A 56,482-nucleotide genomic window follows, 5' to 3' on the forward strand; every position below is an offset into this window, starting at 1 on the left:
GGCGGCCGGCCGGGCGCACCCAGCCCGCCTCCATCAGCACGTCGATCGTACCCTTGGAGATCTGTACGCCGCGGATCGCCTCGATCTCGGCGCGAGTCACCGGTTCGTGATAGGCAATGATCGCCAACGTCTCGATGCCGGCACGGCTGAGCTTGCGGCTCTCCTCCCGGTTGCGGCGCAGCAGATGGGCAAGATCGGCCGCGGTCTGAAAGTGCCAGCGGTCGCCGCGGCGGACCAGCTCGATCCCGCGCCCGGCATACAGGGCCTCCAGCGCGGCGAGCGCGCCGCGCAGGTCGATCTCCGCGCCGACATGGGCGCGGATCTCGTCCACGGTCATCGGGTGCTCGGAAGCGAACAGCACGGCCTCCACCGCGCGCGAAGCTGCGTCCTCGGGAGTCATCCGGCGGCCTTGAGATAGAGGGGCGCAAAGGCCGATTTCTGCCGCAGCTCCACCCTGCCCTGCTTGGCCAGCTCGAGCGCGGCCACGAAGGACGAAGCGAGCGCCGACTTGGCATAGGGCCCGGTCGCGCCTTCGGGAAGGAAGGACTGGAGCGTGCTCCATTCGATCCGCGTGCCGATCAGTGCCGAGACCCGCTCGATCGCCGCCTCCAGCGTCATCACGTCGCGGTGCGCGACCACATGCATCACCGGCCGGGTGCGCGCGCTGATCCGGCCATAGGCGGCGATCAGGTCGTAGATCTCGGCTTCCCAGCGCGCCTTGCGCAGCACCCGTAGTCCCTCCGGCGCACCACGGAAGAAGTTATCGCGCCCGGTGCGGTCGCGCGCCATCAGCCGGGCACCGGCATCGCGCATGGCGTTCAGCCGCTCGAGGCGCAGCTGCAGGCGCAACGCCAGCTCCTCGGGGCTCGGCGTCTCCTCGGGGTTGCGCGGGAGCAGCAGCGCCGATTTCAGATAGGCCAGCCAGGCGGCCATCACGAGATAGTCGGCAGCCAGCTCGAGCCTGAGTTCGCGCGCCTGGTTCACGAAATCGAGATATTGCTCGACGAGCTGGAGGATCGAGATCTGCCGCAGGTCCACCTTCTGATTGCGTGCGAGCGCGAGCAACAGGTCGAGCGGCCCTTCCCAGCCGTCGATGTCGATCTTCAGGGTGTCGGGTGTCTCGACGTCCATGCCGGGAATTAAGCAGGTCGGAGCGGCGGTGTCATCTCCCTCCGAAGGGAGGGAGAAGTCACGCCAGCGCCAGCAGCGCGTCGCGCCTGGCGATCAGTTCCGCGAAGTCCGCCTCGGGTTCGTCCGCGCCGGTGGTCGCCATCGCCCGGTCGAGCCGCTCGATGCACATCGGCGTGGCGTCGGGCAGCAGGCCGGAGATCTCGACCATCTCCTCCATTCGCGCCCAGCAATCGAGCACCACGTCGCAGCCTGCCGCCAGCGCCTGCGCTGCCTTCTCGCCCGGCGTTCCGGAGAGGGCCTTCATATCGATGTCGTCGGTCATCAGCAGGCCGTCAAAGCCGATGCGGCCGCGAATGATCTCGCCGATGACCCTGGGCGAGAGCGTGGCGGGGCGCTCGGCATCCCATGCCTCGAACACCACATGGCAGGTCATGCCCATCGGCGCATGCCTGAGCGCGTGGAACGGCGCGATGTCGGCCTCCAGCGCCGCCGCATCGGCGCGCACGCGCGGCAGCTCGAGATGGCTGTCGACCAGCGCGCGGCCATGGCCCGGCATGTGCTTGACCACGCCGACCACGCCGCCCCGGCGCAACCCCTCGACACAGGCCTGTCCCAGCGCCGAGACCCGCATCGGCTCGCCGCCAAAGGCGCGGTCGCCGATCGCCTGGGTCACTTCGGGCGTGACGACGTCGAGCAGCGGCGCGCAATCGACGGTCACGCCCACTTCGGCGAGCATCATGCCCAGCGCATGATAGTTCGCCCGCGCCGCCTCGATCGCCGAGACGGGTGCGACGTCATAGAGCCTGCCGAACCTCTCGCCCGCCGGGAAGGCCGGCCATTCGGGCGGCACCATCCGGCTGACCCGGCCGCCTTCCTGGTCGATCAGGATCGGCAAATCGGCCCGGCCGCTCAGCTCGCGCAGGCTCTCGGTAAGCGCGCGCATCTGGTCGCGGCTCTCGCAATTGCGCTTGAACAGGATGTAGCCGAGCGGATCGGCGTCACGGAAGAAATCGCGCTCTTCGGCCGTGAGCGACAGGCCGGATACGCCGAAGATTACGGGCTTCATGGAAGCGTCTTAGCGGAGCCGGAGGCGCCGGATAAGCCCCTCCCCCGACATCGGTCATGCCTGCACGGCATGACGTGCCGTCAGCAGGACCGCAGGGCGCGGCGCCCGGCCGTCAATTCGCCACGTAGCAGCTCTCGCCCGCCACCTTGAGCTTGCCGCAGAGCTCCTTCGCCTGACCGTTCGAGCCGGCATTCACGCGCAGGCGGAACACCGACTTGCCGTCCTTCTCGCCGCGCTCGACCGATTTGCCCAGCGGCGCGAGATAGGAGAAGCGCTTCGACAGGCGCGCCCAGGCGGCATTGGCGCCGCCTTCATCCGGAAAGGCGCCGAGCTGGATCAGCGCGCCCGCGCCACCGGCCTGCGGAGCAATCGCCGGCACGCGCCTGGGCTGGGCCTCGGTCTTGGCAACGGCCGCGCTCGAGGGGATCGCGACCTTGGCATGCTTCTCCCCGGTCAGCGTCGGCGCCTTCTCCGTCACCTTCTTGCCGTCCACCGGCGCCTCGGGAAGCGCGCTGGTGTCGATGCTCGAATTGCCGCTGTCGCCCTGGCTGGTGGCGAAGACGGTGTCCCCCTCCCCATCCACCTTCATTCCGCCGGGTTCGTCGGGCTTGACCTTGTAGTCGCCTTCGGGCGCAGCGATCAGCTCGCCATTGCCGACCAGGCTCTTCTGCTTCTGGTACCAATAATAGCCGAACGCCCCCGCGCCGAGCACGGCGAGGAGCAGGACGACGAGCAGCAGGAGGCGACCGAAGGATGGCCCCTCGCGATAATCCTCCTCCACCGTCTCCAGCCAGGGAAGGCGATCGTCATCGCCGAATCCGGCCTCCCCCCCACGCATGCTCATTCCTTACATCTCCTGGACAGCCTCGACGCCCATGATGCGGAGGCCGTTACGCACAATCTGCCCAATCGAGCGCGCCAGATAAAGCCGCGCACATGTCAATGCCGGTTGATCCGGAATCAGGAAGCGGCGGCTCGCATCGTCCTTGCCGAGATTCCACAGGCTATGGAGCTCAGCCGCCAAATCATAGAGATAAAAGGCAATTCTATGCGGCTCGCGCGCCGATGCCGCTGCCTCGACGATCCGTGGGAACTGCGCGGCGGCCTTAACCAGCCGAAGCTCCTGTGTATCAAGCAGAGACAGATTCACATCGGCACAGGCGATCCCCGCCTCCGCGGTGCGCCGCTGGAGCGAAGCGACGCGGGCATGCGCATACTGGACGTAGAAGACCGGATTGTCCTTCGACGCCTCCACCACCTTGGCGAAGTCGAAGTCCATCTGGGCATCGGCCTTGCGAGTCAGCATGGTGAAGCGGACCACATCCTTGCCGACTTCCTGGACGACATCGGCAAGCGTCACGAAATTGCCCGCGCGCTTCGACATCTTCACCGGCTCGCCATCGCGCAGCAGGCGGACCATCTGGACCAGCTTCACGTCGAACTTGGTCTCGCCGCCGGTGAGCGCCTGCACCGCGGCGACGATGCGCTTGACGGTGCCCGCATGGTCGGCGCCCCAGATGTCGATCAGCGCGTCGGCGGACTGGGCCTTCTGGAAGTGATAGGCGAGATCGGCACCGAAATAGGTCCAGGCGCCGTTCGACTTCTTGATCGGCCGATCCTGGTCGTCGCCGAACTGCGTCGAGCGGAACAGCGGCAGCTCGACCGGTTCCCAGTCCTCGGGCGTCTCGCCCTTGGGCGCTTCGAGCACGCCGTCATAGACATAGCCGCGCGCGCGCAGCCACGCCTCGGCCTGTTCCGGCTTGCCCGCGGCCTGGAGCTCGGCCTCGGACGAGAACAGGTCGTGATGGATGCCGAGCAGCGCCAGATCGGCCCGGATCATGTCCATCATCGCGGCGACCGCGACCTTGCGGAAGAGCACGAGCCACGCGCTCTCCGGCGCACCGACATAGTTGTCGCCGAACTCCGCCGCCAGCTTCGCGCCGACCGGCTTCAGATAGTCGCCCGGATAGAGGCCTTCGGGAATCTCGCCCACATCCTCGCCCAGGGCTTCCCGATACCGAAGATGCGCAGAGCGGGCGAGCACGTCGACCTGGCCGCCCGCGTCGTTGACATAATATTCCCGGATCACCTTGTGCCCGGCGAATTCGAGCAGGGAAGCGAGCGCATCGCCCACCACCGCGCCGCGGCAATGGCCCATATGCATCGGGCCCGTCGGATTGGCCGAGACATATTCGACGTTCACGGTCGTGCCCGCGCCCATGGTGGAGCGGCCATATTCGTCGCCGGCATCGAGGATCGCCATCAGCTCGCCGCGCCAGGTCGCGTCGGTGAGCGTCAGGTTGATGAAGCCGGGGCCCGCGATCGAGACCGAGGCGACTTCGTCCAGCTTCTCCAGCTCCGCGCCGATCTTCTCGGCCAGCGCACGCGGATTGGCGCCCGCCGGCTTGGCGAGGACCATCGCGGCATTGGTGGCCAGATCTCCATGCGAGGCGTCGCGCGGCGGCTCGACGGTGACCGCACGTCGCTCCAGCCCCGCAGGCAGGTCACCGGCGAGGACGAGCGCATCCAGAGCGAGGTTCAGATGCGCGGCGAAGCGTGCGTAGAGCGTCATTCAGGGTTCCAGTGGTTGCGGAAGCGCGCGCCTTAGCGGATGCGGCCGAAACTGCACAGCCCCCGGCCGAACTTCACTGTTCTCGCGCCCTGCGGGGCGGCGCGTGTTGACGGACCTTGCCGCGAGCCGCCAAATGGGCTGCTTTTGCCGGAACCGGCGATCGGGAAGGACGTAGGACAAGGTGGCGGCAGCAGCTTCGGGCAGCAAGCGTCGGACACAGGCGGAACGCACTGCGGAAACGCGGGAAGCGCTGCTCGATGCCGCGATAGGATTGCTCTACCGCAAGGGCTATAGCGGCACCTCGACCGAAGCGATCGCGGAGGAAGCCGGCGTGACCCGCGGTGCGCTCCACCATCATTTCGGCACGCGCGTCCAGTTGATGGCCGATGTGATCGGGACCGTCTACGAGCGCGAGAAGCGCGCCTATGAACGGATCGCGGCAGACACCGGCCGCGGCGCGCGCCTCTCCGACTGGCCCGAAATGCTCTGGGAAGTGCTGAGCAGGCCCTCCGGCCTGGCCGTGCTCGAGATACTCCAGGCATCGCGCAGCGATCCCGAGCTGGCCGAGTTGGTCACGCCGATGCAGGCGAAGGTGGAGCAGATGTCGCTCGAAACCATCAAGCAGCAGTTCGGCAGCGGAGAGGATGGCGACGTGCTCGCCGGAATCCGCCTGTTCGTCTGGGCCGTGCGCGGGCTGTCGATCGCGCAGGTCCTTGCGCCGAACCCCGCGGAGATGCGGCGCTCGATCGATTTCCTGCGGCTGCTGATCGACGGCGCGACGAGCGCGGGCGTCATCGACTCGCGGGGGCGCCCGGTCGCGTTGCCGAACGGCTGACGGATCAGGGAACCGGCTGCCCCTCCCGGCAGACCGCGGCGATGTTGGCGAAGTCCTTCGTCCCGTCGTCGGTCGCGAGCATCTTCAGATGCCCCAGCCATACGAAGCGCCTGAACACGGGGTCCCGCGCAGTCCGCTTCTCGCCACAGGCGATCTGCGGGGCGTCCCGCCGAACGACGACATCGCGCAGCTCGGCCCGCGGGTCTTCCATCGATGCGAGGATCGCGGTTTCCACCGCCGATCGCGGCTGCGGCGCCGGCGCGGCGGGTTCCACCATGGGCACCGGCGCCGGAGTGGGCGCAGCGTCGGCCGGCCGCACCACGACCGCGCCGGCGTCGGCCGCAACGGGCGCGCTTCGCGGCCATGCGAAAAATCCGGCAATTGCCGCCGCTACGACCAGAATCGCGACGATGCAGTAGGTACGAACCATGTTCCTGCCTTCCATGGATGGGGGTTGGCCGCGCGCCGCCCGGACCGCGGCGCGCGACCAGAAGTTCAGGGCCGGAGGCTCAGGGAATGTTCGAGACGCGCCCCGTCCAGGCATTCGCAGTGAAGAACTCCCCGGTGCCGTTCTTGAACGCGGCGCCCGCGACCGCATCGCCCTTCAGCTGCCAGGCGAGCCAGGCGGTGGGGAAGCCCATATAGCCATAGACGCCGTTGGCGCAGGCCTTGAGGAAACCCAGCACGCCGCATCCCGGGGTACCGGTGATGTCGTTGTGATTCGCGCCCTTCAGCAGGCCCTTGGCCTTGAGCATCGTGCCCGGCGTGGCGTTGTAATAGGCCGTTTGCGAATTGAGCTGGGTGCCGCCGCTCTGCGTATCGGGGGCGATAAGGCTGTCCGCCGTGCCACTCACATAGAAGATCGACCCCGAACCGTCGGTCAGCGTCGGCGTGAGCAGGCAATTGTCCGCCGGATTGCACCAGTTCTGGTTCGGCAGCTCGAACGTCACCGTCGTGGTGATCGCTCCGTTCGAGTGGAACATCGCATTGGCGGCGCCCGATGCCCCCTGCGAATGGCCCGCCGCGCCGACATGCGCGAAATCGATGCGGTGATAGAAGGGGCTGGACGGGCTCGCTTCCTCGGCCCGCATATAGGCCAGCGAATCCAGCACGGTATTGCCATAGCCCGTCTGCTGGTCCCGCGTCGCCACGACGACGAAACCCCAGCTGGCCAGGTGCTTCAGCCAGTTGGTGTAATTGTCCGGCGTGGAGCCGGTGCCATTGGCCCAAACCACCAGCGGCAGGCGGGCGTTCAGCGATGCGATGTTGGACGGATAGAAGACATCGCACTGATTGCCCTTGGAATCGCAGGGTGCGGCGGAGCGCGTCGTGGTCGTCGCATAGCTGCCATTGGCGTAATATTGCGTCTCCACCGGGCCGGTCGGCGCGTTGGGGACCGATTGCGCGGACGCCGGCAGGACGGCGGCGAGCGCCGTGGCGGAAACCAGCATGGTACAGATCGCTCGGGATAGTCTCGTCATCTGCCTCTCCTTGCGCTTGTTGTTCTTCTCCTTCGAACCGCGTCGATCGCGCGGCTCGTCCGCACGGAGAGGCGGGCGGGAAACTGGCTTGTGCATGGCGCACCGGCCCATGGCCCGGATGCGCAACTGGTCCTCCCCGATCGCCGGTCTCCGCCGGTAGCGGCAGCCTAGGCGTACATTTACATGCAATCAAGAACGTATGTAAGTTGCACAGGATGCCGTTCCCGAGGTTCGCGGCAGCGGCCTATTCGGTAGCGGCCGCGCGCAGCCTTGCCGGATTGACGCCGTTGAGAAGCATCGCGGCGAGCGGGAAGCGCCGGACGATCAGGCGATGCACCAGATAGGAGAGCCAGCCCGACGATCCCACGAGCAGCAGATAGGAGACATAGGGATCGAGCCGCAGCGGATCGAGCAGCAGGTCGAGCGCCAGGATGATCGGGAAATGCACCATGTAGATGGTAAAGGCCGCGTCCGATACCCGCCGGAACAGCGGCGGCGTCGCGCGCATCGCGACCGTCGAACGCAGGATCAATACGGTGACCGCCGGGGGACAAAGGCAGGAAGTCACCACGTTGAGCGGGCTGGCCGGGCCATCGAAGAGTCCCTTCCCGCCCCCGGGCAGCAGCCGCGAGGCCAGGCAAAGCGCGAACACCGCCGCCAGCACGGTAAAGGCCGGCCCGGTACGCGCGGTCACATGGCGGAACAGCGCGGGCGAGCCGGCCATGATCACGCCGAATGCATAGAGCGGTGCATAGCCCAGCACCTGGTGGACCGCCCAGACCGGCTCGGCCAGCGCCCCCGCGACGCTTGCCAGCCGCGCGACGAGAAGGACGCCGACGGTCGCGACCACGCCCACCGCCAGGACGATCAACGTCACCGAGGGGCGATCGCGCTCCACCCATCGATCGATCCGGGCGAAGACCGCGTGCCTCTGGTCGGCGCGAAAGAGCCAGAAGGTGATCGGAGCAAAGGCGAGCAGATCGACAAGGAACCAGAAATGCCACCAGCCAAGCTCCGGCAGCGCCGGCATCATCGTGCCGAACGCATGCCAGCTGATGCAGGCGCTCATCAGCGGAGCGAGCAGGAGCAATCCGAAGCACATGGGAATGCCGATCTGGAAGCTCCGGCGCGCCAGCCAGGGATCGGCGCCATGCTTGCGGATAGCGAGCAGGCTAAGCAGCCCGGCGATTGCGAAGAAGGCGCCCATCCGGAAATTGGAGGATGTCTTGGCGATCAGCACGAACACGGGCCGATCGATCTCCTGCACGGTGGTGGCATGCAGGAATATCCCCGCCAGCATCAGCAGCGCGCGCCAATTGTCCAGGCCGGCAATCCGCTCGCTTCGCAAACTCGCCCCCCGGTGCAACTGCGGATGCAGTCGACTGGAAGTTGGCTAGATCAAATTGCTTAATCAGCCGTTCCTTGCGGCAACGAAACGGTATGAATACTGTCGTAACCTTCGTCGCAGGGCATCGACAGGCATCCGGGTCTACGAAACTTCCTTATGGCATCGTTGCAGGACGGCGTGGGGCAGTTTCTCGTCCAGTGCGTGGCGCAGCGCGATCGTCCAGCGCCGATAGCCTTGGTCGTTCAGGTGCAGGCCGTCCTCGCTGTAGAAGGGCCCCGGCCGCCCCTGCTCGAGCAGCAAGGGCACGATGTCGACATAGGTGACGTCCGGCCGCTGCCCGGCAATCGTCCGCGCGGCCATGTTGTACCGATCCTGCTGGGCGCGCTGATCCCAGCGCAGGGGGCTGGGCTTCAGTGAGATGACGAACACCGGCGTCTGGCCGAACAGGCGGGACTTGATGGCGAGGAACTCGCGCAGATCCCCCACCGTCTCGTCCACCGAGCGGCCGAAGGCGAGATCGTTGTCGCCGGCATAATAGACGATCGCCTGGGGCGCGCGTTTCGCCTGATCGTTCGCGATGTGGAGGTTGATCTCCGCCATCGTGGCGCCGCCCATGCCGCGATTCTGCGCGATCCAGGGCTTGAGATCGTCCTGAAGCGAGGACCAGCGGCTCATCGTCGAGCTGCCGACGAACCACAGCACGCATGCGCCCTGGCGGTTCGACGCCCCGGGCAGGGGCTGGCGCGCCAGGACCCATTGCCATCCGCCGAAGATGACCGTGAACACGGTGAGCGCGAGCGCGCACTTGCCAAGCGTAGCGAGCGCGATGCGCAAGGGTCCGGGCGATCGGGGCGACAGCGGCACTCTCAGTCCTCAACGCTTGATCGGCGCATATTGTGGCATGAAGGTTAAAGCCGGGTTTTCCGGTAGGCCCGCGATATCAACGCTTTATCCAGGCCCGCCTTTCATGGGAAGACAGCCCCCAAGGCCGGATCGGCGTTTCACGCCGCGCGGCCGCGATGCGCCAGGAACTCGCGCTGCACGGCACGCCCGCCGAACTGGAGCGCGTGCTGGAGGAACATCAGATGGAGTTGGGTGCGCTCCTCGCCGGGATCGGGATGCTGCTCGCCGCTGGATCCCGGGCGACGATGCTCGCGATAGCGGTCGAGCAGCATTTCGAACTCGCGATCGGAGAGCAGCCACACCGACAGCTGGCCACGCGTCGAGACGACGTCCTGGAACATGAGCTTGTCGCTCGCCTCGAGCAGTTCGATCGCGTTGCGGCGTTGCGTGCGGTTGCTCCAGAAGCTCCAGTTGCGGACCACGGCCCGCTTCTCGCGGACTTCCATGATCAGCTGCTCGGTGAGGCGATCATAGGCAAGGCGATTTTCCACCGTCCGCGCGTCGAGGATGCGGGCGCTGCGCTCGGCGCTGTCGGCGACATGCTCGCACAGGAGGACCCCGCCTACTTGCGGGCCGAAATCATGCTCGTCGACGAGCACCGGCATCGCGCGGGGCAGGCCATGATGCGCGAGTGCGTCGGCCACGCCCTGATGGACGCGCAGATAGAGCCACCACAAGGCGATGACGAAACCGGCATAGTCGCGCGGCAATGCGTCACTCGGAACAGCATGCCGACCCGGATAGGCGCGGATCGCGCCGTCGAGCAGCGCGAGGCCACGGCATTCGAGCGAAGTCTCGATCTCGACAAAACATCCCTGCCAGGGCGTGGCATGGCCTTCGGAGGCTTCCAGCAGCGCCGCGCGGCTGGCAGTGGAGAAGGCGAAGCTGCCATCGTCATAGAGCGAGACTTCGAAGCCGGGGCCCTCGCCTTCCCAATGGCCGGTCAGGTCGATGCCCAGCGCGGTACAGCGGCTGCCCTTGCGGTCCATCGCAAGGATATCGGCATGGACGCGTTCCCAGCCGACGATCTCGACGCTTTCGCGCATGCTGGCGCGGCACAGCGGCGCGAAGGCGGAGGGATGCTCCTCGAGAAGCATGGCGAGCTCAGTCTCGAGCGCGGCGAAATCGAGCGCGCGGATCAGCCCCGCAAAATAGCGATCGAGCGCGCGTCTCCCCTCGCCGGTCGAGAGTATCTGCTCCAGTTCGGTCATGCCACCCACGCCTTGCTGCCGGAAATCCGGGCGAGCGATAGCGTGGATGGCCTAATGGCTGGTTGTCAGGCCCGCACCAGGTCCTGGATCGGCCGCGCCATCTGCACCTCGGGGAAGAGCGTGCGTGCCGCGATCTGCGGAGTCAGGTCGAAATGCGCGGCGAGCGTGGAGCCGATCACCGTATCGAGCCCCAGCGTCGGCTTCAGGTCGCGATCCTCGTAGAGCGCCGCGTCGGCGAGGCCCGGCCAGTCGGCGACCACCCGCCCCCCGTTTACGGCGCCCCCCATCAGCATCGCGACCGATCCGGTGCCGTGATCGGTCCCCTGCGTGCCGTTGACCTTGACCGTGCGGCCGAACTCCGTGGCGACGAGCACCACCGTGCTGCTCCACAACGGGCCCAGCCCCTTCTGCAGCGCGCCGACCATCTGGTCGAGACCGTTGAGCTGGCCCGCCAGCCGGCCGCGCTGGCCGGCATGCGTGTCCCAGCCGCCGGTCTCGATCATCGCGATCCGCGAGCCGTTCTCGGCCGACAGCATCTTGGCGGCGAGGTCGCCCGTGGCGGCGGCGTTGCGGCCATTGTCCGACGCGAGATCGCTGGTGAGCATCCTGGTGGCCGTCGCCTGTTCCCAGATGCCGTGGAGCTGGGCGTCGCCCTGATACATCTGGGTGACGCGCATCAGCAGGTCGTCCGAGGCGTCGGGCAGCGCCGAAGGGGCATAGCTTGCCACTTCCACCGGCCCGCGCAGCGCCAGCGGCACCGTGGCGGCGAGTGCGATCGCCTTGTCGTCGGCGGGCAACAGCGTGAGCAGCCGGTTCAGCCAGCCGTCCTTGACCTGATAGGCGGAGGTCCCGCCGGTCTCGAGCACATTCTGCCCGTCGAAATGCGAACGGTCGCGATAGGGCGAGGCGACGGCGTGCAGGAACAGCGCCTGTTTCGCGCCATAGAGGCCGTGGATGTTCTTCATCGACGGATGGAGCGCGAACATCGAGTCCAGCTTCGGCGCCGAGGCGAAATCCTGGGCGAGCTGGCCACGCTGGCTCGCATAGGCGGGGTCGCCCACCGGCGCTACCGTGTGCAACCCATCGGCGGCACCGCGCTGGATGATGAAGACGAAGCGCCGGTCGGTCGCCGCACGGGCGAAGGCCATGCGGGCGCCGAAGGTGGAGGCGAAGACGGCCGAGGCGCCAAGGGCGACGAAGCTGCGACGGGAAAGTGCGGTCATCGGGCTTACCTCCGCATGAATTCGGGCGAGACGAGCATCAGGGCGAGGCCCTGGCCCGGGCTTTCGGCACGCGCGATCGACTGGGCGGTGCCGGTGCTCAGCGTGCCGGGGAAGAGTTGCGCGGCGCGCTGCCGCGCATCGATCGTATCGCGCGCGCGCTGCGCCATGCGCTCGGCAGCCTCGACTCGCCGCATCACTGCATCGGGCCCGGCCCAGGCGCCGGCGACATCGTCCCAGCCCGCCGGCGACCCCGGCTTCCAGGTCGGCTGGCCAAGCTGGCCCAGCAGCCCGTTGACCGCATTGGCCTGGACCTGCTGCGTGCCGAGCGCCCGCAGCGCCGAGATCGACCATTCCCAGGGCGATTTGAACTTGGCCGGCTGGGGGGACCAGCATTCGGGCGAGGCGATCAGCGTGCGATAGACGGTCGGCAGATCGCCGCCCGAGCTCAGGAACGCCTTTTCCAGCCGCGCGACCAGCGGCGCGGGAGGATCGTCGCTGGCGAAATGCCGGGCGAGCTTGGTCGCGATGTGCTTCGCGGTCGCCGGATGGGTGGCGAGATGGTCGAGCACCGCAGCCGCCTGCGCCTCGCCTTCCTGCGTCCATTGCCTGCCCAGGATGGTGCGGGTGCCCGGCTCGTGCAGCCGCGGGGCAAAGACGAAGCTTCCAGGCTCGCCATCGGCGGTGCCGGCATAGCGCGCGCCGGCGCCGCGGCCGAGGCCCGCCACGGTGAAGCCGGTCATCGCCCGCGCGAACTCGGTCACGTCCGCCTGGGTATAGACGGTGCGCACGCCGAGCGTGTGGAGTTCCATGATCTCGCGTGCCAGGTTCTCGTTGAGCCCCGCGCGCTGCCGCGCCTGCCGGCGGGCGGCGAGCTGGCCGGCGGGGCTGTCGGGGCCGATCGACACCGCCTGATCGAGATAGAGCAGCATCGCCGGATGGCGCTCGACCGCATTGAGCATGTCGCCGAACCGGCCCATCACATGCGGGCGGATCGCCTCGAACTCCATCGTGCCCGCCAGCCCGACCAGTTCGAGCTTGTCGGCCGAGACGGCGAAATGGTTCGCCCAGAAATGGACGAGCCGCTCGGCGAAGGGGGTGGGCGTGGCGATCGCGCTCAGCGCACGGGCGGAGACCATGCTCACATAGACTTGCTGCTGCTGGCGCCGTGCCTCGCGCCGCGCCAGCATCGCGGCGTCCTCGCCCTGATAAGGCGCGGGCTGCATGCCGGCCTGCATCGCCGGCGCGGCGGATTGCATGTCCTGCATCGCCCCGCCCCCTGCCATGGGCGGCTGTGCGCTCGCGGGCTTCGCCGGCCCGGCCGGCGATTGCGGCGGCAGCTGCCGGTTGCGCGGGCCCTCGGCCTGGCGAATCTGCCGCTGGCGTTCGTAGAAATCGGCGAGATCGCGCGCCACCTGGGTGCTCGGCACCTGTGCCGCGATCGTCTGCGGGCGCGGATCGAAGCCCGCGATCTGCCCGGCGAGCCATTTGCGGGGATCGGCCCCGGCGTCCTCGCCCGGCCTGGCACCGAGACCGAAGCGATTGAGCGCGATACTGGCGTCCGACATGCGACTCCCCTGTCCGTTATGTGTCCGGGTTACGCGCAAAGTGTCGCAGAAGTTTGCCACAGTTGCGGTTCGACATCGCCTTTCGTCCCTTGTTCGCGTGCATACTCTGCAACTGGTGCCAGTCTCCTTTGCGATTGCCGGATTTGCCGCATCGCAACATGCTTCGACGCAAGAACAGAACAAACCGGATGCCGGTCTGGCTCCTGATCAATCAAGGAGAAAGATCGTGTCGAAGTTCCTCTTTGCGGCTGCCGCCGCCGTCCTGACCTTCACTGCCCCGGCCGCGATCGCCGGCGAGCGCAGCTTCACCCATGAAGGCGTGACCTATACCTATTCGATCACCACGAAGGACAAGGCCCAGGTCCTTGCCGGCCGCACCAGCAAGGGCGGCGAATTCCGCCTGAACGTGAAGAACGGCTGGGTCGAGGGCTATGTGAACGGCACGCGCGTCTCGTTCCGCGCACCCAGGGAAAGGACGCCGGCGCAGATCGCCGCGCGCTGAACCGGAGCGCCGCAAGGGCCGGAACGGCGACGCTCCGGCCTTTCGCGCGTCAGAACCCCTCGGGCAGATCGATCGGGCCGACCCGTTCCCTGTAGCGCGCAATGGCGTAGCGATCGGTCATCCCGGCAATGAAGTCGGCGATGTGGCGGCCGCGGGCAGGCTCCTCGACGGGCAGTGCCTCGGTCCATTGCACGGGCATCAGCGACGGATCGGCGCGATAGACATCGAACAGCCCGGCCACCACCGTGCCGGCCGCCTCCGCCGCGGCGAGTTGGCTCGGATGGTGGTAGAGATTGCCATACATGAAGCGCTTGAGGCCGCGTTCGGCTTCGCGCATTCCGTCGGAGAAGTGCGCGAGCACCCGGCCCGCCGCACGGACGTCCGCCACGGTCTCCACGCCGCTCTCGGCGATACGGGCGCGCGTGGCGCCGATAAGGTCGTTGACCATCGCGCCGATCTGGGCGCGGATCAGCTCGCTTATCAGGCGACGGCGCTCGCAGCCGGGGAATTTCGCCTCCACCTCGCGCCAGCCCGCGGCGATCATCGGCACCTCGAAGAGCTGGTCGAGCTGGAGCAGCCCGGCACGCAGCCCGTCATCGATATCGTGATTGTCATAGGCGATATCGTCCGCGATCGCCGCGACCTGGGCTTCGAGCGAGGGCCAGCTCGTCAGCTCCAGCGGGAACGCAGCGTCCGCCTCGGCCAGCGCCCATTCGGGGTGATCGATCGGGCCATTGTGCTTGGCGAGCCCCTCCAGCGTGTCCCAGGTGAGGTTCAACCCGTCCCAGGCCGGATAGGGTCGCTCGATCGCGGTAAGCGTGCGCAGCGTGTTGCCATTATGGTCGAAGCCGCCCTGCCCGGCCAGCGCCGTGCCCAGTGCCTTTTCACCGGCATGGCCGAAGGGCGGATGGCCGATGTCATGCGCCAGGCAGAGCGCCTCGGTCAGGTCCTCGTTGAGCCCCAGGGTCCGCGCGATCGCCCGGCCGATCTGCGCGACTTCCAGGCTATGGGTGAGCCGCACGCGGAAATGATCGCCATCGGGCGCCATGAATACCTGGGTCTTGTGCCGCAGGCGCCGGAAGCTGATCGAATGGATGATCCGGTCGCGATCGCGCTGAAAGGCATCGCGCGGCCCCCGCGCGGTGCCGCCGGGCTCAGGATGGAGGCGGCCGCGGCTGGCTTCGGGCATGGAGGCCCAGGGGGAGATCGCTTTCACGCCTGGGCTCCTATCAAACCCGGCCACACCCGTCATCCCGCGCTTTGCCCGGATCCTACAAGGGCCCGCCCCCCTCCGACGCGCGCGGATCGACCAGCTTGCCGCCTGTCATCAGCAGGACCCGTTCCGCCGCTTCGATGGTTTCCCTGCGATGGGCGATGACGATGCGCGTGATGCCCATGGCCCCGATTGCCGCATTGACGGCATGCTCGTGCGCCATGTCCAGATGGGCGGTGCCTTCGTCCAGGATCAATATCCTGGGTTGGCGATACAGCGCCCGGGCAAGAAGGATGCGCTGCTTCTGCCCGCCCGAAAGCGTGGATCCCATATCGCCGACCAGGGTTTCATACTGCATCGGCATTCGCATGACGTCTTCGTGAATCGCCGCCATCATGGCCGAGGCGATTACGCGCTCCATGTCGATCCCGTCGTCGAACAGCGCGATATTGTCCGAAAGCGTGCCCGCAAAGAGGCTGTCCTCCTGCAAGACGGCAGCGACCTGGTTGTGGAAACTCTTGTAGCCGAAACGCGAGAGCGGCATCCCATCGACCAATAGCTCGCCGCTGTCCGGCTCCACCAGGCCGAGCAGCAGCTTCGCCAGCGTCGATTTCCCGCCACCCGAAGGACCGGTGATCGCGATGTGTTCGCCCTGACCTATCTTCAGGTCGACGCCGTCGAGAACGGCCGGATCGGAAGGCGAGTAGCGATAGAACACCTCCCGCAGCTCGATATTGCCCTTGAGCGGCGTCTCGATATCGGCGCCGACGCCGAAGCTGCGGTCTTCGTTCGAAAGCGCGATGTCCGACAGCCGTTCGAGATGAAGGCCGAGCATCTTGAACGCGATGCCTTGATCGATCAGCCCGGCGGCCTTTTGAATGAACTGCGTCTTGTAGGCCATATAGGCGAACACCATGCCAAGGCTGAACCCGGCGCCGTCGACGACGAAGCCGATGGCAAGCCAGATCGTGACGATGTTCTCGATGCCGAAGATCAGCAGGTTCGCCGTCGATTGCCAGATGGCGATCCGGGCAACCCGGACATTGGCGTTGACCGCATCCGTAAGGCGTGTCTGCCACAAGGCATGGCGAAAGGCTTCCCGCCCGAACAGCCGCAGCGTCGTGATGCCGCGAATGGTTTCGATAAGGGTCGTCTGCTCCTTGCCGTTGCTGATGATCGCGGCTTCCTGAGCCTCGCGCTCGAAGGAGAAGGACACTAGCCGAACCACGCCATAGAGGCCGAACGCCACGGCCGAGACGAAAGCGAGCAGCGGGCTGTACCAGACCATCAGCGCCAGGGTCAGGGTCGCCATCAACCCGTCGACGATAGCGGCGACGGCACCCTGGGTGAGCATATTCTGGATCGGGGTGATGGACTGGAAGCGCGAGAGGATATCGCCGGTATGCCGCTTCTCGAACCAGTCGATCGGCAAGCGGAGCAATCGACGCGCGACGTTCGACGCAAGTCCGTAGCCAAGTGTCGTGCCCGCGATCATGAGCACGAACGAACGCAGCAGGGATGCACCGGCATTGATGAGCGTGAACAGCCCGAAACCGAGCGCCAGCACCGCCAACAGGTCCCGATCGAGCGCGGGCAGGACATTGTCGACCGCCAGCTGCATGTAATAGGGCGAGGCCAGCACGAAGATCTGCAGCACGAGGCTTAGCACGAGCACCTGGGCGAGGGCGCGCTTCATCCCGGTCATGCGCCGCCAGAGTTGCGGAAGTCGCAGTCGCTCGCGCTGGCTGCCGGCCTGGAAGTTCGCGCCGGGCCGCAGTTCCAGCGCGACGCCCGTGAAATGCCCGGAAACCTCCGCCATCGACAGCCAGGACGACCGGCCATCCGGGTTATGGACGAGGGCCTTGCCCGCGGTCACCCGTTCCAGCACCACATAATGGTTCATGTCCCAGTGCAGGATGCAGGGGACATGGAGGTTGGCGAGTTGCTCCAGCGGCAGCTTCACTGCGCGCGGCGTAAGGCCGATCTTGTCAGCAAGACCGATCAGCGAACGAAGCGAGGCACCGCGCAAACTGGGCGCGAAGCGGCGACGCAACGTGCCCAGATCGACGTCCAGGCCGTGATAATTGGCTACCATCGCCAGCGAGGCGAGGCCGCATTCCGCGATCTCGGTCTGGCGCACCAGGCGCACGCGCGAACGGCTTAGAAAGCCAAGATCAAGCATCGACGGCGTCACCGGCGCTGCACGGCGAAGAGCGGTTCGAAGAGCCATTGCAAAAAGGACTGCTTCTCGGTGACGATCCGCGCGGTCAGCGTCATGCCCGGGACGAGCGCTTCGCGCTTGCCATAAGCGAGGACACCGGCCCGCTCCAGGGCCACCGTGACCGGATAGACCGAGATCGTCGCACCGCCGGGGGTCTGCGTGCCGACCGCGCTCGACGCGACGCGCTGCACCTTGCCCTTCAGCGTCCCGAACCGCTGATACGGGAATGCATCGATGGCAAGGCGCACCTCCTGCCCCGGCTTGATGAAACCGATCGCGGCGCTTGGCACTGCCAGCTGCGCATCGAGCACCGAGTCTGACGGCACGATCGTCATCAACGGAGCGGAGGCGCTGGCGAGTTGCCCCACCCGCGCCGTCAGCGCGGTCACGCGGCCGGCAACCGGCGCGCGCAGCGTGTAGGCGCGCGATCCGGCAATGCTGGCGGCCTGCCGCGCGACTTCGGCGCGGCTTGCGGCAAGGCTGGCGTGCTGCGACTGCGCCTGGGCTTCGACCTGGGCAGCGCTGCGCTCGACTTCGGACAGCGAAGCGCGCTTGCTCGCCAGGGATTGCACCAGTTGCGACAGGCCCTGCTGCCGAACCAGAAGCGTCTCTTCCCGCACCTGCAGATCCCGTTGGCTGATGAAACCATGCTCGGCGATCATCCGCGTGCGCTCATGATCCCTTTGCGCCGAGACGATCAGGTTGCGCTGCAGGGAAATCTGCGACTGGAGCTGCGCGACCTCCTGCGACAGGCCGAAGCGCTGCGCCGCGAGTTGGCGCAGCTGCGCATCCGCGGCTTGTCGCGCCGCCGCCATTTGCGCCGCGAGGCTGCTGTCCTGGTGCCCGACCGCCGCTTCCATCCGACCGGCGACCGAGACCGCGTCCGCACCATCCTCTTCCGCGCGAATGGCCGCCAGCTCGGTGCCGGCGCGGATGTCGTGCCCGTCCCTTACCGCGATCGACATGACGATCCCGTTGCGAGGCGCGACAATAGTCACGATTCCCCTATCCGGCACTATCAGGCCGGTAACCGTTTCCACGCGCGAATAACTGGCAAGCGCCAGAAAGATAATCGCGCAAAGGACGCTTATGAATAGGAAATACCCGATGACCTGCCAGGCGACGGGCACCGAGATCGCCACGTCGCCAGACAGTCGATCTCGGTGCTGCGTTATTGCTTCTACGCGGAACACAGGAAATCATGTCTTTCGGCAAATGGTCTAGACGGGATTTCCCGATATATCGCCACCCCGAATTCCGAGAGGGCGCTCGAAAATCTATCGCCGTTCGTTCTGGGCGATATCCTTGCCGATCGTATAGCCATTATTGAAGGCGGCGATCGACGCACCGATCACGCCCAGGCCGCCCGCAACGAGGAACGCCACCAACGGAAGCGGACCACCGCTGACCGAGGAAATCTCGCCATCATTGAGAGTAATGATCTGGTTTTCCATGATTACATCCTATCCGATTCGGCTTTGGCCAAATCTTGTCCAACAATGTATCCGGAGGAAAAGGCGTATACCGCCAATGCAGCGACAATTATGACATACAAGGCTACAATCACCGCGATGATGCTCCTCATAGGCATGATAATCATGTCACTGCTTCTTGTTGACATTATATCCGGTATGCACGCCAGCCACCCACGCACTACCGATGACCAGCACCGCAGCGTCGATGGCAATACCCGCATAGGCAATAGCCAGGAGAGGAAGAGGACCTCCAGAAACCTGATCGACTTCGTCCAGGTTGAGATCCTGAATAGACCCGGCAGAACTGACGATATTACCCATATATGACATAATGATATCCACATCTATAAATGGAGAGACCACGTTATTATGGACTCGCATCATTCTCTATACGCTGGAAACATCAGTCAATATGATGATATCTGAATTACAGTCAAAATGGACTGATTATTGATATCATCGAATTACTCCGGACAGTCTAGGTCGCATATACTTCCAACGGATAGCCAATATTTGTTACAAAGTATTGCCGGCCGCCCGTGGAATACAATCGCCACGTACCTCGCAGTCATCAATCACAAGGCTTGATTTTCGGCGATTCGAATCGCCAACGGCTGGCTCGCCGCCAAAGCCGCGCGCCTTTGTTTCCGATGGATAGCGAAGGCGCCTCCCAGGGAGGCGCTAGCGGCACCGAACACCGCTACGTTACGGCGCCAGCTTGGTCACCTTCTGCCCGGCTTCGCTGGTGAAGACGAAGCCGGAGACACCCGCCTTGCCCAGCGTGTTGACGAAGGCCTGCGCCTCCGCGCTGGTCTTGAACGGGCCGGCGAGCACGCGGTTGGTGGCGCGCAGCGGCGTCGTCCACGCACCCTTGCCCTTCATCGCCGCCGGCGCTTTCGCGACCACGCCCTTCCAGGCCTTGGCGAGCGACTCCTCATTGGCGCCCCCTGCCACCTGCACCCAGATGCGGCTGGGATCGGTCTTGGCCGGATCGGGTTTCTTGGCCTCCGGCTTCTTCGTCGTCGCCTTGGGATCGGGCTTGCCCTTCCTGATCTCCTCGGGCGTCGGCTTGGCCTTGGGATCCGGCCTTTTCGGGTCGGCCTTGGCCATGACCGGCTCGGGCTTCGGCTTGGCCGCGACCGGCTCCGGCTTCGGTTTGGGCAATGCGGCAGGCCTGGCCTCCGCGACGCGCAGCGGCTCAGGGGCCGGCACCTCCACCGGTTCGGTCGGCGTCGCGGTGACGGCTGCAAGCTCGTCGGCAGGAATCGTGATGCCGCCGACGATCGCGGCAAGCACCGAATCCTCCTGCCCCACCCTGGCCGGGCCCGGCGGAATCGGCTCGGGCTTCGGAGCCGGGCGCACCGGCTGCACCACCGGCTCGGCGCGGGCGAGCGTAACGGGGGCCGCGGCCGGCTCCGAACGCGCCGGCACGGGTGCGGGGACCGAGGCAAGGCGCACAGGCGCGGGCATGGGCGTCGGAGCTGGAGCCGGAGCCGGGCGCGCGGGAACCGCGGCCGGACGCTCGGCGGCTTCCACCGGCTCCTCCTCGCGCTTCGGCGCCGGGATCGGCTGCACGATCGGCACGGGCGGAGGCACGAAGCGCGGCGGCGGCGGGAGATTCTCTTCGGGCGCGGGCTGCGGCACCGGCGCGGCGGCCGGTCGCGCCGCGGCGACGGCGGCAAGCTTCTCGTCGCGCTCGCGATCCCTGCGCGAGCGGCGGTCGTTTCCCTTGGGCGCCGGCGCGGGCGCGACGACCGGCTGCGCCGCCGCCAGTTGCACCGGTCGCACCGCCGGCACATAGCGCGGCAGCTCCGGCGCAAGCCGCGTGTCCGCGAGCCGCACCTGGCTTGGCGAAAGCTCGCCGAAATGCACGGCAAAGGCGCGGTCGGCGGGCCCCAGATCGGCGAGACGGCGGAAAAAAGGCGAGAGCGCCTGCCCCATGGTGCCCGGCATCATGCTGGAGGCGATCTTCTCCGCCCCCGCCGTGTCGCCGTTCATCGCCAGGATGAAGGCCCGCGCACGCCACGCCGCCCGATCGCTGCGGCGAAGCAGCGGATCGAGCGTGCGCATCGCCTCGTCCTTGTCGCCGGTGATGCCGAGAGAGAGGGCATAGCGGCGGAGCGTCTCGGCATCGTCGCGATTGCCCGACAGCGCGAGCTTGTAGTCGCGCTGGGCGAGGCCCGGCTGGCCGAGCAGGTCATAGGCGAAGCCGCGGTCGCCGGCATAGTCGCGCGGATCGAGCCCGCGCGCTTCGGCCGCCTGGAAAAGGCGCAGCGCCTCGCCGGGCCGCTCCAGCCGCACCAGCACCATGGCGCGCCCAGCCGAAATGCGCGGATCGCCGGGGCTGAGCGTCTCTGCACGCTGGAAGAAGGCAAGCGCGGCGGAAGTATCGCCGAGCCGCGCGCTGGTCATCCCCGCATCGAGCAGCGTGCGCAGGTCGCGCGGATCGCTGGCGAGCATGCGGATATCGTTGGCCAGCCGGTCGGCGTCGGGATTGGGTTGGGCAACGACTTCGGTCTGGGCAAAGACGGGCGCGGCCTGGACCGCGACCAGCGCGAGTGCCGCAGCACCGATGAAGCGAATCCGGTCCATGTCCCCGCCAGCCTGCGCCGTGTTGCGCTGAACCGCCGATTACGGCGCCGGCACGGCTCGCCGAAGCGAGGCCGGCCGGCGACGAATGGCTTACTGGTTGTTCTGGCTGCGCAGGAAGCGCGGAATGTCGAGCGGATCCTTGTCGTCGTCATCGTCCGACTTGGAGGCGCCGCGCGAAGCCATCGCCATGCGCTCGAACAGCGTGCCGCCGCTCTTCTTCGCCGGCTTCTCGGCCGGGATCGAGGGCGCAGCTTCTTCCTCGTCGCCGCCGGTCAACCAGCGGCGGCGCGTGGTCGGCGCGGGCGCCGGCTCATCGACGGGCGGACGCGGCGCCTCGGGCACCAGGCTCTCGGCACCGAGCACCAACTCGTCCTCGTCGCCGTCCTTACCGTCATCGACCCAGCTCGCCTGCACGGGCGCGGCCGGCTGCGGTTCGGGTTCATAGGCCTGGGGAATGGGCGGCGAGAGCGGCGCCGGCTCGGCGGCCACTTCCGGCGTGTAGGCCTCGGGCACCGGCGGCTCGAGCGGCGCTTCCTCCGCTACCGGCTCTACCGGGATCGGTGCCGGCTCGGCGGCTGCGGTGCGGCGCGGCGTGGAGAAGGAGAAGACGCGCGGCTGCTCGGCGGCGCGCGGCGCCGCCATCGGCTGCGCATCGGCATCGATACCGGTCGCGACGACCGAGACGCGGATCTTGCCCTCGAGCTCGGGATTGAAGGCCGAGCCCCAGATGATGTTCGCGTCGGGATCGACCAGCTCGCGGATATGGTTCGCGGCTTCGTCGACTTCGAGCAGGCGCATGTCCTCGCCGCCGGTGATCGAGACGATCACGCCCTTGGCGCCGTTCATCGAGACGCCATCGAGCAGCGGGTTGGCGATCGCCTTCTGCGCGGCGATGAGCGCACGGTCGTCGCCCTCGGCCTCGCCGGTGCCCATCATCGCCTTGCCCATCTCCTGCATCACCGAGCGGACGTCGGCGAAGTCGAGGTTGATGAGGCCCGGCATGACCATCAGGTCGGTGATGCCGCGCACGCCCTGCTGCAGCACCTCGTCGGCCATCTCGAACGCTTCCTTGAAGGTCGTGTTCGCATTGGCGATCAGGAACAGGTTCTGGTTCGGGATGACGATCAGGGTATCGACGTACTTCTGGAGCTCGTTGATGCCCGCCTCGGCCGAAGCCGCACGGCGCTTGCCCTCGAAGGCGAACGGCCGGGTGACCACGCCCACCGTCAGAATGCCCATGTCGCGGGCAGCCTTGGCGATGACGGGCGCCGCACCCGTGCCCGTGCCGCCGCCCATGCCGGCGGCGATGAACACCATGTGCGCGCCCTCGAGCGCCTTCTGGACGTTGTCGATCGTCTCCTCGGCCGCGGCGCGGCCGATCTCGGGCCGCGAGCCCGCGCCCAGGCCCTGAGTGATCTTGGCGCCAAGCTGGATGCGATGCCCCGCGCTCGATTGCTTGAGCGCCTGCGCATCGGTGTTGGCGACGATGAAGTCGACGCCCTGCACATCCGCGCGGATCATGTTCGCGATCGCGTTGCCGCCCGCGCCGCCCACACCGACTACGGTGATCTTCGGGGTCAGCTCGTCCACATCGGGCGGAAGGAAATCGATACTCATCGCCTTGGTCTCCCTGCGCCCGGGTGGCTGTCACAGGCGCGTAATCTGGCCCCCGTTCTGCACGAACGCAGAGGGTGACTCTAGAGGGAACGCGAAGTTACCAACGCATTTCTTCTAATAATTTGCCCGGAATGCCGCGATCAGCCGCTGGATCAGGGCTCCGGGGTTCGTCCTGGTCACCATCTGGTGATTCGGTTCGAGCGCGCGCAGGTCGATCGGATTGGCCGCGGCGAAGCGCGCCAGCCCCGCCAAAGTGGCGAAGGCGGGCCCCGCATGCGCCTCGGGCAGCGCCACCAGCCCCTTGGGCCGGCCGACACGCACCGCGCTTCCCAGGAACTGCTGGGCATAGTCCGCCACGCCCTTCAGCTCGGCGCCGCCGCCGGTGAGGACGATCTGGCGACCGGCGGGATCCTCGAACGAAAGCTTCTTGAGCTCCTTCTGGATCTCGCCCATCAGCCGCTCCAGCCGCTTGCGGATGATCGCGTTGAGCTGCGCCTTGGTGATGCGCGGTCCTTCGGTGCCGTCGTCCGGGATCGCCGGCACCACGTCGATCATCTCGTGATTGTCGCGGGGAGACAGGTTCGCGGAGCCGTGGAAGCATTTGGTCCGCTCCGCCCAGGCGCGCGCGGTGCCGAAGGACGAGGCGATGTCGTCGGTGATGTCCGCCGAGCCCATCGGGATCGAGGCGAGGCCGGAAAGCACCCCCTGCGAGAAGACGCTGACATTCGTCACCCCCGCACCGATCTCGACCAGCGCGACACCCAGTTCGCGCTCCTCGTCGGTGAGGCAGGCCAGCCCCGTGGCAACCGGCGCGGCGATGATCGAGCGAACCTCGAGATGCGCCGAGCGGACGCAGTGATCCAGGTTGCGCACCGGCGCGCCATCGGTGGCGACGACATGGATGTCGACGCCCAGGCGCTCCGCATGGAGCCCGAGCGGACGCCGCACGCCGGCAAGACCGTCCACGGTGTAGCGGGTCGGCTGGGCATGGAGCACCATCTTGCCCTGGGGATCGATCGCGTCGCGGCCGGCGCGAAGCAGCTCGTCCACGTCGTTCTGCTCGATCCGATGCCCCCCCAGGTCGGATTCCAGCCGGACGATGTCGGAGATCAGCCCGCCCGCGGAGAAACTCACCCAGACGTCCTCGATATTCTGTCCGGCGATGCGCTCGGCCTGTTCCACCGCTTCGCGGATCGCCAGTTCGGTCGCGTGCAGGTCGGCGACATAGCCGCGCTTGACGCCGCGGCTCTCGCGCTGGCCGGTGCCGAGCACCACCAGCGAGCCGTCATCCGCCTTTTGCGCGATCAGCGCCGAGACCTTGGACGAGCCCACGTCCAGCGCGGTGATCAGTCCTTCCGGTGCAGCCTTCGCCATTTGCCCCTCATTCCAAAAAACGCCTAACTCCCGATTCAGCTTATGAATCAGTATTTTCCCCGGAAGGCAACTACGGTGTTCATCATAATCCCGTCGCCGCCGGCACTCCGATCGCCGCCGGGCGGCGGATCACGAGATTGTCGGGATCGCGCATATCGAATCCCAGATTGCCGCGGCCGAGCAGGCGATAGGCGCCATCCTTCTCGGCAAAGGTCTTAAGCGCGTCCCTGGCTTCCTTCTCGCCCTCGGGCAGCTGGAGCTTCTCTCCCGTGTCGAAGATGATATCCCAGCGCCGATTGCCCACCCAGGTCGCTGCGCGGACGAGCGGCTTCAGCGCGGGCGCGCTGTCCATCAGGTCGCGCCGCACCGGCTCCTGCGCGTTCGCCCCGTCTCCGATCAACAGCGGCAGATCGGGCATCGCCTCGCGCGAGACCGGCTCCAGCGGCACGCCCATCGGATCGATCAGCATCAGCTGGCCGTGATTCTGCCAGATCGCCGCAGGCTCGCGCTCGACGATGTCGATCAGCAGCTTGTCGGGCAGGCGCCGGGAGACGCGCGCATCCTTGATCCAGGGATAGGCGAGCAGCCGGGTGCGCACATCGGCCAGGTCGACCAGCGGCATGGCACGCGCGTTCTGGTCGAGCACCTGCTGGTACACGGTCATGCGGTTCATTCGCTTGAGACCGTTGATCTGGATCGTGTCGACGCGCAGCCCCGCCTCGCCGACCGCCTGGGCAGCGCCGACGCCGATCACCTGCGGCACGCCGAACCAGGTCGCGACGGTGATCAGCCCGACCGAGAACATGGCGACGATACCCCAGGTGGCGATGCGAGTGAGCGTCGCCTGGCTCACCGGCAGCGCAGCCAGCGCCTGGTCCATCAGTCCCGGCTGCTTCTTGCGCGCGATCTGCTTGCGCTTCTGCACCGGCTTCGCCCCGCGCCGGGTGGCCGCCCGTCTGGCGGGGGGGCGGCTCATCCCGCGCAGCCCCCGCCCATCGCCTCGTCGACGATGCGCTGGCACAGCTGGGGATAGGAGATGCCGAGATGCCGCGCCTGCTCGGGTACCAGGCTGAGCGGCGTCATGCCGGGCTGGGTGTTCACTTCGAGCAGGAACAAGCCCTCGACGCCCTGGCTGTCGTCCCAGCGGAAATCGGAGCGCGAGGTGCCCTTGCAGCCCAGCAGCTTGTGCGCCTCGAGCGCGATGCGCCGGCACGCCTCGGTGATCTCGTCGGGGATCTGCGCCGGATAGACATGCTCGGTCAGCCCGTCGGTATATTTGGCGTCATAGTCGTAGAAGCCGCTCTTGGGCTTCAATTCGGTCACGCCCAGCGCTTCGCCAGCCAGCACCGCGGTGGTCAGTTCGCGGCCGCGGATGAAGGGCTCGGCGAGCAGTTCGTCGAACTCCTGCCACGGGCCCACCGCATCGGCCGAGATCGGATTGCCGTAATTGCCTTCCTTGGTGACGATGGCGACCCCCACCGAGGAACCTTCGTTCACCGGCTTGAGCACATAGGGGCGCGGCAGCGGATCGGCCTGGTGCAGTTCCCCGGTCTTCACCATGCGGCCGCCGGGCATCGGGATGCCGTGCGGCACCAGCGCCTGCTTGGTCAGCTGCTTGTCGATCGCGATCACCGAAGTGACCAGGCCGGAATGCGTGTAGCGCACGCCCATCAGGTCGAGCATGCCCTGCACGGTGCCGTCCTCGCCGGGGGTGCCGTGCAGCGCGTTGAACACCACGTCCGGCCTCGCCTCGGCGATCTTCAGGGCGACGTCGCGATCCATGTCGATGCGCGTCACCTTGTGGCCCAGGCTCTCCAGCGCCTCCGCGATGCCCGCGCCGGACATCAGCGAGACTTCGCGCTCGGCCGACCAGCCACCCATCAGAACCGCGACGTGCAACTTGCTCACCTATTCACCCCAATGACGTCCTTGCTTGGCGTCGTCGGCAAACATGCCGACATGCTACTTGTCCCCGTCGTCGGCAAGCATGCCGACACGCTATTTGTCCCCGTCGTCGGCAAGCATGCCGACACGCTGGATTTCCCATTCCAGCTCGACGCCCGACTGCGCCTTCACCCGGGCGCGGACTTCCTCGCCCAGCGCTTCGATGTCGGCCGAGGAAGCATTGCCCAGATTTAGCAGGAAATTGCAGTGTTTTTCGCTGACCTGCGCGTCGCCGCGACGAAGGCCCCGACAACCGGCCGCGTCGATCAGCGCCCAGGCCTTGCCGCCGTCCGGATTCTTGAAGGTCGAGCCGCCGGTGCGCGACCTAAGCGGCTGGGAAGCCTCGCGTTCCGCCGCGATCCGGTCCATCTCTGCGCCGATCTCGGCCTTGTCGCCGGGAGTCCCCTCGAACAGCGCCTCAACCACCACGGCACCGGCAGGCAGCTCCGAATGGCGATAGGTATAGCCGAGTTTGGCCGCCGGCCAGGTCTCCACCGTCCCGTTTCGAGTCACCAGCGTGACTTCGATCAGGATATTGCTGGTGTCACGGCCATAGGCGCCCGCGTTCATCCGCACCGCGCCGCCGATCGTGCCCGGAATCCCGCGCAGGAATTCGAGGCCCGCAATGCCCGCATCGCGCGCGGCGCTCGCCACGGTGATCCCCATCGCGGCCCCGCCCGCGCGCACGCGCCGGGAACCTTCCTTGATGCCCGGTTCGATGGTCACTTTCGCCATCGCCTTGGGCAGCCGCACCACCACGCCCGGCACGCCGCCGTCGCGCACGATCAGGTTCGAGCCAACCCCGACCGGCAGCACCGGCACTTCCGGATCGAGCGCGGCCAGGAATGCCGCAAGGCCCTGCACGTCATCGGGGCGCACCAGCCATTCGGCCGGGCCGCCGGTGCGAAACCAGATGAAGTCGGCAAGGCTGCCCTGATGCTCCACCGTGCCGCGCAGCGGAGGCAGCGCGGTGCAGACTGCGCTCACTTCCACCCCCACATGCTCGACCATTGCCTCCACGCCGCGAGATTGGCCTCGGCCGCCCTCTGCCCGGCCTGCTGCAGCTTCATAACGTCGCGCCCGGCATCCAGCATCTTCTGCGCGGCAGCCATCTGCGCCTGCTGTGCCTGGATCAGGTCGCGCTGCATCTCGATGCCCAGGGTCAGCCAGTCCTTCATGCGACTGCCTTTGCTTCCTCGATCGCGCCCGCCAGGTTCGCGGCCCATTTGGTGATGTCGCCCGCGCCCAGGCAGATGACCATGTCCTTTGGCTGGATCACCCCGGCGAGCGCGCGCGCCAACGCGTCCTCGCTCTCGATCGCGCCCACCGCGCGATGCCCGCGGCGCTGGACGTTCTCCACCAGGGCCTCCGCGCTCACGCCCTCGAGCGGCAGTTCGCCCGCCGCATAGACCGGCGTGACATAGACCATGTCGGCATCGTTGAACGCCTGGGCGAACTCGTCCATCAAATTCTTCAGGCGCGTGAAACGATGCGGCTGGACGACTGCGATCACCCTGCCCTCGGCGCTCTCGCGCGCAGCGGCCAGCACCGCGCGGATCTCGACCGGATGATGGCCGTAATCGTCGATGATCGTCACGCCGCCGGTCTCGCCGACCTTGGTGAAGCGCCGCTTGACCCCGCCGAACTTGGCGAAGCCCTGCTGGATCGTCGCATCGGGAATGCCCAGCTCGAGCGCTACGCCGATCGCGGCGAGCGCGTTCTGGACATTGTGGCGGCCCGGCATCGGCAGTTCGATGCCCTCGATCGAGCGGGTGGTGCCGTCGCGGTGGCGGATGATCGCCTCGAAGCGGTTGCCGCCATGATGCGGCACCACGTTGACGCCGCGCACATCCGCGCTGGCGGCAAAGCCATAGGTCACGATCCGGCGATCGCGCACGCGCGGGATGATCGCCTGCACTTCGGGATGGTCGAGGCACAGCAGCGCGGCGCCGTAGAAGGGCACATTCTCGACGAACTCGACGAACGCGTCCTTCACCGCGTCGAACGAGCCGTAATGGTCGAGATGCTCGGGATCGATATTGGTGACGATGGCATAGGTGCCGTCGAGACGCAGGAAGCTGCCGTCGCTCTCGTCGGCCTCGACCACCATCCACTCGCTGTCGCCCAGGCGCGCGTTCGAGCCATATTGGTTGATGATGCCGCCGTTGATCACGGTCGGGTCCACCCCGCCCGCGTCGAGCAGGGCCGCGACCATCGAGGTCGTGGTCGTCTTGCCGTGGGTGCCCGCCACCGCGACGGTGGACTTCAGGCGCATCAGCTCGGCGAGCATCTCGGCGCGGCGTACCACGGGAACGCGACGCTGATAGGCCGCCTCGACCTCGGGATTGGTACGCACGATCGCGGTGGAGACCACCACCACGGCCGCGTCGCCCAGATTCTCGGCATCATGGCCGATCGTCACCGGAATGCCGCGGCTGCGCAGCCCCTGCACGACATAGCCTTCGGCCACGTCCGAACCCTGCACCTTGTAGCCCAGATTGTGCATCACCTCGGCGATGCCGGACATGCCGATGCCGCCGATGCCGACGAAATGGATGATGCCGATGTCGGTTGCGACGCCCTTCATGCGCCAAACTCACTCATGCGAACGCTGGCCTTCCCTGCATTGCCGCACGGCGGATCCCGATCGGGGCCTCCGGCGCGTGGATGGATTCGACGAGATCGGCGAGGTCGCGCGTGGCGTTGGGGCGGCCCACGCTGCGCGCCCGCGCCGCGGCATTCTCGAGCCCGACCGTGTCGAGCCCGAGCTTCTGGATCTGCTTGGCGAGTTCCGCCGCGGTGAAGGCGCGCTGCGGGATGGTCCGCGCGCCGCCGGCCGCAGTGATCTCGCGGGCATTGGCGGTCTGGTGATCGTCGGTGGCGCTGGGCAGCGGCACCAGGATCGCCGGGCGGCCCGCCGCGGTAAGCTCGGCAATGGTCGAGGCACCCGCGCGCGCGATCACGATGTGCGACCAGGCCAGTACATCGGCCATGTCGGTGATATAGGTGGAGACATCGGCCGGGATGCCGTGATTCTGATATTTCGCCCGCACCGTCTCGATATCCTCGACACGCGCCTGGTGCGTCACCTGCAGGCGCCGGCGGAAATGCACCGGGAGCAGCGCCAGCCCGTCCGGCACCACCTGGCTCAGCACGGTCGCCCCCTGGCTGCCGCCGGTGACGAGTACGCGGAAGATGCCGTCTTCCTCGAGCAGCGGATAGGGGCGGTTGCGCAGGTTCAGCACCGCCTCGCGCACCGGGTTGCCGACGAGATGGATCCTGACCTGCCAGCCGGGCTTCACCCGGTCGACCTGGTCATAGGAAGTGGCGATGGCATCCACGCGCCCCGCGACGAAGCGGTTGACTCGCCCGAGCACGGCATTCTGCTCGTGGATCACCGTCGGCACGCCCGCACGGAATGCCGCGAGCAGGGCGGGCAGCGCCGGATAGCCGCCGAACCCGATTACCGCGGCAGGCTGGATCTCCTTGTAGAGCCGAAACGCCATCGAGCGACCCGCCATGATCCTGCTCGCCGCGCGCAGATAGCCGAGGGGCCCGCCGCCCAGCCGGCCCGCGGGCAGGACGTGCGTCTCGACGCCCTCGAACAGCCCCGGGAAGCGCACGCCGCGATCGTCGCTCACCAGCGCGACATGGTGGCCCCGCTCGGCCAGTTCCGCCGCCAGCGCCGCCGCAGGCACCATGTGCCCGCCGGTGCCGCCGGCTGCGAGGACATAGCTTCGGGACTGAGTCATGCGTTCGTGCTCCAGCGGCCGGTATAGGGCGAGCGTTTCAGATACGGGTTTCGGCGCGTGAAGGCGAGCAGCAACCCATAGCCGATGGCCAATGCGATCATCGACGACCCGCCATAGGAAATGAAGGGGAGCGTCATGCCCTTGGACGGGGCGATGCCGGTGTTCACCGCCATGTTGATCAGCGACTGCACGCCGAACTGCGCGGCCAGGCCGGCGGCCGCGAGCAGGCGGAAGGCGTCCTCCTCGTCCAGCAGCTTCATCAGCACGCGGATCACGATGGCCAGATAGAGGGTGGCGATCACCGCACAGGCGATCAGCCCGAACTCCTCGCCGATCACCGAGAAGATATAGTCGGTATGCCCCTCGGGAAGCTTGAACTTCATCATGCCGTTGCCCGGCCCCCGCCCGAGCAGGCCGCCCGCGGTGAGCGTCTCGTGCGCCATCTCCACCTGGTAGCGCTCGGCGAGCGCGGCGTCCTTGGTGGGAAACAGGAAATTGTCGATGCGGGTGCGGGCGGTGCCGTAGAACAGATAGGCCGCGAACACACCCGCCACTGCCGTGCCGAACAGGCCGGCGATGGCGGCGGGCGAGATGCCCGAGATCATCAGCAGGATGATCCACACGCTGCCGAACACGATCGTCTGGCCGAAATCGGGCTGGAGCATCAGCAGCACGCCGATCAGCGCAGTGAGCGCGCCGGTGACGAACAGCACCGGCAACTGCGGATCCTTGGCGCGGAAGCTGAGCATCCAGGCGGTGGAGACGATGAACAGCGGCTTGAGGAACTCGGAGGGCTGGAACTCGGCCAGCCCGACTCCGATCCAGCGCTTGGCGCCGTTCACTTCGTGCCCGATCACCGGCACCAGTGCCAGGCAGACCAGGAATATCCCCGCTCCGATCAGCGCCAGCCGCCGCGCCACCGTGACCGGCAGCATCGAGACCGCGATCAATACGGGCACGCTGATGCACACCCAGATCAGCTGGCGCCAGAAATAATACATCGGCGCCATGATGTGCGTGGCGTCGGAATAGCGGCGCGCCGTGGCGGGCGACGCGGCGGCGACCGCCACCAGCCCGATCGCGATCAGCAGAAGCGCCAGCGTGAGCAGCACGCGATCGACTTCCCAGAACCACATGCCGGCGCGCGTCTTGCTCGCACGGCCGAGCTGTTGCTGGACGCGACGGCGGACCTCGCTTCCAGCTTCCGGCACTTCCACGGTTTCGTTCATCCCAGTGCCTCCACCGCGTCGCGAAAGGCCTGGCCCCGGGCTTCGTAATCCTTGAACTGGTCGAACGACGCGCAGGCGGGCGACAGCAGCACCGTCTCCCCCGGATGCGCCTGTGCCGCCGCGCTCCGCACCGCGGCCTCGAGCGTGCCCGATCGCTCGACCGGCATCTCGCCTTCGAGCAGCTGCGCGAACATCTCGCCCGCCTCTCCGATCGTATAGGCCTTCACCACATGGGGGAAACCCGGGCGGCAAGCGTCGAGATCGCCGGTCTTGGCCTTGCCGCCCAGGATCCAGTGGATCTTCGGATAGGCCGAGAGCGCCGGTGCGGTGGAGTCGGCGTTGGTCGCCTTGCTGTCGTTGACGAACAGCACGCCGTGCCTGGTCGCAACCCGCTCCATCCGGTGCGGCAGGCCGGGGAAGCTCTCCAGCCCCCGGTCGATCGCTTCGCGGACGATGCCGAGCGCCTGGCACGCAGCGATGGCGGCAAGTGCGTTCTGCGCGTTGTGCGGTCCCTGCAGCGCCGGCCAGCGCGACTGATCCAGGCAGGCGCCGGGGGCGATCCTGGTGAGGTCCTCGCTACGGCCCGCGGCCGCCAACTGGGCCGCGATCCCGGCCGAAGGCGCATCCCCGATGCCGATCACCGCGGCGTGGCCGGGCTTCTGCATCGCGAACAGCCGCGCCTTGGAGGCGGCATAGGCGTCGAAATCCGCATAGCGGTCGAGATGGTCGGGCGTGATGTTGAGCAGCACCGCCACGTCGCAGTCGAGGCTGTGGGTCAAGTCGATCTGGTAGCTCGACAGCTCGAGGACATAGACCCCGCCTTCGGGCAGCGGGTCCTGCCCCAGGATCGGCAATCCGATATTGCCGCCGAGCCGCGCCGGGATGCCGGCGGTCTCGAGGATGTGGTGGATCAGCGCCGTGGTGGTCGACTTGCCGTTGGTGCCGGTGATGCCGACCACACGGTGCGCGGGCATCTCGGCACGCGCCTCGGCGAACAGCTCGATGTCGCCGATGATCGGGACGCCATATTTCGCCGCCTTGTCGGCGACCGGATGCCGATTGAGCGGTACGCCCGGCGAAACCACGACGGCGTCGAAACCGGTCAGATCGATCGGGAGCTTCACCCAGTCCTTGGTCGAAAAACCCGGTTCGTTCTCAAGCGCCTGCCGATCGGCCTTGAGCTGATACCAGAGGTCGCGATGCGTCGCCTCATTGTCATCCCAGCCCAGCACTTTCGCGCCGCTCGCCACCAGCGCGCGCACCGTCGCCGCGCCGGAGCGCGCCAGCCCGAGCACCGCATAGCGTTTGCCGCGCCAGGCCGTGCTCGTGATCACCGCAGCTTGAGCGTCGCCAGCCCCGCCAGCGCCAGCACGAAGGCGATGATCCAGAAGCGGATCACCACCGTCGGCTCCGACCAGCCGAGCTGCTCGAAATGATGGTGGATCGGCGCCATCTTGAAGACGCGCTTGCCCGTGCGCTTGAAGAAGAACACCTGGATGATGACGCTCAGCGCTTCCATCACGAACAGGCCGCCGATGATGCCGAGCACCAGCTCATGGTGCGTGGTGACGGCGATCGTGCCGAGCGCGCCGCCGAGCGCGAGGCTGCCGGTATCGCCCATGAACACCGCCGCCGGCGGCGCATTGAACCACAGGAAGGCGAGCCCCGCCCCCACCATCGCGCCGCAGAAGATCGCCAGGTCGCCCGCGCCCGGCACGTGCGGGATGCCCAGATACACCGCATAGATCTTGTTGCCGGCCAGATAGGCGATCAGCATGAAGGCCATGCTGGCGATCACCACCGGCATGGTCGCGAGCCCGTCGAGCCCGTCGGTGAGGTTCACCGCATTGCCGAACGCGACGATCACGAAGGCGGCGAAGGCGATGTAGAACCAGCCGATGTCCGGGTGGATCCAGCTGAAGAAGGGTACGTAGAGCTGGGTGCCGTTCTGCGAGCAGATGATCCAGGCGGCGACGCCTGCGATCAGGAACTCGCCCAGCAGCCGCACCTTGCCCGATACGCCGGCGGTCTTCTGTTTCCGCACCTTGTCGTAATCGTCGAGGAAGCCGATCATCCCGAAGCCGAAGGTGACGAACATGCACGCCCAGACATAGGGGTTGCGCAGGTCCATCCACAGCAGCAGCGAGAGCATCAGGCTGGTCAGGATCATCAGCCCGCCCATCGTCGGCGTGCCGCGCTTGGCAAGGTGGCTCTGCGGCCCGTCGTCGCGGATCGGCTGCCCCTTGCCCTGGCGGATGCGCAGCCAGCCGATGAACCTCGGCCCGATCACCAGCCCGATCAGCAGCGCCGTCGCCACCGCGCCGCCGGTGCGGAAGGAGAGATAGCGGAAGAGGTTGAAGACGCCGGGAAAGCCCAGCAGATCCGCGATCCAGTACAACATCAGGCAGGTGCCCTTTCCGCCAATGCCGCGACCACCGACCCAAGCCGCACGCCGTTCGACCCTTTTATGAGAACCGCGTCCCCCGCCTGGAGCATGTCGTCGAGCCTGCCCAGCGCGGTCGCCGCGTCGGGCACATGGACGAAATCGACGCGCCCCTCAAGCGCCTCTGCAAGCGGAAGCATCGCTTCGCCGACGAGAATGGCATAATCGACGCCCGCGGCCTCGATCGGGCCCGAAAGTTCGGCGTGGAAAGCCGCCGAATGCACGCCGAGCTCGCGCATCTCGCCGAGCACCGCCAGCTTGCGGCCCTTTTCGAGCGCGAGCACTTCGAGCGTGGCGCGCATCGAGGCGGGGTTGGCGTTGTAGCTCTCGTCGATCACCAGCGCCTCGCCGCCACGCGCCGGCACCATGCGCCGCGCGCCGCGCCCCGCCAGGCCGCCCAGCTCGGCGAGCGCAAGGCCCGCCAGCTCGAGATCGCCGCCCACGGCATCGACCGCGGCGAGGATCGCCATCGCGTTCGACACCCAGTGCGCACCCGGCTGGGACAAGGTGAAGCTCAGTTCGCGCTGGCCGAAACGGGCCGTGACGAAGGTGGCGCCGGTGCGGGTGCGCATCGTCTCGACGGCGCGATAATCGGCGCCTTCCTTCAGGCCGAAGGTGACGATCTTTCCCGCATAGGGCCTCGCGGCGTCGATCAGACGGTCGCGATGCGGGCTGTCGAACGGGACGATCGCGGTGCCGCCCGGCTCCAGCCCCTGGAAGATCTCGCCCTTGGCGTCGGCGATCGCCTCTTCGCTCGCGAAGAAGCCCAGATGCGCCGGGGCGATGGTGGTGACGATGGCGACATGGGGGCGCACCAGCCGCGTGAGCGCGGCCAGTTCGCCGGCATGGTTCATGCCCATCTCGAACACGCCATAGCGTGCCGTGCGCGGCATGCGCGCCAGGCTGAGCGGCACGCCGGTATGGTTGTTGTAGCTCTTGACGGAACGATGCGCCGCGCCGGGCGCGTTGCGGTCGAGCGCCGCGAACAGCGCTTCCTTGGTGCCGGTCTTGCCGGCCGAGCCGGTGACTCCGATCACCTGGCCCTGCATCCGCCCGCGCGCCGCAACGCCCAGCGCGTCCAGCGCCAGAACGGTGTCCGCCACGCGCACATGCGGGTGCGGCGTGGGTTCCGAAACCAGCGCACCTGCCGCGCCCTGCGCAAAGGCCTGGTCGAGATAGCGATGCCCGTCGGTGGCCTCGCCCTTCAGCGCCAGGAACAGGTCTCCCTGCCCGACTTCGCGGGAATCGAAGGTCACGCCCGAGGCCTCGAACGCCGCCGAGGCCGTGCCGCCGGTCGCCTCGGCGATCTCGTCTGCGGTCCACAACCTCACGCCGCGCACTCCCGCGCCACGGCGACGTCGTCGAAGGGCAGCACCATGTCACCGACAATCTGGCCCTGCTCATGCCCCTTGCCGGCGATGAGCACGATGTCCTCGCTCCCGGCCATCTCGATCGCCGCCTTGATCGCCCCGCGCCGGCCGCCGATCTCGATCGCTTCGGGCGCCCCTTCGAGCACCTGGGCGCGGATCGCCGCCGGATCCTCGGAGCGCGGATTGTCGTCGGTCACGATCACTATGTCCGCGCCGGCGGCCGCCGCCTGCCCCATCGGCGCGCGCTTGCCGGTGTCGCGGTCGCCGCCCGCGCCGAACACGATGATCAGCCGCCCTGCGGTGTGCGGCTTGAGCGCCGCGATCGCCGCTTCGAGCGCGTCGGGCGTATGCGCATAGTCGACATAGACCGGCGCACCCTGCTTGGTGATCACCGCACGCTCCAGGCGCCCCCGCACCGGCTGCAGCCGGCTGAGGTCGCCGAGCGTCTGGATGACATCCCCGCCCGTCGCGATCACCAGGCCCGCCGCAACCAGCGCATTGGCGGCCTGATAGGCGCCGATCAGCGGCAGGTTCACTCGATATGTCTCGCCCCCGGCCTCGATCGTCAGCCCCTGGCCGAGCAGCGTCGGATCGCGGGCGATCAGCTTGAGCGTTTCGCCATGCTCGCCCACGGTGACCAGCCGATTGCCGCGCATCCGCGCCAGTTCCTCGACCCGCGGGCTATGCGGGTCGTCCGCCCACACCACCGCCACGCCGTCCGGATCCAGCACATCGGCGAACAGACGCAGCTTGGCATGGAAATAGGCGGCCATGTCGCCATGATAGTCGAGATGGTCGCGGCTGAGATTGGTGAACGCCGCCGCGCGCACCGGCAGGCCTTCGGTGCGATATTGCGACAGGCCGTGCGACGATGCCTCGAACGCGACATGGCTCACGCCTTCGCGCGCCAGCCCGGCGACATTGGAGAGGAAGGTGACGATGTCCGGCGTGGTCAGCCCGGTGCTCACCGTGTCGTCCGCCGTGGTGACGCCGAGCGTGCCGATCGAGGCGGCGTGGAAGCCCCGCATCCGCCAGAGCTGGCGCGTCATCTCCACGGTGGAAGTCTTGCCGTTGGTTCCCGTCACCGCCACCGCGGTCGCCGGGAACGGCGCGAAGAAGCGCGCGGCCAGCCGGGCGAACTTCTCGCGCGGGTTCGCATCGACGATGTGGATCGCCCCCTCCACCCTGGCGCCGGGCCGGGCGACGATGGCGACGGCACCGGCCTTCACGGCGTCGGGAATGAAATCCTCGCCGTTGAAGCGCGCGCCTTCGAACGCGCCGAATATGGTGCCGGGCGCCACCTTGCGATGATCGATGGCAAATCCGGTGACGACGGCGTCCCCCCCGCCTTCCGTCAGCGTGCCCAGTTTCATTCGGGATCCTTCTTGTCGGCGCCTGGCCCCGCCCAGATCAGCGGCAGCAACTCGCGCTCGTCGATGTCGCGATTGGCGTCGGGCATCACGCCGAGCAGCGAGCCGGTACGGCCCACCACCCGCGCGACCACGGGCGCCACCGTCCACGCAGCGGTCGTGCGATAGACGCCGATCGAGGGGTTGGCTTTGGGCGAATCGAGCATGGCGATCATCACATAGCGCGGTGCGTCGATGGGGAAAGCCGCCGCGAAGGTCGAAACGTTGCGATGCTTGTCGTAACCACCTTCGCTCGCCGCCTCGGCGGTGCCGGTCTTGCCCGCGATACGGAAGCCGGGCGCCTCGCCCTTGCGGCCGGTGCCCTTGAGCACGATCAGGCGGAGCAGCTGGCGCATCCGGTCGCTCGTCGCCTGTTGCAGCACGCGCTTGCCCTCCGGCGGATGGGCGGGATCGACCTTGCGCAGCGTGACGGGACGCAGGATGCCGCCATTCACCATCGCGGCATAGGCCGTCGCAAGGTGCAGCGGCGTCACTGCGATGCCATGGCCATAGGCAGTCGTCATCACCGTGATCCGCCCCCAGCTCGACGGCCAGAGCGGCTTGGCGCTGGCATCGAGCTCGATCTCGGGCTTCCGGTCGAAGCCGAAACGGCGGAAGATCTCCTGCATCTTCTCCGCGCCCAGCTCGTCGGCGATGCGCGCGGTGGCGATGTTGGAGGAATAGATCAGCGTCTCCGGGATGTTGAGCCAGCGGAACTGCTCGTCGCCCGGATCGTCGTGGATCTTGAAGCGGCCCACCTGCAGCGGCACGGTCGCGTCGAAGCGGCGCGACATCGACGTGATCGTGCCGGTGTCGATCGCCGCCGCCACCGCGATCGGCTTGAAGGTCGATCCCAGCTCATAGACGCTCTGCGTCACGTTGTTGCGCGGCGGCGGGCCGGCGATCGCATTGGGATTGAAGGCGGGGAGCGAGGTCATCGCGATCACTTCGCCGGTATGCACGTCGAGGATCACGCCCGCGGCGCCGCGCGCCTGGAGCTGCGTCATCGCCGTGCCCAGCTCGTTCTCCAGCGCCGCCTGCACCCGCAGGTCGAGCGACAGCGCCACGGGCTCGCCGCGCCGCGCCGGATCGCTCAGTTGCGCGTCGAGCACCCGCTCCATGCCGTAGCGGCCATGGCCGGTGCTATCGATATAGCCGAGCACATGGGCCGCGAGCGTCGATTGCGGATAGAGGCGGTCGTTCTCGCGCTGGAACTCGATCGCCGGCTGGCCGAGCGCATTCACCGCGCTCACCAGCTCCGGCATGGCCCGGCGCTTGAGATAGGCGAAACTGCCCCCCGACTTGAGCAGCGCGAAATAGCGCTCGGCGCTCTGCTCGGGAATCAGCTCGGCCAGCCGGTGCGCCAGCTCGGCCTTGTCGCCGATCACCTGGTTGGGGTGAATGGCGATCGTCCAGGAATCGATCGAGCGCGCGAGCGGCGCGCCGCGCCGGTCGGTGATGTCGCCGCGCGGGGGCACCAGCGTGGTGGCGATGTCGCGCGCAGTGGCCGGCTCCGCCCAGAGCGCGAGCAGCGCCAGCTTGCCGATCACCACCAGCATGCCGAACCCGAACAGGATCGACAGGATCATCAACCGCACCTGGGCCGTGGCGACAAGCGCCTGACGGGCATCGCCCGTACGGCCCTTGCGGGCCGGCGGGGCGACGACGACGATCAACGGAGCGCCAGCTTCTCGCGCTGCGCAAGCTTCTTCAGGTCGTCGATGGTCGAGGTGCTCAGCACGCCCTTGTCCACCATTGCCACCGCGCGCCTGTCCGCCTTCTTCATGAGGTCGTGAAGTTCCCTGTCCTGCTGCGCCACGCTCTTGCCCGACGGCGCCGAAGCAGAGCCCGGCTGCGGCGCCGGGGCCGCCTGCACCGGCGCTGCCGCTGCCGTCGCCACTGCTGCGACGGAGTGAGCCCCGGGCGCGCCGGCCGGAACGATCAGCGAAGCATTCTGGATCTGCGCGGGCTGGTCGAGACTGGCCAGCGCCGTCTCGCTCGCCAGATACTGGCCGGGCGCCGGCGCGGCAAGCGCCAGCACGTCGCCGTTCCAGCGCTCGATCTGGGCCAGGTTGGCGCGCGTCTGGAACTCGGTCTCCAGCCCGCGAATGTCCTTCTGCGCCTGCAGGATCGCACCCTTCATCGCGTTGAGCTTGGCCTGTTCGGCCGCGCCGTGCGAATTGACCATGTAGCACGCCGGCGCCACCACAACGGCGCAGAGGAGCCACCCCAGTCCCTTGAAGCTCTGAACCGCCATCTCACGCTACTCCTTCACTGGGCCACGGCGCCGCCGCGGTCCGCCGCGCCACGCGCAGCGTCGCCGAACGGGCTCGCGGATTACGGGCAACCTCGTCATCGCCCGGCCGCACGGCCTTGGCGGGAGGTTCGAAACTGGGCTCGGCACGCGGGCCGACCGCGGGACGGTGACGCGAACCGGCAGGCTCGCTGCCGCTGCGCTCGCGCAGGAAGCGCTTCACCAGGCGATCCTCCAGGCTGTGGAACGTCACCACCGCCAGCCGGCCGCCGGGCCTGAGCACGCGCTCGGCCGCGGCCAGCCCCTCCGCCAGTTCGTCGAGTTCGCGGTTGATGAAGATGCGCACCGCCTGGAAGGTACGGGTCGAGGGATCCTTCTTGTCGTGCGGCTTGTGGCCCAGCGCGCGGCGGACGACATTGGCGAGATCGGTGGTCGTCGCCAGCGGCCGGGCGCGCACGATCGCGCTCGCGACCCGGCGGGCACGCGGCTCTTCGCCATATTGATACAGCACGTCGGCGATCTCGCCTTCGTCGGCCGAGTTCAGCCACTCCGCCGCGGTCATCCCCTCGCCGGCCATGCGCATGTCGAGCGGCCCCTCCTGCTGGAAGGAGAAGCCGCGCTCGGCCTGGTCGAGCTGCATCGACGAGACGCCGATGTCCATCGTCACGCCGTCGACCGGCACGAGGCCGCGGCGTTCGAGCTCGCCCTCCAGCTGGCTGAACGGCGCCTCGATCAGGATCAGCCGGCCATCCGCATGGGAGACGAGAGTTTGGCCGCCCTCGATCGCACGGGGGTCGCGATCGAAGGCGGCCACCTCGGCACCCCGCTCGAGGATGGCGTTGGTGTAGCCGCCGGCGCCGAACGTGCAGTCGACATGACGCTCGCCGGGCACAGGGGCGAGGCCGTCGACCACTTCGTCGAGCAGCACCGGGATATGCGGCTGGGTCGGGGAGCTCACAGCTTCACTCCCTTGGCCTGGCACAGATACTCGCAGATCTCGCGCAGCGTCGGGTCCGCTTGCGCGTCGCTCATCAGGCGCTCCGGCGCCCAGATGTCGAAGGTCTCGCCGCTGCCATAGAACAGCGCCCATTTCTGGATGCCCGCCTTCATGCGGAAGAAGGGCGGAATCACGAAACGGCCGGAATCGTCGTACGGCGCCTTCTCGACCTGGCCGAAGGCACGACGCTTCGCCTTGTAATCGGCGTCCTCGCCGCGATCGGCAGCCTGCTGCTCCTTGCGGTCGATCCGCTCATATTTCTCCTTGGACCAGGAGAGGTCGTGCGCCGACAGGCAGGGGTCATGGGGGTGCAGGCCCACGACGATCTGGCGGATGTCGGAATTGCGTTCGGCGGCGTTGCGCAGGTCGGCGGGGATGGCGACGCGGCCCTTCTGGTCCACCGCCTGGAGCGCAAATCCCTCGAAGAGCTCCCTGTCTGCCACGCCAATACCCCAATGGGCACAGCTTTCCCGTCTCCGGAATCAGCCCCCACGGCCGGGCCCGGCGCTTCAAATGACGGTGAAAAGGGTGTGCCCCCTTTAAGCATCTCGTTTTACCAACAAGCGCTCGGGGATACAACGGGAGAATTGGGGATAGAGCGGGAATTTGCCCCACTAAGTCCCGATTTTCAGCGGTGTTTTACTTAGAATCAGTGTTTGTTCTTTGTTTGTTTCAATAACGCCTCCGTAAATGAACCCATTCGCTACGGACAATTCCGGAAAATGGGGCGCCATCCCGCCCGATCCCGGGAAATCGCCAAGTGACGCAATTTCCTCGATTTTCCTGCTCGACCCCTAGCAGCGGCCATCTCGCCCGGCCAGCCCGCCCCTGCAGGAAACCGCAGAAATCCTGCGAGTCGCCGCGAAAACCGGCGCGCGCTAACCGATATTCCTGGGATTCAAGGTATTTCGGGAGCGGCTTGCAAGGAAATTGTGGATAGCCGGGCCGCCATGCCTGCTTCGCGCCAGTGGCGCCGGATCCCCGCGACCGCGCGGGCAGCGGCGATCAGCGCGCCTCGCCGTTCTGCTGGGCTTCCTGCTGCCGGCGCGCGATCGCCGCGGCATCGACCTTCTCGGTCGAGGTGGTGCTGGGCGCGGCGCCCAGTTCGGCGAGCGGCTCTTCCTTGGCCTTCTCGCCCAGCGAGTTGCCCAGGGCAGTCATGTTGGCGACCACGGCCGAGTTGGAGGCACCGACCGCGGAGACCGGCATGTCGTTCGCACGCCAAGCGACGACCGCGCTCGCCAGCACGATCAGCACCGTAACCACGGCGAGCCCCGTCAGACCAACGTAGATACGTTGCATCGTCTGGGCGGTATCAGGCGAACCCACACTCATATCTGTTGCATAAATGTAACGCCGAACTGCCCCGTTGCCAAGATGGGGCGTTCACTCCGCTGCGAGCCACTCCGGGACCGGCAATCCCTTGGCCGCGAGCCACTCGGCATTGTAGAGCGTTGAAAGATAACGAAAACCCGTATCGCACAGGATCGTCGCGATCCGCTTGCCCGGCCCCAGCTCGCGCGCCAGCCGCACTGCGCCGGCCACGTTGATTCCGGAGGACAGGCCCAGGCACAGCCCTTCTTCCTTGAGCAAACGTTCGACCCATTCCAGCCCCTCCTCGTCGGAGATGCGGAACTGGGTGTCGATCGGCGCGCCCTCGAGATTGCCGGTGATCCGCCCCTGGCCGATCCCCTCGGCGACCGAGCTGCCCTCGGCCTTCAGCTCGCCGCACGCATAATAGCTGTAGAGCGCCGCGCCGTGCGGGTCGCTGAGCGCGATGCGGACATTCTCGTCCCGGGCCTTGAGCCCCAGCCCGACGCCGGCGATCGTGCCGCCGGTGCCCGCCGCGCAGGTGAAGCCGTCGATCCGCCCGTCCATCTGCGCCCAGATCTCCTCGGCGGTGCCGACGATGTGCGCCTTGCGGTTGGCGGTGTTGTCGAACTGGTTGGCCCAGATCGCATTGGGCGTCTCCTCGGCGATCCGCCTGGAGGTGTGCACGAAATGGCCCGGGTTCGAATAGGGCGCCGCCGGCACCAGCACCAGTTCGGCGCCGAGCGCGCGCAGCGTGTCCATCTTCTCGCGGCTCTGCGTCTCGGGCATCACGATGATCGTGCGATAGCCCTTGGCGTTGGCCACCAGCGCCAGGCCGATGCCGGTATTGCCCGCCGTCCCCTCGACGATGCAGCCGCCCGGGCCGATCAGCCCGCGCTCCTCGGCATCCTTGACGATGAACAGCGCCGCCCGGTCCTTCACAGACGCGCCGGGATTGGCGAACTCGCACTTGCCGTAGATCTCGCAGCCCGTGGCCTCGCTCGGCCCCTTCAGGCGCACCAGGGGCGTGTTGCCGATCAGTGCCAGCGTATCGGATGTCGAATGCATGGCCGCTAGATGGAGCGCTTTCCGCCGCGCCGCAAGCAAGCGCTGGCAGGGCACGGCGAAGCCCGGCTTTCCGCCTTTACGAAACCCTTATGCGGGCGCCCGGAATTCGTCTCGAAGCTTAACGGGCAGGGCCCCTATCTCACGCTCCGTTCCAATCGAGGAGTGCATATGGTTTCGCGTTCCGAACATGTCCTGCGCGTCGGCCAGGATCGCCAGGGCCATTGGGTCGTGCAGGAAGAAGGGGGGATGCTCGAAGGCCTGTTCCGCTCGCGCGACGCGGCGGTCCGCTTCGCCCTGTCCGAATGCCGCGCCTTTCCCGGCGCCCGCATGGTGCTCGCCACCGCGCCGCTCCATTCGATCCTGTCGCACTGATGCGCGGCCGTGACCGCGCTCCTCGCGCTCACCCTGGCGCTCGCCCTGCTGCTGCGCCTGCCGCGCAGCGGAGCGCCCCACCCCATCGCCGGATTCCGGGACCCCTGTCGCTGAGGACCCGGCCCGGTACCCAGGAGAAGAACCGATGACAGCCACTCAATTCTCGCTCGGCGGTCTGCTGCGCCGCGCCGGCCTGTCGACCGAGCCGGAGCGATCGCGATCCGGCCCCTGCGACGCGCGCATCGCCCGGGCGCTCGCCGAATTCCGCAACCATGGCCATCGGGCGGTGCGCATGCTCGATCTCGACTGTGCCGATGGCGGCCGCCTGCTCCGCGCCGCCGAAGCTGCCCGCGCGCTGGGCTTCGTTGCGATCGAGGGCCGCGGCGTGTCCCTGTGGACCGCCGGCATCCGCCATGCCCGCTGGCAGGCCGAGCTCGCCGCCCACCCTTCCACCAGCCTGGCCTTCGAGATCGCCGAGCCGATCGCCGCGCTCGCCTCGGAGCATGACGGCGCCGCCGACCTGATCTTCCTGTCGGAACCGATGCCCTATCCCTGCAGCCCGCTCGGCGCGGCGCTTGCCCGGCTGGGCGGCCGGGTGCTCGCCGAGGGCTAGGCGGACACGCCCGCCCGCTGGAGATGCGGGTCCAGCTTTCCCGCGAACCACAGGAAGAACATCCGATAGTCCGAGACCAGCGACCAGAGCGGATAGGTGAAGGTCGCCGGGCGGTTCTTCTCGACGCCGAAATGCGCGGCCCAGGCGAAGCCATAGCCCGCCAGCGGAATCGCCAGCCACCACCACCATCCGGCCCCGCCCAGCGCCAGCAACAGGAACCAGAGCGTCAGGATCGTGCCCACATAATGGAGCGCCCGTGTGCTCGGCTTCGCATGCTCGCGAAGATAGAAGGGCCAGAACTCGCGATAGGTGGTGATGGTGCCTGCCATGGCGAGAGGCTAACGCGACATCATGGATCCGCGCAAGCACAGCTTCCCGCCGGTGGTCGATGCCCATGTCCGCCTGCTCGTCCTCGGCTCGCTCCCGGGGGAGCGTTCGCTTGCCGAGCAACGCTATTATGCCCATCCGCAGAACCAGTTCTGGCGCCTGGCCTCCCCCGCCGCCGGCCGCGACCTTGCCGCGCTCGACTATGACGCCCGCCTGGCCGCCCTGCTCGCTGCGCATATCGGCCTGTGGGACGTGGTCGCCAGTGCGCGGCGCATGGGCAGCACCGACGCGGCGCTGCGCGACGTCGAGGGGCATGACATCGCCGCGCTGGCCGCGACCCTGCCAAATCTGCGCGCGATCGCCTTCAACGGCGGCACCGCATTCCGCACCGGCTCGCGGCAATTGGGCAGCGCCGCGCAGCGCTACGCGATCGTCGCCCTGCCTTCGTCGAGTCCGCTCCACACCATCGGCTTCGAGAAGAAGTTGCCGCACTGGGAGGCGCTGCGCAGCCTGCTCGAATAATCCTATCGAAACGCTGTGAATTTTCCGCTTGCCGATTTCGCCGCGATCATGCCACATTTACGGCAAGATTGTGGCTTTAATTGGGCAAGGAGAGAATGCATGCGTAGCAAGTTATTGATTTCCGTCGCCATTCCGGCGGCCCTTCTCGCCAGCTGCAACAGCCAGCAAGGCAGTTCGGTCGGCTACCGGTCCGGCCCGCAGCAGATGGCGGAAGCCGATTCCGCCGCAGCGCCCGATAGCGCGGAGCGCTATGCGCGGAACGACGTGGCGGCGGTCCGCGCAGTGGCGCAGGAGCCGGTCTCCACCTTCGCCGTCGATGTCGACACTGCCGCCTATGCCAATGTCCGCCGCTTCCTCACCCAGGGCCAGCTTCCGCCCAAGGATGCCGTCCGCGCCGAGGAGCTGATCAACTATTTCCGCTACGACTATCCGCTGCCCCAGGATCGGGCCGCGCCGTTCAGCATCACCACCGATGTCGCGCAGACGCCGTGGAACCCCGAGACCCGGCTGCTGCGCATCGGCCTGCGCGGCTACGACCTGAACCCCAGCGAGCGCCCGCCCGCCAATCTCGTCTTCCTCGTCGACGTCTCGGGATCGATGAACGAGCCGGACAAGCTGCCGCTGGTGAAGCGCGCGCTCGGCATGGTCGCGGACAATATGAAGGCCGGCGACCATGTATCGATCGTCGTCTATGCCGGGGCTGCCGGCGTGGTGCTGGAGCCGACCGCCAGCCCCGCCGAGGTCCGGGCGGCGCTGAACGATCTCAGCGCCGGCGGCTCCACGGCGGGCGGCGAAGGCATCCAGCTCGCCTATGCGATGGCGCGACGGAATTTCCGCGAGGACGGAGTCAATCGCGTGATCCTCGCCAGCGACGGCGATTTCAACGTCGGCATCACCGACCAGACCCAGCTCGAGCAACTGATCGAGAAGAACCGCGACGACGGCATCACCCTCACCGTGCTCGGCTTCGGCCAGGGCAATCTCAACGATGCGATGATGGAGTCGATCGCCGACAAGGGGAACGGCAACTATGCCTATGTCGACGGGATCGACGAGGCGCGGAAGGTGCTCGACACCGAGCTGGCCTCCACGCTCTTCACCATCGCGAAGGACGTGAAGGTCCAGGTGGAGTTCAATCCGGCGGCGGTGCGCCAGTATCGCCTGATCGGCTATGAGAATCGCGCGCTGCGCGAGCAGGATTTCCAGAACGACAAGGTGGACGCGGGCGATATCGGTGCCGGGCATCAGGTTACCGCGATCTACGAGATCGTCCCCGCCGGCGCCAAGGGCTGGCTGCCCGAGCGCCATTTCGCCGCCAATCGCCGGCCCGAAGGCCAAACCCCGGATACGGGCACGGCGCAGGGCGAACTGGCCCAGGTCCGGCTCCGCTACAAGCTGCCCGAGGGCGGCGCCTCGCGCCTGATCACCCGGCCGGTCGACGCCGGCCAGCTGCGGAACGCCCCGATGCCGCGCGGCGACCTGGCCTTTGCGGTGGCAGTGGCCGGCTTCGCGCAGAAACTGCGCGGCGACGACCTGCTCGGCGACTGGGGCTATGCCGACATCAGGCGCCTCGCCGGCACGCAATGGGGCTTCAGCCAGCAAGCCTGGTGGCGGAGCGAGTTCCTGCGCCTGGTCGATCTCGCAAACACCCAGGCGCGTACCGCGTCGACGGAAGGCCGCGGGGAAGATCGGGCACTCTAGCCTCCCCCGCATCCGGCGGCGATCCAGGGCGCCGCCGGCCGCCGCGGCCCGGCCTTTCGTCCCCTTGAGGCCGGGCCGCGGCACCCATTTGCTTCACGCCAACTCGTCATTCCCACGAAAGCGGGGATGACGGACGTAGTTTCAAAGGCTTGCCTGGAGTTCTCAACCTAGCGCCGGTTCACCACCGCATCGTCTGACCCGGCCGCATTGTCGGCGACATTCCCCGGCGCCACCGGCGGTTGCGAATTCAGCCCGTCCGCCGGCCGTGCCCCCGCGCAGCCATGGAGCTGCTTGTCGCCGATGCGGATATCGGCGGTTAACGGTCGCTCGATCGCCGGATCGCCGCCTTCGACGCAACGCGTACCGGTGAAGGTGATCGTCACCGGCGCGCCCGCGACGTCCTTGGTGGTCCACACCGCCTTCCCCGCCTGGACCTGCGGCGAGACAGGGTAGAATTGCGTCACGCTTCCCTCGGTCCCGCGCCCGGCGAAGCGCGTGAGCGTGATCGATCCGGGCGCGACCTCGAGCGACCAGGTCAGCGCGTTGTCGGTGGCGCGCAGCGGCGCGTCGAGTGGGATATCGCCCAGTCGTGGCCCGGCTGGGCTCGGCTTGGCCGCCGGCGCTTCGGTCTTCTCGCTCGATCCGCAGCTCGCCAGCACGAGCAGCGCGGCAATGGCGAATGCGCGCATTTACCATCCTCCCTCGGCCGCGACCCTGCACGGGCCGCGCCCGCCGGGTCAAGCGGCAGGCCGCGTCCCCAATTCTTCATTCCCGCTGTCCGACAAGCCAATGTTCCTATATTGTTCCAATCCATGACCGACGCGAGTCGCCTTGCCGCTGCCCCTTCGCCGCCCCCGCCGGTGCTCGAAGAGAGCGGAGCCGGGGCCCCGTACCGTGATCCGCCACCGATCCTCGCCTTCCCGCCCCGGCCGCTGCGCTGGCTCTATCTCGATCTCAATTCCTATTTCGCCAGCGTCGAGCAGCAGCTGAACCCCGATCTCCGCGGGCACCCGGTGATCGTCGCGCCGGTGGACAGCGACACCACCGTCGCCATCGCCGCCTCGGTCGAGGCGAAGCGGTACGGCATCTCCACCGGCACCCCGGTCTGGGAGGCCAAGCGCCTGTGCCGGGATCTGCGGATCACCCCGGCCCGGCACGAAAAATATGTCGAGTTCCACGAGGCGGTGCTGGCCGAGATAGGGAAGCACATTCCCGTCACCCATGTCTGCTCGATCGACGAGGTCGCCTGCCGGCTGCTCGACAATGAGAACGATCCGGCGGCCGCAGTGGCGCTCGCGCATCGGATCAAGGCGGGAATCCGCATGCATGTCGGCGAATGCCTCACCAGTTCGGTGGGCATCGCGCCGAACCGTCTCCTCGCCAAGCTCGCCTCCGACATGCAGAAGCCCGACGGCCTGGTGGTGCTGACGGCGGACAAGCTCCCCCAATGCCTGTATCCGCTGCGTCTGCGCGAGATCGCCGGCATCGGCGCCAAGATGGAGAAGCGGCTGGCGCAGGACGGCATCCTCGACATCCGGCAATATTGCGAGCGCCGCCCGCGCGACGCGGGCAATGCCTGGGGCGGCGTCAATGGCGACCGGCTCTGGTATCTGCTCCACGGCGTCGAGCTGCCCGACAAGCCGACCCAGAGCCGCACGATCGGGCACAGCCATGTGCTCAGCCCGCAGAGGCGCGGGCTCGAGCCCACCCGGCTCACCGCGCGCCGCCTGGCGCTCAAGGCCGCCAGCCGCCTGCGCCGCAAGGGCTATCGCGCGCGCCTGCTGGTGCTCCACGGCAAGTTCGAGGACGACAAGTCGGGCTGGCGCGCCTCGATCCGCCTGCCGGACACGCAGGACAGCTTCGTGATCCTCCATGCGCTCGACCAGCTCTTCCCCCGCCTGGCCGAAGCGGGGCGCGGCCGGACGGGCGGCTTCCGGCTGCGCATGGTGGGCGTGACGCTCTGCGAAATCGCGGCGGTGGAGGGCGAGCAGGGTTCGCTCTTCGCCGCGCTCGATCCGGACGATCCACTGGCCCGCGAGACGCGCACGCTCGCACTCAGCCGCGCGATGGACCGGATTAACCATAGATTCGGCCGCAACGCCGTTTCGGTCGGCCCGCTGCACGGCGGCAGAATCGATCGGGTAGGGACAAAGATCGCTTTCGGACGTATTCCGGAAATGAGCGAATTCCATGAATGACATCGGTGTCGGTCATGCGATCGCAATATTCCAGGCGTGATACCGCACCGCACAATTGGAATGTAACTCTATAACACGAATCGCTTGACGATTCTTGCATGGTGAACGAAAGCTCCTGCCCGCTATGAAGAAAGCCCCCTTTTTTGCCGCCGCCGCCGTGCTCCTGTCGCTCGCGGCCTGTGAGAACAAGCCCGAGGAAGTCTCGGGCACCGCGCCCGATCCCCAGGCCGAAGCGCTGAAGAACGCTCCCAAGGTCGAGCTGCCGCCGTCGATCGCGTCGTCGGTCTCGATGCGCTGCAAGGACAACACCGTCGTGTTCGCCGACTTCTACAAGGGCGACAAGCAGGTCCTGATCAAGGAGGCCAAGGACGGCCCGGGCACCATGCTCAAGGCGCCGGAAGCCGGCCAGCCCTTCGTCGCCGCGGGCGGCTACAAGGTCACCGGCACCGCCAAGAACGCCACGATCGAGATTCCGGGCAAGGGCTCGCGCGCCTGCCACGCCTGATCGCGGTACAGTGTTTTCATCCGAGGGTCGGCGGGCATTCCCGCCGGCCCTTTTTCATGCGAGGCTTGAAGGCGAAGGGAGCGAATCCGGGTGGCGACTGTCGCGATCTACAGCCTCAAGGGCGGTGTCGGTAAGACGACGCTGGCGGTGAACCTGGCCTGGGCCTCCGCCACCCTGTCCGCGCGCCGCACCCTGCTCTGGGACCTCGATCCCCAGGCCGCCGCCACCTTCCTCGTCGAGCCGCAGGGCAAGACCCGCGACCAGGCCCAGGCGATCTTCACCAAGGACGTGGCGCCGGCCAAGCTGGTCCAGCACACCGGCACCGAACGGCTCGACCTGATCGGCGCGGACACGTCGCTGCGCGGCCTCGACCTGACTTTCCACGAACTCGACAAGAAGAAGCGGCTGGCCAAGCTGCTCGCCGAGCTCGACCGGGCCTATGATCGGACGCTGCTCGATTGCCCGCCCGGCCTGACCGAGACCAGCGAGCAGGTGATGCGCGCCGCCGACCTGATCGTCGTGCCGGTGATCCCCTCCCCGCTCTCCACCCGTGCTTTCGAGGAGGTTTCGGCACATCTCGCCCGCAAGGGGGGCAAGGTGCCGCTGATGCCGGTCCATTCGATGGTCGACCGCCGGCGGAAACTCCATGTCGAGGCGGTGGCCGCGCGCCCCGACTGGCCGGTGATTCCGATGGCGAGCATCGTCGAGGCGATGAGCGTGCATCGCGCCGCAGTGGGCGACTATGCCCCCCGTACCCTCGGCGCCCAGGCCTTTGCCGGGCTGTGGCAGGCAATCGAGCGCCGGCTGGCGGGCAAGAAGCGTTGAGCCGCGCCCAGCCGCCCCAGCAGGAGCTGGATCCGGACCTGGTGCTGCGTGCCTATGCCATGGGCGTCTTCCCCATGGCCGATCACCGCAGCGCGGCCAGCGTCTATTGGGTCGAGCCCAAGCTGCGCGGCGTGCTGCCGCTGAACGGCTTCCACCTGTCCCGCTCGCTCAGGAAGGTCATCCAGTCCGGCCGTTTCCGCCTGACCGCCGATGCCGCGTTCGAGCACATCATCCGGCTCTGCGCCGAGAGCGCCGCCGACCGGCCGGACACCTGGATCAACGGCCCGATCGAACGCGTCTTCCTCGAACTGCATCGCCGCGGCTTCGCGCATTCGCTCGAATGCTGGGACGGCGATACGCTCGCCGGCGGCTTGTATGGCCTGGCGCTGGGCCGGGCGTTCTTCGGGGAATCGATGGTCACCCGCATCCCCAACGCCTCGAAAGTGGCCTTCGCCCACCTCGTCGCACGGCTCGGAGCCGGCGGGTTCACGCTGCTCGATTGCCAGTTCATCACCGAGCATCTCACCACGCTGGGCGCGGTCGAGATTCCTCGTGACGACTATGTCGCGTTGCTGGCCGGGGCGCTGGGCGATTCGGCTGCCGGGCTCTCGGTCGGCGCGCCTTCGGTCGACGGCGACTTCTTCGCGCTCGACGCATTGCCCGATCCGCTGCCGCCCGCCGCGGGCGCCGGCACCGTGTCGGGCCCGCTGTCGCGGAAGGTCATCGCGCAGCTCTTGGGCCAGACGTCGTAGATCGGATGCTGGACGACGTTGAGCGCCGGACGTTCCGCGAACAGCCAGCCCGAATGGACGCGGTGCCATTGCTTGTCGAGCTCGAGCACATCGACCTGCACAAAGGCGCCGGTGAGCTGGTCCGCTTCCCAGGGCGCGGTCTTGTCGCAGGCCCTGAGGCGGACGATCACATCGCCGATCCGCACCGCCTGGCCCGGCTTCAGCTTGAATTCGCGCGCTTCGCCGTTGCGCTTGTTGAGGATGCCGAGCACGGCGACGCGGTCCTTCATCGGCGTCGCAGCCGCATCCTCGATCGCCTTGCCGTCGCGATCGACGGTGATCACGTCGGCCGCCGCCTTGTCCGAAGCGCCGCCGCCGGTGACGATCTGGTCCGAAACCGAATTGTTCGTGGGACCGCCGCCGCTGCCCGAACAGGCGCCGAGGGCGAGCAACAGCCCGACCGCGGCGGCTCCGGCACGGCAACGGATCATGCGCCGGGGGTCCAGGCCTCGTAGTCGCCGGTGGCGCGGGCACGGTGCCCGCCCTTCTCCAGCGCGCCGCTCGGGCGATAGGCGAGCTGCGAGCCGGTCAGGTTCATCTCGGCGGGCTTCTCCCACGCCTTGGGCGCCGGCAGCGCCTGGTCCGGCGCCGAATCGATCTGGTGGTGCAGCCAGCTGAACCATTCCGGCGGCACCCGGCTCGCATCGTTCGAGCCGTTGTAGATCACCCAGCGGCGCGGAATGCCGTTGGGATCCTGGCCGCCCTCGTAATAGACGTTGCCCAGATCGTCCTCGCCCACGCGCGTCTTCCCGCGCAGGCCCATCCAGGTGCCGAAGGTGGCGCCGTTCCACCAGGTGAAGGGATTGAGATTGAGACCCATGGGCGCGGATTAGCGGGGAGCGCGCGGAGAGGCAATGATTACTGCTTCTCCCAGCGTACCTTGTCGCCGGCCCGGATGCCGAGCTTCGCCGAAAGGCCCGCGTTGATCTCGAGCACCGCCGCCACCGGCTCGCCCGACTTCACGTTATCCTCCGAAAACGGCACGGCATTCTCGCCGATCCGGGCGATCGTGCCGTCCTCGCGGATGAACAGGATGTCGAGCGCAGTGGGCGTGTTCTTCATCCAGAAGCTCGCCTCGCGCGGCGGGCCGTCGGCCGGATAGGGCGCGAAGAGCATGCCGCCGTCCTGCGGGATGTTGGTGCGGAACATCAGCCCGCGCTCCTGCTCGGCAGTGGTGCGGGCGAGCTCGACATGGAAGACGTGCGGGCCATTGGCACTGTCGACCGTCACGTCGATCTTTCGCGCAGCCTGCACCGCGGCTGGCCGGGTCTCCGCCTCGCCCTGACACGCACCCGAGACGAGCAGCACGGAAGCGGCGAGCGCCGCTCCCAACCCACGCAGGAACTTCATCGTCTCAGCCGGTCCTTTCGACCGCCACGGCGAGCGGCCCCTTTTCGCCATCGACGATGCGCGCGCTGAGCGACTGGCCGGGCTCGACCTCCTCGATATCGGCGCGGCGCAGCGTCTCCATATGGACGAATATATCGGCCGAGTCGGATTCGCGCACGAGGAATCCATAGCCCTTGAGGCGATTGAACCATTTCACCGTCACCGGCTCGAACGGTCCGGCAGTGGCGATCAGCTTCACCCGGTCGGCCCGATCGGCCTGGCGCTTCGGCGCCTCGACCGCCTGGCTGAGATCGATCGAAAGGATCTCGCGGGCCTGCAGCCCCCGCTGGCGCTGCACCGCCGTACACTCCACCCGAGCGCCCTCGGGCAGCGAGCGGCGGCCATGATCCTGAAGCACGGTGAAGTGGATCAGGATGTCGCCCACGGCAGCGTCGTCGGCAACGAGAAAGCCGAAACCCCGCGTAACGTCGAACCATTTCACGACACCGGCAAAGACCTGGTTTTCATCCACCGGGTCCTCGCCAATCCCCCCGTTATCGTTCGGCGTGTCTGTATAGTCGTTCTGCGCAACCTGTTGGTCAGCACGCATTTCCTGTTCCCCCGAAGGGTCACATTAACATGGTATTTTCCATAAATGGAATTGCCTTTGTTGCCGATCTGGCATCAAGCGCCGCCGAGTGCGGTTTCCGGGTCGTCCCCCGGCGCCATGCGGACGATCGCGCGGGCCAGTCCCGGCGCATGCCCGGCACGGATCATCGCAGCCATCTGCTTCTCCTGGAGCGGCCGGTCCGCCGCTTCGCGGGCATAGGGACCGATGCGCCTGCGCCGGGCAAAGGCGATCGCGCTCGCAAGTCCTTCCGCCGCGATCGCCGGCGCCAGCGCGGCGGCATCCGCCTCCTCCACGCCGGCGAACCGCAGCGCCTCGTGCACCCGGCGGGCCCCCAATCCGCGCCGCGCCATCGCCCCTGCCTTGGATTCGGCATAGAGCCGGTCGTCGACATAGCCGAGCTCGGCCATGCGCTCGGCCAAAGCCTCGGGATCGGGGGAATTTTCTCCATCCCAGCCGCGCTCGCGCAGCTTTCGGGACAGATAGGCCGCAAGTTTGGCCCTTGTCGTAGCGTAACGTTCGACATAGCGGAGCGCATAACGCTCCAGATCGGCGCTATTCAGCGGTGGGAGGGGGCGTCTCGGGACTGGCATGCGCCATGATTGTGCCACACTGGCAACCGATTTTGAACGACAGCGCGTAGCAGAGGCTAGCCTCAAAAAATTCGTCGTGGGGGCACGACGTTGGCTACCACGCAGGGGCACGGAATAAAGAATGGTATTGGACGTTACGGGATCGCTCGAGGCAGAAAAGGAAGCGGGAACGCTCGCGCCTACGCCTACCGATGACAGCCTGCCGCGTCGCCTCGCGGATTTCGAGACGCTGGGCGAAGCGCTCGACTATGCCGCCAAGGGCAAGCGCGGGCTCAATTTCCACGACGCGCGGGGCAATCTCGTGCGCCCCTATCCCTTTGCGGAGCTGCGCGAGGATGCGTTGAAGCAGGCCTGGCGCCTGATCGCCGCGGGCGTGAAGCCCGAGGACCGCATCGCGCTGATCGCGGAGACGGGCGCCGAATTCGCCTCGCTGTTCTTCGGCGTGATCTATGCCGGCGCCTGGCCGGTGCCGCTGCCGCTGCCGACCAGCTTCGGCGGCGCCCAGTCGTATATCGACCAGCTCACCGTCCAGCTGCAGAGCTGCGACCCCTCGATGCTGCTCTTCCCGCCCGAGATCGGCGCGATGTGCGCCGAGGCCGCGCGCGGCCGCGGCGTGCCGGGCGTGGACTGGTCCGAGTTCGTCCAGCGCGATGCGGCACCGACGCAGCTGCCCGAGGCGAAGACGACCGACATCGCCTATCTGCAATATTCGAGCGGCTCGACCCGCTTCCCGCACGGCGTGGTGATCACCCACCATGCCCTGCTCAACAACCTGGCGGCGCACAGCCACGGCATGAACGTGACCGATGGCGATCGCTGCGTCTCGTGGCTGCCCTGGTACCATGACATGGGCCTGGTCGGCTGCCTGCTCTCGGTCGTCGCCAACCAGGTCTCGACCGACTATCTGAAGACCGAGGACTTCGCCCGGCGCCCGCTCGCCTGGCTCGACCTGATCAGCCGCAACCAGGGCAACACGCTCAGCTATTCGCCGACCTTCGGCTACGACATCTGCGCCCGCCGCATGTCGAGCCAGACCAAGGCCAGCGAACGCTTCGACCTCAGCCGCTGGCGCGTCGCCGGCAACGGCGCCGACATGATCCGCCCGGACGTGATGCAGTCGTTCGTCGATGCGTTCGCCGATGCGGGCTTCAAGGCCACCGCCTTCCTGCCGAGCTACGGCCTGGCGGAGGCCACCCTCGCCGTCTCGATCATGCCGCCTGGCGAAGGCATCATGGTCGAGCTGGTCGAGGAAACCCAGCTTTCCGGCGGCGAAGTCGCCCGGGGCGACCGCCCGCAGCGTTTCCGCGCGATCGTCAATTGCGGCGTCCCCGCGCGCGACATGACGATCGAGATCCGCGAGGAAGACGGCACGCCGCTTCCCGAAAAGGCGATCGGCAAGGTCTGGTGCAAGGGCCCGAGCGTGATGGTCGGCTATTTCCGCGACCAGGAGGCGACCGACGCCTGCCTGAAGGACGGTTGGCTCGACACCGGCGACATGGGGTATATCAGCGAAGGCTATATCTACATCGTCGGCCGCGCCAAGGACATGATCATCATCAACGGCAAGAACCATTGGCCCCAGGACATCGAATGGGCCGTGGAGCAGCTGCCGGCATTCAAGCAGGGCGACGTCGCCGCCTTCGCGATCACCACGCCGGGCGGCGAGGAGACGCCGGCGGTGCTGGTGCAGTGCCGCACCTCGGACGAGCAGGAGCGCCTGCGCCTGCGCGACGAGATCCGCGAGCGCGTCCGCTCGGTGACCGGCATGAACTGCGTGATCGAGCTCGTCCCGCCGCGCACGCTGCCGCGCACCAGCTCGGGCAAGCTCAGCCGCGCCAAGGCGCGCAACCTCTATCTCAACGGCGAGATCAAGCCCTACGCACTCGCCGCATAGGGCTTTCGCTTCCATCGCCTCCGTCATCCCCGCCCGCACGGGGATGACGGAAGTAATCTCGGAAGCAATCTCAAGGGCTGCTCGGGTTCCGACCCCAGGCCATTCCCCGCCCGCCACGGAACGGGAAGCGCCCCGTCACCACCGCCCGCCGACCACCCGGTCGATGATCGCGTCGTCCGCCGGGATCTGCCGGTCGAGCATCAGCATCGCCAGCCCGTGCGCGCAGGACCAGGCGTGGATGGCGATCACGTCCGGGTCGCCGCCATGCTCGGCCGCCGCGGCGCGGGCGTTTTCCCTCAGGAACGCCATCGCACTGTCTTCATGCGTCAGCGCCGAGGAATCCATGTCGGGATTGGCGAAGATCAGCCGGAACAGTGCCGGATTGGCCAGCGCGAACCGGACATAGGCGGCACCGGTGGCCGCGAAGCCCGCCTTGCCGCCGCCGGCGCGATCGGCCGCTTCGTGCTGCGCCTCCGACAGCCGCCGGAGCCCCTCGCCCGCCAGCGCGGTCATCAGCGCCTTCTTGTCGGGGAAATGCCGGTAGAGCGCCGTCGCGCTCACGCCCACGGTCCGGGCGATCTCGCGCAGGCCGAGATCGTCTGCGGCGCGTGTCTCCAGCAATCTCAGCCCGGCCTCAAGCGCTGCCGTACGCAGATCGCCATGATGATAGGCCTTGCCGCTTTCAGATGTTGACACTGTTATCATTTGCTCGCTATGTAAACAGCGTCAACATAGTCCCGGAGGCGACAATGGCAAGCGCGATCGAACTGGACCAAGCGACCGATCACCCCTTCCTCACCGGCATCCACGCGCCGATGCGCGCGGAGCTGACCCTTACCGAGCTTCCCGTCACCGGCACGATCCCGCCGGCGCTGAACGGCCAGTATATGCGCATCGGCCCCAATCCGGTGAACCCGGACCCCAGGGGCTATCACTGGTTCGTCGGCGACGGCATGGTCCATGGCCTCGCGATCCGGGACGGGAAGGCGCAATGGTATCGCAACCGCTGGATCCGTTCGACTCCGGCCGCCGCGGCGTTGGGCGAGCCTCCTGCCCCCGGGCCGCGCCATGGCCGCTTCGACACGGTGAACACCAATGTCGTCGAGATCGCCGGCGAAATCCTGGCGCTGGTCGAGGCCGGCAGTACGCCGGTCACCCTGTCGCGCGACATGGAGCGCCAGGCCTATTCCGATTTCGGCGGCACGCTGGCGGGCACCTTCACCGCCCATCCCCACCGCGATCCGCTGACCGGCGAGCAGCATGCGATCACCTATGCCGCCATGGTGCCCGATACCGTGCACCATGTCGTGATCTCGGCCAAGGGCAGCGTAGTGCGCGAGGAGCCGATCGCGGTAGAGCACGGCCCCTCGATCCATGATTGCGCCTTCACCGCGCGCTACGCGGTGGTGATGGACCTGCCCGTGACCTTCTCGCTGGCGGAAGCGATGCAAGGGACCCGCTTCCCCTATCGCTGGAACCCCGAGCATCGCGCCCGGATCGGCCTGCTCGCCCGCGACGGGCGGGGCGAGGATATCATCTGGATCGAGATCGACCCCTGCTACATCTTCCATACCGCCAACGCCTATGACCTGCCCGACGGCCGGGTGGTGCTCGACGCAGTGACCTATGACACGATGTTCGCCGGCGCGCCGGGCGGTCCCGACCAGAGCCCGCGCGGGCTCGAGCGGTTCGTGCTCGATCCCGCGACGCGCACTGCCGAGCGGCGCATCCTCGATTCCGCGCCGCAGGAATTCCCCCGCCCCGACGAGCGGCGCTTCGGCCGGCCCTATCGCTATGCCTATACGATGGCGCTGCCCGACAACGGCTTCGCGATCGCCGGGACGCGGCTCTACAAGCACGACCTGGCGGACGGCACCCGCCAGGTCCACGACTTCGGCCCGGACCAGCACCCGGGCGAGTTCGTCTTCATCCCCGCCGCGCCCGATTCGGCCGAGGACGAGGGATGGCTGGTCGGCCTGGTGGTCGACCTGCCGAACGAAACGACCGACCTGGTGATCCTCGACGCGCACGACTTCGCGGGCGCGCCGGTGGCTCGCATCCGCCTGCCGCACCGGGTG

56 protein-coding genes and 1 pseudogene (2 of these 57 running past the window's edge) are annotated in these 56,482 nt (G+C 67.5%); 12 read left to right on the forward strand and 45 right to left on the reverse strand.

Features of this window, described 5'->3' with window-relative positions; translation table 11 throughout:
* From scpB to argS, 5 genes are all read right to left on the reverse strand, one after another.
* A protein-coding gene (gene scpB, locus FHR20_RS16135) for an SMC-Scp complex subunit ScpB (protein ID WP_167300659.1) crosses the window boundary here: on the reverse strand, positions 1-400 show its 5' portion. 206 nt of this gene lie to the left of the window's left edge; only the first 400 of its 606 coding nucleotides appear in the window; its start codon is at positions 398-400; the stop codon falls past the left edge of the window.
* A complete protein-coding gene (locus FHR20_RS16140; RefSeq protein WP_086130381.1) occupies positions 397-1,131 on the reverse strand; it encodes a segregation and condensation protein A in 735 nt (244 codons plus the stop codon). The genes scpB and FHR20_RS16140 overlap by 4 nt, the downstream gene beginning before the upstream one ends.
* A 58-nt stretch (positions 1,132-1,189) precedes the next feature.
* Positions 1,190-2,197 carry a beta-N-acetylhexosaminidase gene (nagZ, locus tag FHR20_RS16145; protein WP_167300660.1) on the reverse strand — a complete coding sequence of 336 codons (1,008 nt, stop codon included), beginning with the start codon at positions 2,195-2,197 and terminating at the stop codon, positions 1,190-1,192.
* A gap of 112 nt (positions 2,198-2,309) precedes the next feature.
* Positions 2,310-3,035 carry an SPOR domain-containing protein gene (locus tag FHR20_RS16150; protein ID WP_167300910.1) on the reverse strand — a complete coding sequence of 242 codons (726 nt, stop codon included), beginning with the start codon at positions 3,033-3,035 and terminating at the stop codon, positions 2,310-2,312.
* A gap of 9 nt (positions 3,036-3,044) precedes the next feature.
* Positions 3,045-4,769: an arginine--tRNA ligase gene (argS, locus tag FHR20_RS16155; protein WP_167300661.1), complete on the reverse strand. Its 1,725-nt coding sequence runs from the start codon at positions 4,767-4,769 to the stop codon at positions 3,045-3,047.
* Positions 4,770-4,950: 181 nt separating this feature from the next.
* Here argS and FHR20_RS16160 point away from each other — a divergent pair, with 181 nt between their 5' ends.
* Entirely contained in the window at positions 4,951-5,604 is a 654-nt protein-coding gene (locus tag FHR20_RS16160) for a TetR/AcrR family transcriptional regulator (RefSeq protein ID WP_167300662.1), read from the forward strand.
* A gap of 4 nt (positions 5,605-5,608) precedes the next feature.
* On the opposite strand, the gene FHR20_RS16165 is transcribed toward FHR20_RS16160, so the two are convergent.
* The 7 genes from FHR20_RS16165 to FHR20_RS16195 form a co-directional block, all read right to left on the reverse strand.
* A complete protein-coding gene (locus FHR20_RS16165; protein ID WP_167300663.1) occupies positions 5,609-6,034 on the reverse strand; it encodes a hypothetical protein in 426 nt (141 codons plus the stop codon).
* 79 nt (positions 6,035-6,113) lie between these two features.
* Positions 6,114-7,085 carry a poly(ethylene terephthalate) hydrolase family protein gene (locus tag FHR20_RS16170; protein WP_167300664.1) on the reverse strand — a complete coding sequence of 324 codons (972 nt, stop codon included), beginning with the start codon at positions 7,083-7,085 and terminating at the stop codon, positions 6,114-6,116.
* Between the two features lie 244 nt (positions 7,086-7,329).
* Entirely contained in the window at positions 7,330-8,433 is a 1,104-nt protein-coding gene (locus tag FHR20_RS16175; RefSeq protein ID WP_167300665.1) for an acyltransferase family protein, read from the reverse strand.
* A gap of 141 nt (positions 8,434-8,574) precedes the next feature.
* Entirely contained in the window at positions 8,575-9,297 is a 723-nt protein-coding gene (locus FHR20_RS16180; RefSeq protein WP_167300666.1) for a GDSL-type esterase/lipase family protein, read from the reverse strand.
* A 137-nt stretch (positions 9,298-9,434) separates the two neighbouring features.
* Positions 9,435-10,547, reverse strand: a complete 1,113-nt coding sequence (locus tag FHR20_RS16185; protein WP_167300667.1) for a hypothetical protein — start codon at positions 10,545-10,547, stop codon at positions 9,435-9,437.
* Between the two features lie 65 nt (positions 10,548-10,612).
* Positions 10,613-11,770 (reverse strand): DUF1501 domain-containing protein, encoded by a 1,158-nt coding sequence (locus FHR20_RS16190; RefSeq protein ID WP_167300668.1) that lies wholly within the window; start codon positions 11,768-11,770, stop codon positions 10,613-10,615.
* Between the two features lie 5 nt (positions 11,771-11,775).
* Complete coding sequence (locus FHR20_RS16195) at positions 11,776-13,335, reverse strand: DUF1800 domain-containing protein (RefSeq protein WP_167300669.1); 1,560 nt, start codon at positions 13,333-13,335, stop codon at positions 11,776-11,778.
* 226 nt (positions 13,336-13,561) lie between these two features.
* Here FHR20_RS16195 and FHR20_RS16200 point away from each other — a divergent pair, with 226 nt between their 5' ends.
* Positions 13,562-13,837 (forward strand): hypothetical protein, encoded by a 276-nt coding sequence (locus FHR20_RS16200; protein WP_167300670.1) that lies wholly within the window; start codon positions 13,562-13,564, stop codon positions 13,835-13,837.
* Between the two features lie 49 nt (positions 13,838-13,886).
* Here the strand turns inward: FHR20_RS16200 and FHR20_RS16205 are convergent, their stop codons facing one another.
* From FHR20_RS16205 to FHR20_RS16325, 25 genes are all read right to left on the reverse strand, one after another.
* Positions 13,887-15,053: a deoxyguanosinetriphosphate triphosphohydrolase gene (locus FHR20_RS16205; RefSeq protein ID WP_167300671.1), complete on the reverse strand. Its 1,167-nt coding sequence runs from the start codon at positions 15,051-15,053 to the stop codon at positions 13,887-13,889.
* A gap of 55 nt (positions 15,054-15,108) precedes the next feature.
* Positions 15,109-17,232: a peptidase domain-containing ABC transporter gene (locus tag FHR20_RS16210; RefSeq protein WP_167300672.1), complete on the reverse strand. Its 2,124-nt coding sequence runs from the start codon at positions 17,230-17,232 to the stop codon at positions 15,109-15,111.
* Between the two features lie 8 nt (positions 17,233-17,240).
* Positions 17,241-18,413 (reverse strand): beta-barrel domain-containing protein, encoded by a 1,173-nt coding sequence (locus FHR20_RS16215; protein ID WP_341786467.1) that lies wholly within the window; start codon positions 18,411-18,413, stop codon positions 17,241-17,243.
* Between the two features lie 135 nt (positions 18,414-18,548).
* Positions 18,549-18,725 (reverse strand): hypothetical protein, encoded by a 177-nt coding sequence (locus FHR20_RS16220; RefSeq protein ID WP_167300674.1) that lies wholly within the window; start codon positions 18,723-18,725, stop codon positions 18,549-18,551.
* Between the two features lie 147 nt (positions 18,726-18,872).
* Positions 18,873-19,067 carry a hypothetical protein gene (locus FHR20_RS16225; RefSeq protein ID WP_167300675.1) on the reverse strand — a complete coding sequence of 65 codons (195 nt, stop codon included), beginning with the start codon at positions 19,065-19,067 and terminating at the stop codon, positions 18,873-18,875.
* A gap of 384 nt (positions 19,068-19,451) precedes the next feature.
* Positions 19,452-21,338, reverse strand: a complete 1,887-nt coding sequence (locus FHR20_RS16230; RefSeq protein ID WP_167300676.1) for an SPOR domain-containing protein — start codon at positions 21,336-21,338, stop codon at positions 19,452-19,454.
* 90 nt (positions 21,339-21,428) lie between these two features.
* Positions 21,429-22,955: a cell division protein FtsZ gene (ftsZ, locus tag FHR20_RS16235; protein WP_167300677.1), complete on the reverse strand. Its 1,527-nt coding sequence runs from the start codon at positions 22,953-22,955 to the stop codon at positions 21,429-21,431.
* 114 nt (positions 22,956-23,069) lie between these two features.
* Positions 23,070-24,329: a cell division protein FtsA gene (gene ftsA, locus FHR20_RS16240; RefSeq protein WP_167300678.1), complete on the reverse strand. Its 1,260-nt coding sequence runs from the start codon at positions 24,327-24,329 to the stop codon at positions 23,070-23,072.
* A gap of 82 nt (positions 24,330-24,411) precedes the next feature.
* Positions 24,412-25,305, reverse strand: a complete 894-nt coding sequence (locus FHR20_RS16245) for a cell division protein FtsQ/DivIB (RefSeq protein WP_167300679.1) — start codon at positions 25,303-25,305, stop codon at positions 24,412-24,414.
* Positions 25,302-26,237, reverse strand: a complete 936-nt coding sequence (locus tag FHR20_RS16250) for a D-alanine--D-alanine ligase (RefSeq protein ID WP_167300680.1) — start codon at positions 26,235-26,237, stop codon at positions 25,302-25,304. Before FHR20_RS16250 ends, FHR20_RS16245 begins: the two co-directional genes overlap by 4 nt.
* A 90-nt stretch (positions 26,238-26,327) precedes the next feature.
* Positions 26,328-27,284: a UDP-N-acetylmuramate dehydrogenase gene (gene murB, locus FHR20_RS16255; protein ID WP_208413688.1), complete on the reverse strand. Its 957-nt coding sequence runs from the start codon at positions 27,282-27,284 to the stop codon at positions 26,328-26,330.
* Entirely contained in the window at positions 27,257-27,451 is a 195-nt protein-coding gene (locus tag FHR20_RS16260) for a hypothetical protein (RefSeq protein ID WP_167300681.1), read from the reverse strand. The genes murB and FHR20_RS16260 overlap by 28 nt, the downstream gene beginning before the upstream one ends.
* A complete protein-coding gene (murC, locus tag FHR20_RS16265) occupies positions 27,448-28,860 on the reverse strand; it encodes a UDP-N-acetylmuramate--L-alanine ligase (RefSeq protein WP_167300682.1) in 1,413 nt (470 codons plus the stop codon). The genes FHR20_RS16260 and murC overlap by 4 nt, the downstream gene beginning before the upstream one ends.
* Before the next feature lie 13 nt (positions 28,861-28,873).
* The gene (murG, locus tag FHR20_RS16270; RefSeq protein WP_167300683.1) at positions 28,874-30,025 is read right to left on the reverse strand and encodes an undecaprenyldiphospho-muramoylpentapeptide beta-N-acetylglucosaminyltransferase; all 1,152 of its coding nucleotides are present in this window, start codon (positions 30,023-30,025) and stop codon (positions 28,874-28,876) included.
* Positions 30,022-31,254: an FtsW/RodA/SpoVE family cell cycle protein gene (locus FHR20_RS16275; RefSeq protein ID WP_243857482.1), complete on the reverse strand. Its 1,233-nt coding sequence runs from the start codon at positions 31,252-31,254 to the stop codon at positions 30,022-30,024. The genes murG and FHR20_RS16275 overlap by 4 nt, the downstream gene beginning before the upstream one ends.
* Positions 31,251-32,588, reverse strand: coding sequence for a UDP-N-acetylmuramoyl-L-alanine--D-glutamate ligase (murD, locus tag FHR20_RS16280; protein ID WP_167300684.1), 1,338 nt, complete (start codon positions 32,586-32,588; stop codon positions 31,251-31,253). Before murD ends, FHR20_RS16275 begins: the two co-directional genes overlap by 4 nt.
* Complete coding sequence (mraY, locus tag FHR20_RS16285; protein ID WP_167300685.1) at positions 32,585-33,655, reverse strand: phospho-N-acetylmuramoyl-pentapeptide-transferase; 1,071 nt, start codon at positions 33,653-33,655, stop codon at positions 32,585-32,587. The genes murD and mraY overlap by 4 nt, the downstream gene beginning before the upstream one ends.
* Positions 33,655-35,028, reverse strand: coding sequence for a UDP-N-acetylmuramoyl-tripeptide--D-alanyl-D-alanine ligase (locus FHR20_RS16290; protein ID WP_167300686.1), 1,374 nt, complete (start codon positions 35,026-35,028; stop codon positions 33,655-33,657). The genes mraY and FHR20_RS16290 overlap by 1 nt, the downstream gene beginning before the upstream one ends.
* Complete coding sequence (locus tag FHR20_RS16295) at positions 35,025-36,440, reverse strand: UDP-N-acetylmuramoyl-L-alanyl-D-glutamate--2,6-diaminopimelate ligase (RefSeq protein WP_167300687.1); 1,416 nt, start codon at positions 36,438-36,440, stop codon at positions 35,025-35,027. Before FHR20_RS16295 ends, FHR20_RS16290 begins: the two co-directional genes overlap by 4 nt.
* The gene (locus FHR20_RS16300; RefSeq protein ID WP_167300688.1) at positions 36,437-38,152 is read right to left on the reverse strand and encodes a peptidoglycan D,D-transpeptidase FtsI family protein; all 1,716 of its coding nucleotides are present in this window, start codon (positions 38,150-38,152) and stop codon (positions 36,437-36,439) included. Before FHR20_RS16300 ends, FHR20_RS16295 begins: the two co-directional genes overlap by 4 nt.
* Positions 38,149-38,733, reverse strand: a complete 585-nt coding sequence (locus FHR20_RS16305; protein WP_167300689.1) for a hypothetical protein — start codon at positions 38,731-38,733, stop codon at positions 38,149-38,151. The genes FHR20_RS16300 and FHR20_RS16305 overlap by 4 nt, the downstream gene beginning before the upstream one ends.
* Position 38,734: 1 nt before the next feature.
* Entirely contained in the window at positions 38,735-39,688 is a 954-nt protein-coding gene (gene rsmH / locus FHR20_RS16310) for a 16S rRNA (cytosine(1402)-N(4))-methyltransferase RsmH (protein ID WP_167300690.1), read from the reverse strand.
* Entirely contained in the window at positions 39,685-40,170 is a 486-nt protein-coding gene (locus tag FHR20_RS16315; RefSeq protein WP_167300691.1) for a division/cell wall cluster transcriptional repressor MraZ, read from the reverse strand. Before FHR20_RS16315 ends, rsmH begins: the two co-directional genes overlap by 4 nt.
* A 562-nt stretch (positions 40,171-40,732) precedes the next feature.
* Positions 40,733-41,029: a hypothetical protein gene (locus tag FHR20_RS16320; protein ID WP_167300913.1), complete on the reverse strand. Its 297-nt coding sequence runs from the start codon at positions 41,027-41,029 to the stop codon at positions 40,733-40,735.
* An 84-nt stretch (positions 41,030-41,113) separates the two neighbouring features.
* Complete coding sequence (locus FHR20_RS16325; RefSeq protein ID WP_167300692.1) at positions 41,114-42,106, reverse strand: cysteine synthase A; 993 nt, start codon at positions 42,104-42,106, stop codon at positions 41,114-41,116.
* 168 nt (positions 42,107-42,274) lie between these two features.
* On the opposite strand from FHR20_RS16325, the gene FHR20_RS16330 reads away from it, so the two are divergent.
* Both FHR20_RS16330 and FHR20_RS16335 read left to right on the forward strand, forming a co-directional pair.
* Entirely contained in the window at positions 42,275-42,478 is a 204-nt protein-coding gene (locus FHR20_RS16330; protein ID WP_167300556.1) for an RAG2 PHD domain containing protein, read from the forward strand.
* A 145-nt stretch (positions 42,479-42,623) separates the two neighbouring features.
* Positions 42,624-43,091 (forward strand): hypothetical protein, encoded by a 468-nt coding sequence (locus FHR20_RS16335; RefSeq protein WP_167300693.1) that lies wholly within the window; start codon positions 42,624-42,626, stop codon positions 43,089-43,091.
* Here the strand turns inward: FHR20_RS16335 and FHR20_RS16340 are convergent.
* Positions 43,088-43,420, reverse strand: a complete 333-nt coding sequence (locus FHR20_RS16340) for an Mpo1-like protein (RefSeq protein WP_167300694.1) — start codon at positions 43,418-43,420, stop codon at positions 43,088-43,090. The two genes, FHR20_RS16335 and FHR20_RS16340, sit on opposite strands and share 4 nt — an antisense overlap.
* A gap of 22 nt (positions 43,421-43,442) precedes the next feature.
* Here FHR20_RS16340 and FHR20_RS16345 point away from each other — a divergent pair, with 22 nt between their 5' ends.
* Both FHR20_RS16345 and FHR20_RS16350 read left to right on the forward strand, forming a co-directional pair.
* Complete coding sequence (locus FHR20_RS16345; RefSeq protein ID WP_167300695.1) at positions 43,443-43,940, forward strand: DNA-deoxyinosine glycosylase; 498 nt, start codon at positions 43,443-43,445, stop codon at positions 43,938-43,940.
* Positions 43,941-44,039: 99 nt separating this feature from the next.
* Entirely contained in the window at positions 44,040-45,641 is a 1,602-nt protein-coding gene (locus FHR20_RS16350; RefSeq protein ID WP_167300696.1) for a vWA domain-containing protein, read from the forward strand.
* A gap of 167 nt (positions 45,642-45,808) precedes the next feature.
* Here FHR20_RS16350 and FHR20_RS16355 read toward each other — a convergent pair whose 3' ends face one another.
* On the reverse strand, positions 45,809-46,330 hold the full coding sequence (locus FHR20_RS16355) for a hypothetical protein (RefSeq protein ID WP_167300697.1): 522 nt from the start codon (positions 46,328-46,330) through the stop codon (positions 45,809-45,811).
* 123 nt (positions 46,331-46,453) lie between these two features.
* Between FHR20_RS16355 and FHR20_RS16360 the strand changes: the two genes are divergently transcribed.
* From FHR20_RS16360 to aat, 4 genes are all read left to right on the forward strand, one after another.
* On the forward strand, positions 46,454-47,839 hold the full coding sequence (locus tag FHR20_RS16360; RefSeq protein WP_167300698.1) for a Y-family DNA polymerase: 1,386 nt from the start codon (positions 46,454-46,456) through the stop codon (positions 47,837-47,839).
* A 124-nt stretch (positions 47,840-47,963) separates the two neighbouring features.
* Positions 47,964-48,344 (forward strand): hypothetical protein, encoded by a 381-nt coding sequence (locus FHR20_RS16365; RefSeq protein WP_167300699.1) that lies wholly within the window; start codon positions 47,964-47,966, stop codon positions 48,342-48,344.
* Between the two features lie 90 nt (positions 48,345-48,434).
* Complete coding sequence (locus FHR20_RS16370; RefSeq protein WP_167300700.1) at positions 48,435-49,169, forward strand: AAA family ATPase; 735 nt, start codon at positions 48,435-48,437, stop codon at positions 49,167-49,169.
* Positions 49,166-49,921, forward strand: coding sequence for a leucyl/phenylalanyl-tRNA--protein transferase (gene aat, locus FHR20_RS16375; RefSeq protein ID WP_167300701.1), 756 nt, complete (start codon positions 49,166-49,168; stop codon positions 49,919-49,921). The genes FHR20_RS16370 and aat overlap by 4 nt, the downstream gene beginning before the upstream one ends.
* Positions 49,922-49,956: 35 nt before the next feature.
* Here the strand turns inward: aat and FHR20_RS16380 are convergent.
* The 5 genes and pseudogenes from FHR20_RS16380 to FHR20_RS16400 all read right to left on the reverse strand — a co-directional run.
* Positions 49,957-50,391, reverse strand: a pseudogene (locus FHR20_RS16380) (DUF2155 domain-containing protein); the annotation flags it as partial.
* Positions 50,388-50,780, reverse strand: a complete 393-nt coding sequence (locus tag FHR20_RS16385) for an NADH:ubiquinone oxidoreductase subunit NDUFA12 (RefSeq protein WP_086130341.1) — start codon at positions 50,778-50,780, stop codon at positions 50,388-50,390. The gene FHR20_RS16385 and the pseudogene FHR20_RS16380, both read right to left, overlap by 4 nt.
* Positions 50,781-50,818: 38 nt before the next feature.
* The gene (locus tag FHR20_RS16390; RefSeq protein WP_167300702.1) at positions 50,819-51,310 is read right to left on the reverse strand and encodes a DUF192 domain-containing protein; all 492 of its coding nucleotides are present in this window, start codon (positions 51,308-51,310) and stop codon (positions 50,819-50,821) included.
* A 4-nt stretch (positions 51,311-51,314) separates the two neighbouring features.
* Complete coding sequence (locus FHR20_RS16395) at positions 51,315-51,899, reverse strand: cold-shock protein (protein ID WP_086130339.1); 585 nt, start codon at positions 51,897-51,899, stop codon at positions 51,315-51,317.
* A 74-nt stretch (positions 51,900-51,973) separates the two neighbouring features.
* Positions 51,974-52,327, reverse strand: a complete 354-nt coding sequence (locus FHR20_RS16400) for a regulatory protein RecX (protein ID WP_425057387.1) — start codon at positions 52,325-52,327, stop codon at positions 51,974-51,976.
* Between the two features lie 304 nt (positions 52,328-52,631).
* On the opposite strand from FHR20_RS16400, the gene FHR20_RS16405 reads away from it, so the two are divergent.
* Positions 52,632-54,404 (forward strand): fatty acyl-AMP ligase, encoded by a 1,773-nt coding sequence (locus tag FHR20_RS16405; RefSeq protein ID WP_167300704.1) that lies wholly within the window; start codon positions 52,632-52,634, stop codon positions 54,402-54,404.
* A gap of 135 nt (positions 54,405-54,539) precedes the next feature.
* Here FHR20_RS16405 and FHR20_RS16410 read toward each other — a convergent pair whose 3' ends face one another.
* Positions 54,540-55,109 carry a TetR/AcrR family transcriptional regulator gene (locus FHR20_RS16410; protein WP_167300705.1) on the reverse strand — a complete coding sequence of 190 codons (570 nt, stop codon included), beginning with the start codon at positions 55,107-55,109 and terminating at the stop codon, positions 54,540-54,542.
* A 44-nt stretch (positions 55,110-55,153) separates the two neighbouring features.
* Here FHR20_RS16410 and FHR20_RS16415 point away from each other — a divergent pair, with 44 nt between their 5' ends.
* Positions 55,154-56,482, forward strand: partial view of an 8'-apo-carotenoid 13,14-cleaving dioxygenase gene (locus tag FHR20_RS16415; protein ID WP_208413689.1) — the 5' portion only. The gene runs 36 nt beyond the window's last position; the window shows 1,329 of its 1,365 coding nt (coding positions 1-1,329); its start codon is at positions 55,154-55,156; its stop codon lies beyond the right edge, outside the window.

It is taken from the genome of Sphingomonas leidyi (genome assembly GCF_011761945.1).
Classification (GTDB): domain Bacteria; phylum Pseudomonadota; class Alphaproteobacteria; order Sphingomonadales; family Sphingomonadaceae; genus Sphingomonas; species Sphingomonas leidyi.

Coding starts and splice junctions, on each gene's coding strand:
- FHR20_RS16140 (WP_086130381.1), bottom strand. CDS start 1,131: ATGGACGTCGAGACACCCGACACCCTGAAGATCGACATCGACGGCTGG.
- nagZ (WP_167300660.1), bottom strand. CDS start 2,197: ATGAAGCCCGTAATCTTCGGCGTATCCGGCCTGTCGCTCACGGCCGAA.
- FHR20_RS16150 (WP_167300910.1), bottom strand. CDS start 3,035: ATGCGTGGGGGGGAGGCCGGATTCGGCGATGACGATCGCCTTCCCTGG.
- argS (WP_167300661.1), bottom strand. CDS start 4,769: ATGACGCTCTACGCACGCTTCGCCGCGCATCTGAACCTCGCTCTGGAT.
- FHR20_RS16165 (WP_167300663.1), bottom strand. CDS start 6,034: ATGGTTCGTACCTACTGCATCGTCGCGATTCTGGTCGTAGCGGCGGCA.
- FHR20_RS16170 (WP_167300664.1), bottom strand. CDS start 7,085: ATGACGAGACTATCCCGAGCGATCTGTACCATGCTGGTTTCCGCCACG.
- FHR20_RS16185 (WP_167300667.1), bottom strand. CDS start 10,547: ATGACCGAACTGGAGCAGATACTCTCGACCGGCGAGGGGAGACGCGCG.
- FHR20_RS16190 (WP_167300668.1), bottom strand. CDS start 11,770: ATGACCGCACTTTCCCGTCGCAGCTTCGTCGCCCTTGGCGCCTCGGCC.
- FHR20_RS16195 (WP_167300669.1), bottom strand. CDS start 13,335: ATGTCGGACGCCAGTATCGCGCTCAATCGCTTCGGTCTCGGTGCCAGG.
- FHR20_RS16210 (WP_167300672.1), bottom strand. CDS start 17,232: ATGCTTGATCTTGGCTTTCTAAGCCGTTCGCGCGTGCGCCTGGTGCGC.
- FHR20_RS16220 (WP_167300674.1), bottom strand. CDS start 18,725: ATGGAAAACCAGATCATTACTCTCAATGATGGCGAGATTTCCTCGGTC.
- FHR20_RS16225 (WP_167300675.1), bottom strand. CDS start 19,067: ATGGGTAATATCGTCAGTTCTGCCGGGTCTATTCAGGATCTCAACCTG.
- FHR20_RS16230 (WP_167300676.1), bottom strand. CDS start 21,338: ATGGACCGGATTCGCTTCATCGGTGCTGCGGCACTCGCGCTGGTCGCG.
- ftsZ (WP_167300677.1), bottom strand. CDS start 22,955: ATGAGTATCGATTTCCTTCCGCCCGATGTGGACGAGCTGACCCCGAAG.
- ftsA (WP_167300678.1), bottom strand. CDS start 24,329: ATGGCGAAGGCTGCACCGGAAGGACTGATCACCGCGCTGGACGTGGGC.
- FHR20_RS16245 (WP_167300679.1), bottom strand. CDS start 25,305: ATGAGCCGCCCCCCCGCCAGACGGGCGGCCACCCGGCGCGGGGCGAAG.
- murB (WP_208413688.1), bottom strand. CDS start 27,284: ATGGTCGAGCATGTGGGGGTGGAAGTGAGCGCAGTCTGCACCGCGCTG.
- FHR20_RS16260 (WP_167300681.1), bottom strand. CDS start 27,451: ATGAAGGACTGGCTGACCCTGGGCATCGAGATGCAGCGCGACCTGATC.
- murC (WP_167300682.1), bottom strand. CDS start 28,860: ATGAAGGGCGTCGCAACCGACATCGGCATCATCCATTTCGTCGGCATC.
- murG (WP_167300683.1), bottom strand. CDS start 30,025: ATGACTCAGTCCCGAAGCTATGTCCTCGCAGCCGGCGGCACCGGCGGG.
- FHR20_RS16275 (WP_243857482.1), bottom strand. CDS start 31,254: ATGAACGAAACCGTGGAAGTGCCGGAAGCTGGAAGCGAGGTCCGCCGT.
- mraY (WP_167300685.1), bottom strand. CDS start 33,655: ATGTTGTACTGGATCGCGGATCTGCTGGGCTTTCCCGGCGTCTTCAAC.
- FHR20_RS16295 (WP_167300687.1), bottom strand. CDS start 36,440: ATGAAACTGGGCACGCTGACGGAAGGCGGGGGGGACGCCGTCGTCACC.
- FHR20_RS16305 (WP_167300689.1), bottom strand. CDS start 38,733: ATGGCGGTTCAGAGCTTCAAGGGACTGGGGTGGCTCCTCTGCGCCGTT.
- FHR20_RS16320 (WP_167300913.1), bottom strand. CDS start 41,029: ATGCAACGTATCTACGTTGGTCTGACGGGGCTCGCCGTGGTTACGGTG.
- FHR20_RS16325 (WP_167300692.1), bottom strand. CDS start 42,106: ATGCATTCGACATCCGATACGCTGGCACTGATCGGCAACACGCCCCTG.
- FHR20_RS16330 (WP_167300556.1), top strand. CDS start 42,275: ATGGTTTCGCGTTCCGAACATGTCCTGCGCGTCGGCCAGGATCGCCAG.
- FHR20_RS16335 (WP_167300693.1), top strand. CDS start 42,624: ATGACAGCCACTCAATTCTCGCTCGGCGGTCTGCTGCGCCGCGCCGGC.
- FHR20_RS16340 (WP_167300694.1), bottom strand. CDS start 43,420: ATGGCAGGCACCATCACCACCTATCGCGAGTTCTGGCCCTTCTATCTT.
- FHR20_RS16345 (WP_167300695.1), top strand. CDS start 43,443: ATGGATCCGCGCAAGCACAGCTTCCCGCCGGTGGTCGATGCCCATGTC.
- FHR20_RS16350 (WP_167300696.1), top strand. CDS start 44,040: ATGCGTAGCAAGTTATTGATTTCCGTCGCCATTCCGGCGGCCCTTCTC.
- FHR20_RS16355 (WP_167300697.1), bottom strand. CDS start 46,330: ATGCGCGCATTCGCCATTGCCGCGCTGCTCGTGCTGGCGAGCTGCGGA.
- FHR20_RS16360 (WP_167300698.1), top strand. CDS start 46,454: ATGACCGACGCGAGTCGCCTTGCCGCTGCCCCTTCGCCGCCCCCGCCG.
- FHR20_RS16365 (WP_167300699.1), top strand. CDS start 47,964: ATGAAGAAAGCCCCCTTTTTTGCCGCCGCCGCCGTGCTCCTGTCGCTC.
- FHR20_RS16385 (WP_086130341.1), bottom strand. CDS start 50,780: ATGGGTCTCAATCTCAATCCCTTCACCTGGTGGAACGGCGCCACCTTC.
- FHR20_RS16390 (WP_167300702.1), bottom strand. CDS start 51,310: ATGAAGTTCCTGCGTGGGTTGGGAGCGGCGCTCGCCGCTTCCGTGCTG.
- FHR20_RS16395 (WP_086130339.1), bottom strand. CDS start 51,899: ATGCGTGCTGACCAACAGGTTGCGCAGAACGACTATACAGACACGCCG.
- FHR20_RS16400 (WP_425057387.1), bottom strand. CDS start 52,327: ATGGCCGAGCTCGGCTATGTCGACGACCGGCTCTATGCCGAATCCAAG.
- FHR20_RS16405 (WP_167300704.1), top strand. CDS start 52,632: ATGGTATTGGACGTTACGGGATCGCTCGAGGCAGAAAAGGAAGCGGGA.
- FHR20_RS16410 (WP_167300705.1), bottom strand. CDS start 55,109: ATGATAACAGTGTCAACATCTGAAAGCGGCAAGGCCTATCATCATGGC.